At 60.9% G+C, this 56338-nt stretch carries 56 protein-coding genes and 2 pseudogenes (2 of these 58 running past the window's edge); 36 read left to right on the top strand and 22 right to left on the bottom strand.

Annotated features, from left to right (window positions below):
• The 8 genes from KTN04_RS08180 to tkt form a co-directional block, all read right to left on the bottom strand.
• Positions 1–1219 carry the 5' portion of an HD-GYP domain-containing protein gene (locus KTN04_RS08180; protein WP_217334734.1) on the bottom strand. 173 nt of this gene lie to the left of the window's left edge, so only the first 1219 of its 1392 coding nucleotides appear in the window; its start codon is at positions 1217–1219; its stop codon lies beyond the left edge, outside the window.
• Positions 1220–1271: 52 nt separating this feature from the next.
• Complete coding sequence (locus KTN04_RS08175) at positions 1272–2150, bottom strand: EamA family transporter (RefSeq protein ID WP_217334733.1); 879 nt, start codon at positions 2148–2150, stop codon at positions 1272–1274.
• Between the two features lie 64 nt (positions 2151–2214).
• Positions 2215–2655: a hypothetical protein gene (locus KTN04_RS08170; protein ID WP_217334732.1), complete on the bottom strand. Its 441-nt coding sequence runs from the start codon at positions 2653–2655 to the stop codon at positions 2215–2217.
• Positions 2656–2669: 14 nt separating this feature from the next.
• Entirely contained in the window at positions 2670–2948 is a 279-nt protein-coding gene (locus KTN04_RS08165) for a hypothetical protein (RefSeq protein ID WP_217334731.1), read from the bottom strand.
• A 304-nt stretch (positions 2949–3252) separates the two neighbouring features.
• Complete coding sequence (fba, locus tag KTN04_RS08160; protein ID WP_217334730.1) at positions 3253–4317, bottom strand: class II fructose-bisphosphate aldolase; 1065 nt, start codon at positions 4315–4317, stop codon at positions 3253–3255.
• 387 nt (positions 4318–4704) lie between these two features.
• Positions 4705–5871 carry a phosphoglycerate kinase gene (locus KTN04_RS08155; protein WP_217334729.1) on the bottom strand — a complete coding sequence of 389 codons (1167 nt, stop codon included), beginning with the start codon at positions 5869–5871 and terminating at the stop codon, positions 4705–4707.
• A 35-nt stretch (positions 5872–5906) separates the two neighbouring features.
• On the bottom strand, positions 5907–6926 hold the full coding sequence (locus tag KTN04_RS08150; protein ID WP_217334728.1) for a type I glyceraldehyde-3-phosphate dehydrogenase: 1020 nt from the start codon (positions 6924–6926) through the stop codon (positions 5907–5909).
• Between the two features lie 51 nt (positions 6927–6977).
• Complete coding sequence (gene tkt / locus KTN04_RS08145; protein ID WP_217334727.1) at positions 6978–8972, bottom strand: transketolase; 1995 nt, start codon at positions 8970–8972, stop codon at positions 6978–6980.
• Positions 8973–9246: 274 nt separating this feature from the next.
• Here tkt and metK point away from each other — a divergent pair, with 274 nt between their 5' ends.
• From metK to KTN04_RS08075, 14 genes and pseudogenes are all read left to right on the top strand, one after another.
• Positions 9247–10437, top strand: a complete 1191-nt coding sequence (gene metK, locus KTN04_RS08140; protein WP_217334726.1) for a methionine adenosyltransferase — start codon at positions 9247–9249, stop codon at positions 10435–10437.
• 393 nt (positions 10438–10830) lie between these two features.
• Entirely contained in the window at positions 10831–11559 is a 729-nt protein-coding gene (locus KTN04_RS08135; protein ID WP_217334725.1) for a 16S rRNA (uracil(1498)-N(3))-methyltransferase, read from the top strand.
• Between the two features lie 31 nt (positions 11560–11590).
• Positions 11591–12544 (top strand): glutathione synthase, encoded by a 954-nt coding sequence (gene gshB / locus KTN04_RS08130; protein ID WP_217334724.1) that lies wholly within the window; start codon positions 11591–11593, stop codon positions 12542–12544.
• Positions 12541–13488: an energy transducer TonB gene (locus KTN04_RS08125; RefSeq protein WP_217334723.1), complete on the top strand. Its 948-nt coding sequence runs from the start codon at positions 12541–12543 to the stop codon at positions 13486–13488. The genes gshB and KTN04_RS08125 overlap by 4 nt, the downstream gene beginning before the upstream one ends.
• Positions 13489–13526: 38 nt before the next feature.
• On the top strand, positions 13527–14093 hold the full coding sequence (locus tag KTN04_RS08120) for a YqgE/AlgH family protein (RefSeq protein ID WP_217334722.1): 567 nt from the start codon (positions 13527–13529) through the stop codon (positions 14091–14093).
• Positions 14094–14106: 13 nt separating this feature from the next.
• A complete protein-coding gene (gene ruvX, locus KTN04_RS08115) occupies positions 14107–14589 on the top strand; it encodes a Holliday junction resolvase RuvX (protein WP_217334721.1) in 483 nt (160 codons plus the stop codon).
• The gene (gene pyrR / locus KTN04_RS08110; RefSeq protein ID WP_217334720.1) at positions 14564–15073 is read left to right on the top strand and encodes a bifunctional pyr operon transcriptional regulator/uracil phosphoribosyltransferase PyrR; all 510 of its coding nucleotides are present in this window, start codon (positions 14564–14566) and stop codon (positions 15071–15073) included. Before ruvX ends, pyrR begins: the two co-directional genes overlap by 26 nt.
• A 20-nt stretch (positions 15074–15093) precedes the next feature.
• Positions 15094–16101, top strand: coding sequence for an aspartate carbamoyltransferase catalytic subunit (locus tag KTN04_RS08105; protein WP_217334719.1), 1008 nt, complete (start codon positions 15094–15096; stop codon positions 16099–16101).
• Positions 16098–17372 carry a dihydroorotase gene (locus tag KTN04_RS08100; protein WP_217334718.1) on the top strand — a complete coding sequence of 425 codons (1275 nt, stop codon included), beginning with the start codon at positions 16098–16100 and terminating at the stop codon, positions 17370–17372. The genes KTN04_RS08105 and KTN04_RS08100 overlap by 4 nt, the downstream gene beginning before the upstream one ends.
• 235 nt (positions 17373–17607) lie before the next feature.
• On the top strand, positions 17608–18306 hold the full coding sequence (locus tag KTN04_RS08095) for a response regulator transcription factor (RefSeq protein ID WP_217334717.1): 699 nt from the start codon (positions 17608–17610) through the stop codon (positions 18304–18306).
• 235 nt (positions 18307–18541) lie between these two features.
• Positions 18542–18748: pseudogene (locus tag KTN04_RS17400) on the top strand (type II secretion system protein); the annotation flags it as partial.
• A complete protein-coding gene (locus tag KTN04_RS08085) occupies positions 18745–19059 on the top strand; it encodes a hypothetical protein (protein ID WP_217334716.1) in 315 nt (104 codons plus the stop codon). The pseudogene KTN04_RS17400 and the gene KTN04_RS08085, both read left to right, overlap by 4 nt.
• The gene (locus KTN04_RS08080) at positions 19041–19295 is read left to right on the top strand and encodes a hypothetical protein (RefSeq protein ID WP_217334715.1); all 255 of its coding nucleotides are present in this window, start codon (positions 19041–19043) and stop codon (positions 19293–19295) included. Before KTN04_RS08085 ends, KTN04_RS08080 begins: the two co-directional genes overlap by 19 nt.
• 57 nt (positions 19296–19352) lie before the next feature.
• A pseudogene (locus KTN04_RS08075) lies at positions 19353–20390 on the top strand (GspE/PulE family protein).
• Between the two features lie 67 nt (positions 20391–20457).
• Here the strand turns inward: KTN04_RS08075 and KTN04_RS08065 are convergent.
• Positions 20458–21630: a PilT/PilU family type 4a pilus ATPase gene (locus tag KTN04_RS08065; RefSeq protein WP_217334713.1), complete on the bottom strand. Its 1173-nt coding sequence runs from the start codon at positions 21628–21630 to the stop codon at positions 20458–20460.
• A 25-nt stretch (positions 21631–21655) separates the two neighbouring features.
• Positions 21656–22690 (bottom strand): type IV pilus twitching motility protein PilT, encoded by a 1035-nt coding sequence (locus KTN04_RS08060; RefSeq protein ID WP_217334712.1) that lies wholly within the window; start codon positions 22688–22690, stop codon positions 21656–21658.
• Between the two features lie 97 nt (positions 22691–22787).
• Between KTN04_RS08060 and KTN04_RS08055 the strand changes: the two genes are divergently transcribed.
• The 10 genes from KTN04_RS08055 (at position 22788) to KTN04_RS08010 (ending at position 31318) form a co-directional block, all read left to right on the top strand.
• A complete protein-coding gene (locus KTN04_RS08055; RefSeq protein WP_217334711.1) occupies positions 22788–23495 on the top strand; it encodes a YggS family pyridoxal phosphate-dependent enzyme in 708 nt (235 codons plus the stop codon).
• Positions 23496–23509: 14 nt separating this feature from the next.
• Complete coding sequence (gene proC, locus KTN04_RS08050) at positions 23510–24337, top strand: pyrroline-5-carboxylate reductase (RefSeq protein ID WP_217334710.1); 828 nt, start codon at positions 23510–23512, stop codon at positions 24335–24337.
• 29 nt (positions 24338–24366) lie between these two features.
• On the top strand, positions 24367–24930 hold the full coding sequence (locus KTN04_RS08045; RefSeq protein ID WP_217334709.1) for a YggT family protein: 564 nt from the start codon (positions 24367–24369) through the stop codon (positions 24928–24930).
• Between the two features lie 13 nt (positions 24931–24943).
• Complete coding sequence (locus tag KTN04_RS08040) at positions 24944–25240, top strand: DUF167 family protein (protein ID WP_217334708.1); 297 nt, start codon at positions 24944–24946, stop codon at positions 25238–25240.
• Between the two features lie 132 nt (positions 25241–25372).
• Entirely contained in the window at positions 25373–26548 is a 1176-nt protein-coding gene (gene metX, locus KTN04_RS08035) for a homoserine O-succinyltransferase MetX (protein WP_217334707.1), read from the top strand.
• Positions 26538–27128 carry a methionine biosynthesis protein MetW gene (gene metW / locus KTN04_RS08030; protein WP_217334706.1) on the top strand — a complete coding sequence of 197 codons (591 nt, stop codon included), beginning with the start codon at positions 26538–26540 and terminating at the stop codon, positions 27126–27128. Before metX ends, metW begins: the two co-directional genes overlap by 11 nt.
• Positions 27129–27149: 21 nt before the next feature.
• Positions 27150–27602 carry a DUF4426 domain-containing protein gene (locus KTN04_RS08025; protein WP_217334705.1) on the top strand — a complete coding sequence of 151 codons (453 nt, stop codon included), beginning with the start codon at positions 27150–27152 and terminating at the stop codon, positions 27600–27602.
• A 14-nt stretch (positions 27603–27616) separates the two neighbouring features.
• Positions 27617–28225 (top strand): XTP/dITP diphosphatase, encoded by a 609-nt coding sequence (locus KTN04_RS08020; RefSeq protein ID WP_217334704.1) that lies wholly within the window; start codon positions 27617–27619, stop codon positions 28223–28225.
• The gene (gene hemW / locus KTN04_RS08015) at positions 28222–29400 is read left to right on the top strand and encodes a radical SAM family heme chaperone HemW (protein WP_217334703.1); all 1179 of its coding nucleotides are present in this window, start codon (positions 28222–28224) and stop codon (positions 29398–29400) included. Before KTN04_RS08020 ends, hemW begins: the two co-directional genes overlap by 4 nt.
• Positions 29401–29461: 61 nt before the next feature.
• Positions 29462–31318 (top strand): methyl-accepting chemotaxis protein, encoded by a 1857-nt coding sequence (locus KTN04_RS08010; RefSeq protein ID WP_217334702.1) that lies wholly within the window; start codon positions 29462–29464, stop codon positions 31316–31318.
• A gap of 19 nt (positions 31319–31337) precedes the next feature.
• Here the strand turns inward: KTN04_RS08010 and KTN04_RS08005 are convergent, their stop codons facing one another.
• Genes KTN04_RS08005 through lptM form a run of 6 tightly spaced genes read right to left on the bottom strand, consistent with a single transcriptional unit; the run spans position 31338 to position 35895 of the window.
• Positions 31338–32072: an HAD family hydrolase gene (locus tag KTN04_RS08005; protein WP_217334701.1), complete on the bottom strand. Its 735-nt coding sequence runs from the start codon at positions 32070–32072 to the stop codon at positions 31338–31340.
• On the bottom strand, positions 32065–32973 hold the full coding sequence (xerC, locus tag KTN04_RS08000) for a tyrosine recombinase XerC (protein ID WP_217334700.1): 909 nt from the start codon (positions 32971–32973) through the stop codon (positions 32065–32067). The genes KTN04_RS08005 and xerC overlap by 8 nt, the downstream gene beginning before the upstream one ends.
• A 1-nt stretch (position 32974) precedes the next feature.
• Positions 32975–33673, bottom strand: a complete 699-nt coding sequence (locus tag KTN04_RS07995; RefSeq protein ID WP_217334699.1) for a DUF484 family protein — start codon at positions 33671–33673, stop codon at positions 32975–32977.
• On the bottom strand, positions 33670–34500 hold the full coding sequence (dapF, locus tag KTN04_RS07990) for a diaminopimelate epimerase (RefSeq protein ID WP_217334698.1): 831 nt from the start codon (positions 34498–34500) through the stop codon (positions 33670–33672). Before dapF ends, KTN04_RS07995 begins: the two co-directional genes overlap by 4 nt.
• A 14-nt stretch (positions 34501–34514) precedes the next feature.
• Positions 34515–35768, bottom strand: a complete 1254-nt coding sequence (lysA, locus tag KTN04_RS07985) for a diaminopimelate decarboxylase (protein ID WP_217334697.1) — start codon at positions 35766–35768, stop codon at positions 34515–34517.
• Entirely contained in the window at positions 35761–35895 is a 135-nt protein-coding gene (gene lptM, locus KTN04_RS07980; protein WP_217334696.1) for an LPS translocon maturation chaperone LptM, read from the bottom strand. The genes lysA and lptM overlap by 8 nt, the downstream gene beginning before the upstream one ends.
• 143 nt (positions 35896–36038) lie before the next feature.
• Here lptM and cyaY point away from each other — a divergent pair, with 143 nt between their 5' ends.
• Positions 36039–36359, top strand: coding sequence for an iron donor protein CyaY (gene cyaY, locus KTN04_RS07975; protein WP_217334695.1), 321 nt, complete (start codon positions 36039–36041; stop codon positions 36357–36359).
• Between the two features lie 4 nt (positions 36360–36363).
• Here the strand turns inward: cyaY and waaA are convergent, their stop codons facing one another.
• From waaA to KTN04_RS07960, 3 genes are read right to left on the bottom strand one after another with little or no spacing between them, the layout of a single operon-like run.
• Positions 36364–37626 (bottom strand): lipid IV(A) 3-deoxy-D-manno-octulosonic acid transferase, encoded by a 1263-nt coding sequence (gene waaA, locus KTN04_RS07970; RefSeq protein ID WP_217334798.1) that lies wholly within the window; start codon positions 37624–37626, stop codon positions 36364–36366.
• 5 nt (positions 37627–37631) lie between these two features.
• Positions 37632–39434 carry a lipid A export permease/ATP-binding protein MsbA gene (gene msbA, locus KTN04_RS07965; protein WP_217334694.1) on the bottom strand — a complete coding sequence of 601 codons (1803 nt, stop codon included), beginning with the start codon at positions 39432–39434 and terminating at the stop codon, positions 37632–37634.
• A 34-nt stretch (positions 39435–39468) separates the two neighbouring features.
• Positions 39469–40638 carry a nucleotide sugar dehydrogenase gene (locus KTN04_RS07960; protein WP_217334693.1) on the bottom strand — a complete coding sequence of 390 codons (1170 nt, stop codon included), beginning with the start codon at positions 40636–40638 and terminating at the stop codon, positions 39469–39471.
• Positions 40639–40801: 163 nt separating this feature from the next.
• On the opposite strand from KTN04_RS07960, the gene lpxL reads away from it, so the two are divergent.
• From lpxL to KTN04_RS07910, 10 genes are all read left to right on the top strand, one after another.
• The gene (gene lpxL / locus KTN04_RS07955; protein WP_217334692.1) at positions 40802–41722 is read left to right on the top strand and encodes an LpxL/LpxP family Kdo(2)-lipid IV(A) lauroyl/palmitoleoyl acyltransferase; all 921 of its coding nucleotides are present in this window, start codon (positions 40802–40804) and stop codon (positions 41720–41722) included.
• The gene (locus KTN04_RS07950; protein WP_217334691.1) at positions 41719–42930 is read left to right on the top strand and encodes an O-antigen ligase family protein; all 1212 of its coding nucleotides are present in this window, start codon (positions 41719–41721) and stop codon (positions 42928–42930) included. The genes lpxL and KTN04_RS07950 overlap by 4 nt, the downstream gene beginning before the upstream one ends.
• Positions 42896–43936: a glycosyltransferase gene (locus KTN04_RS07945; RefSeq protein WP_217334690.1), complete on the top strand. Its 1041-nt coding sequence runs from the start codon at positions 42896–42898 to the stop codon at positions 43934–43936. The genes KTN04_RS07950 and KTN04_RS07945 overlap by 35 nt, the downstream gene beginning before the upstream one ends.
• A 23-nt stretch (positions 43937–43959) precedes the next feature.
• Positions 43960–44952, top strand: a complete 993-nt coding sequence (locus KTN04_RS07940; protein ID WP_217334689.1) for an NAD-dependent epimerase/dehydratase family protein — start codon at positions 43960–43962, stop codon at positions 44950–44952.
• Positions 44953–44969: 17 nt separating this feature from the next.
• Positions 44970–45869: a GT-D fold domain-containing glycosyltransferase gene (locus KTN04_RS07935; RefSeq protein ID WP_217334688.1), complete on the top strand. Its 900-nt coding sequence runs from the start codon at positions 44970–44972 to the stop codon at positions 45867–45869.
• A gap of 34 nt (positions 45870–45903) precedes the next feature.
• The gene (locus KTN04_RS07930; RefSeq protein ID WP_217334687.1) at positions 45904–46824 is read left to right on the top strand and encodes a glycosyltransferase family 2 protein; all 921 of its coding nucleotides are present in this window, start codon (positions 45904–45906) and stop codon (positions 46822–46824) included.
• Between the two features lie 152 nt (positions 46825–46976).
• Positions 46977–48098 carry a glycosyltransferase family 4 protein gene (locus tag KTN04_RS07925; protein ID WP_217334686.1) on the top strand — a complete coding sequence of 374 codons (1122 nt, stop codon included), beginning with the start codon at positions 46977–46979 and terminating at the stop codon, positions 48096–48098.
• 53 nt (positions 48099–48151) lie between these two features.
• A complete protein-coding gene (locus KTN04_RS07920) occupies positions 48152–49198 on the top strand; it encodes a glycosyltransferase family protein (protein WP_217334685.1) in 1047 nt (348 codons plus the stop codon).
• Complete coding sequence (locus KTN04_RS07915) at positions 49195–49896, top strand: YrbL family protein (RefSeq protein ID WP_217334684.1); 702 nt, start codon at positions 49195–49197, stop codon at positions 49894–49896. Before KTN04_RS07920 ends, KTN04_RS07915 begins: the two co-directional genes overlap by 4 nt.
• Positions 49897–49900: 4 nt before the next feature.
• A complete protein-coding gene (locus KTN04_RS07910) occupies positions 49901–50950 on the top strand; it encodes a glycosyltransferase (RefSeq protein WP_217334683.1) in 1050 nt (349 codons plus the stop codon).
• Here the strand turns inward: KTN04_RS07910 and KTN04_RS07905 are convergent.
• Positions 50947–51849, bottom strand: a complete 903-nt coding sequence (locus tag KTN04_RS07905) for a mitochondrial fission ELM1 family protein (protein WP_217334682.1) — start codon at positions 51847–51849, stop codon at positions 50947–50949. The two genes, KTN04_RS07910 and KTN04_RS07905, sit on opposite strands and share 4 nt — an antisense overlap.
• Positions 51850–52075: 226 nt before the next feature.
• Here KTN04_RS07905 and KTN04_RS07900 point away from each other — a divergent pair, with 226 nt between their 5' ends.
• Positions 52076–53071 (top strand): branched-chain amino acid aminotransferase, encoded by a 996-nt coding sequence (locus KTN04_RS07900; protein ID WP_217334681.1) that lies wholly within the window; start codon positions 52076–52078, stop codon positions 53069–53071.
• Between the two features lie 59 nt (positions 53072–53130).
• Here KTN04_RS07900 and glnE read toward each other — a convergent pair whose 3' ends face one another.
• Positions 53131–56052, bottom strand: a complete 2922-nt coding sequence (gene glnE, locus KTN04_RS07895; RefSeq protein ID WP_217334680.1) for a bifunctional [glutamate--ammonia ligase]-adenylyl-L-tyrosine phosphorylase/[glutamate--ammonia-ligase] adenylyltransferase — start codon at positions 56050–56052, stop codon at positions 53131–53133.
• A gap of 12 nt (positions 56053–56064) precedes the next feature.
• Positions 56065–56338: the 3' end of a CYTH domain-containing protein gene (locus tag KTN04_RS07890; RefSeq protein WP_217334679.1), read on the bottom strand. The gene runs 350 nt beyond the window's last position; the window shows 274 of its 624 coding nt (coding positions 351–624); its start codon lies beyond the right edge, outside the window; its stop codon occupies positions 56065–56067.

Here is a 56338-nt window from a genome sequence, read left to right as displayed (position 1 = left end):
CATCGAAAATATCCGCTGTGGTAATGATTCGGGTTTCCAATGAGATTTGTTCATCCTTAAGCCCCCGTGGATATCCCGTGCCATCCAGGCGTTCATGGTGCGCACCCGACACCTGTGCCAGTTCATCGAAGACACCGATGCGAGACAGTATGTCTTCGGTAAAACCGGCGTGACGCTGCACCTGCTGCCACTCGTCCGCCTCCAGCTTGCCCGGCTTGTCCAGAATGCTATTGCTGACCCCAAGCTTGCCGATGTCGTGCAGCAGCGCACCGCGCTTGAGCCAGCGCCGTCGCGGCATGGGCAATCCAAGCTGTTCGGCGATCATGTCCGTGTAGAGCGCCACGCGCTCGCTGTGACCTGCGGTATAGGGACTCTTGGCATCCACCACCTGACCGAAAGCCGCCGCGATGCGATCCAGGCAGTCATCATCCACGGTCCATTCATGATCGGCCGGTGACAAGCCCAGAATACGAGTGCTCAGGTCATCGCTGTTGAGTACCCGCCAGAAGTCGGGCTGCGCCACGGCCTGCTCGAGTGCAGCCACCAGCTCAGGGTCGAACCAGCGCCCACTGCGATCCCGGGCTTCCGCCAAGGCCGCCTGGGGGCCCGCGCCGGTGTAGAACACATCCACCACCTGAGCCAGCAGCGCGATACGGGAGAACAGCGGAATGTCTGCCCCCTTGAGCCCCCGGGGACGGCCGCTGCCGCACCAGTGTTCATCCAGGCCCTGGATCCCCTCGGCCACACTGGCATCAAACCCCAGATCACGGGCGATGGCGGCACCACGCTCACAACGGGTTTGAATCAACTCGTTGGCCAGTTGATCCCCTTCACGCACCACTTTGAGCAGGCGCTTGAAGCTGTCAGCGATGCCCTGGTCACGGCCGGTATGCTTGAGCAGAAAGCGTACCACCTGGCCCAGGCTGTCATTGACCCACTTGAAGTCACGCTTGAAGCTCAGGTCATCAGTACCGTACAGCTCACAGATCCGTGCCGCGTTGCTGCTGCAGCCCAGATCCTTGAGCAGCAGAGTGTAATACAGCGCCCAGCGCTGACCATCATCCAGCCCCAGCTGGTCCGCCAGCTGCATGCCGATCCAGCAACAGCGCATGCAATGCCCCGGCGGCTGGCCTTCCGTCATATCCAATGCATGGGATAGCGCGCTGATCAATTCGGACAGTTTCAGTCCGTCATAGCGGGTATTGTGCCAACGCTCCATAACAGGCCCTCGGAACATGGTATTTTTGATTCAGTGATGGCGCCTACGGACATCAGGCCCAGCGGCTGCCGGCCCGGAACCAGCGCGGCCAGGCCGCGTTGAGCCAGATGGCTGCCAGGATCACCGCTCCGCCGATCAGCAGTCGCGGCAGGTCCGCATCCCGGTTCCAGACCACCAGATTCACCACCAGCCCCGCCGGGATGAGCGCATTGTTCATGATGCCCAGAGTACCGGCATCCACCAGCGTAGCGCCCCGGTTCCAAAAGAAGAAGCCCAGCCCCGACGCCACCAGCCCCAGCCAGGCCAGCACACCCCAGTGTAGACCGGTCTGCGGCAACTTGTCCGGGTTCCCCAGCAGCAGCCAGGCGGGCAACACCACCAGGAATGCGCCAATGAAGAAAAAGCCGAAACCCTGCCAGGCCTGGCGCCCGACATGATCGTAATGACGACTCAGATGAGCATAGCCAACCTGCCCGGCGGCAAACGTCAGGTTGGCCAGCTGCAACAGCACGAAGCCCCGAATAAAGTCGTCGCTGACCTGGTCATAGCGGATGATTGCTGCCCCCATCACCGCCACCAGAGTGGACATGACGGGCGCCAGGGCGAAGCGGCGCTTCAGGGCATTGTCGATCAGCGCGACATACAGCGGGGTAAAGATGGTGAACAGCAGCACCTCGGGCACGCTGAGATATTCAAAGGAGAGATAGAGACCTATGTAGGTCAGGCCGAACTGGAGCGCACCGACTCCAGTAATCCCGGCCATCAGCCCCGGCGGCAGGCGGCCGGGCCGCAACAATGGCAGAAACAGGGCACTGGCCAATACCACCCGGGTCAGGACGGCAAAGTAACTGTCGACCTGACCCGCCAGGTATTCGCCGATCAGGCTGAAGGAAACGGCCCACAACAGGGTAACCGCAATCAAATAGGGCATCGGACGGGTCCTTGCATCACAACGGGGAAGGCAAGGATACCGCGTCCGGCCCCATTACACAGCGTCAGAGAATCAGGGGCACGGCGGTAGGCAGAGGACGCGATGCCTCCTGCAGGGCCAGGTACTGATCCGGGCTCAACACCAGCGCCTGCTCCAGATCCACGCGGATACCGGCCTGCTGCTGCAACAGCCGCTCCAGTTCGGCCCGGCCGGGACGCCCCTCGAAGCTGATTTGACGGCTGTCATCCAGCGTGCCGGCATCCGCACGTGCCCCGCCGGGCAGGTAGATGGTGCCGTTGCTGAAATCAACGGCAAACACGATAACGCCGGGGACAAAGAAGAACAACAGCCCGAGGCCGTCCAGTACGGCAACGCCGGGATCAATGCGCCCGCTGGTCTGGCCCTTGCGTTCGGGATGCATGATGGTGCCACAACCGCCCAAGGTCAGCGCCACCGTTAGTATCAGGGCTACGGGAGTCGAACGGCGTGGGAAATAAGCTCGCATGGGGCCTCCGTGAATCAGCTCTGGGTACGGGACATGAGGGCTTCGGCATAGGCCTCATACTGGCCCAGCTGAGGTCCGTCATCAATTTCCAGTGTCCGCAATTGCTGGGGTGCCGCCAGCGGCTGCAGAGGGGGCAACACGCGCTCGCGAGCCATGGGGTTCAGTATATGCGGCTCTTCATCCGTGGTCAGAATAACCAGCCGGGGACCCTGTTGAAACAATACCGGTTTCAATGCTTCCGGCAGACCAATGACGGTCAGCATGACCGTGAGTACCAATGTCAGACGTACCATCCTGTTTGCTCCTTTCCGTGACTGCAGAAGAACACAAACACGAATCGTGCCATAAAAATAAAAAACTTTTATAAACAACAATTTATATAATATTTTTCTGGGTAATCCCGGGTTCAGCCGAAGGCTGGTATGTAACCCGTGAAAAAGTGTCGCGTTTTGAACGACCGTATACTCAAGTGTATGTAAACTTATTTTAAATCAAGCACTTACAGTGTCTCTTGATAGTGACATGAAGGATAGGTGACATAAAAAACCCGGCACGCCAAAGGCAGTGCCGGGTCTCCATTACCGTACCGGTACCTGATCAGTTGATCTTAGCGTCCAGCTCACCGGTCATGTAACGCTCGGACATGTCCTCCAGCGAGACCGCCTTGATCTTGCTGGCATGACCGGCGGTTCCGAAGGCTTCATAACGGGCGATACAGATTTCACTCATCGCCTGCATGGTGGCCTTGAGGAATTTGCGCGGGTCAAATTCGGCCGGGTTTTCCGCCAGGAAGCGACGCACGGCACCGGTAGATGCCAGACGCAGGTCGGTATCAATATTGACCTTGCGCACGCCGTACTTGATGCCTTCGACAATCTGCTCGACCGGCACACCGTAGGTTTCCGGGATCTCGCCGCCAAACTGGTTGATCACCGCCAGCCACTCCTGCGGCACGGAAGAGGAGCCGTGCATCACCAAGTGGGTACCCGGGATACGGTCGTGGATCGCCTTGATGCGATCGATCGCCAGGATGTCACCGGTCGGCGGCTTGGTGAACTTGTAGGCACCGTGAGAAGTACCGCAGGCGATTGCCAGCGCATCCACGTTGGTGGCCTTGACGAAGTCGGCCGCTTCGTCCGGATCGGTCAGCATCTGGTCGTGGGTCAGGATGCCCTCGGCACCGATACCGTCCTCTTCACCGGCTTGACCGGTTTCCAGAGAACCCAGGCAGCCCAGTTCGCCTTCCACCGAGACACCACAGGCGTGCGCCATCTCAACGGTACGACGGGTCACGTCGACATTGTAGGCGTAGTCGGTCGGGGTCTTGCCGTCTTCACCCAGGGAGCCATCCATCATCACCGAGGAGAAGCCCATGGCGATGGAGCGCTGGCAGACCGCCGGGCTGGTACCGTGGTCCTGATGCATACACACCGGCACGTCCGGAAACTCTTCGATCGCGGCCAGGATCATGTGGCGCAGGAAGTTGGAACCCGCGTATTTGCGCGCACCGGCAGAGGCCTGCACGATCACCGGCGAGTCGGTCTTGGCCGCCGCTTCCATGATCGCACGCATCTGCTCCAGGTTGTTGACGTTAAACGCCGGAATGCCGTAGCCATATTCGGCGGCATGGTCCAGCAGCTGACGCATGGAGATCAAAGCCATGGTTTCACCCTTTGAATTGGTTCATCAAAAATTCTGTTCTTGGCAGGCCGTTCAGCACTGCATTGCCCAAGTAAAACAGAGCTAACTCTCACGTTTCCTAGCGGGGCAAGGCGCAGGCCGTATTTGCTCAGGGACGCTGTAAATACATCCCTGTACGCTTCAACCGCCGCATCCCTGCGGCGGATGACCCCGAGCAGACACAACCTGCACCTTTCTAACAGTCTCTGCCCAACCTGCATATCGGCTCGGGTGCTGGTCTTGTCGGGCAGTCCGCGACATGGATGTCGCGGTCGGAGCCTACAAGGACGTATCCACGGCGTCCCGACAAGATTGGCGCCCGAGCCGAGCCACCTGAACAAGACCTGGCTTGCGCAAGTGACTGATGGTTCACTTCGCCGCGCGTGCTTCCAATACCGCAACCGCCGGCAGTACCTTGCCTTCCACAAACTCCAGGAAGGCACCGCCGCCGGTGGAGATGTAGGAGATCTTATCAGCGATGTCGTATTTATCCACCGCGGCCAGAGTGTCGCCACCGCCGGCGATAGAGAAGCCTTCGCTGTTGGCGATCGCCAGTGACAGCGCCTTGGTGCCCTCGCCGAACTGATCGAACTCAAACACGCCGACCGGGCCGTTCCAGATAATGGTACCGGCGCTGGTCAGCAGAGCGGCCAGGTTCTTGGCAGACTCGGGACCGATATCCAGGATCATCTCGTCATCGGCCACATCATCGGCGGACTTGGTCACCGCTTCGGCGGTTTCGGCGAACTCTTTCGCCACGACCACATCCACCGGCAGCGGGATATTGACCTTCTCCATCAGCGCCTTGGCGGCCGGAATCAGGTCATGCTCGCACAGCGACTTGCCCACCGGCTTGCCAGCCGCCGCCAGGAAGGTGTTGGCGATACCGCCACCGACGATCAGCTGATCGCACTTCTCGGACAGCGCATTCAGCACTTCCAGCTTGGTGGAGACCTTGGAGCCGCCGACAATCGCCGCCATCGGACGTGCCGGGTTGTCCAGCGCCTTGGCCAGGGCATCCAATTCATTAGCCAGCAGCGGACCCGCACAGGCAACCGGCGCAAACTTGGCCACACCGTGGGTAGACGCCTGGGCGCGGTGCGCGGTGCCGAAGGCATCCATCACGTAGACGTCGCACAGCGCCGCCATCTGCTTGGACAGGGCTTCGTTATCCTTCTTTTCACCGGCATTGAAGCGCACGTTTTCCAGCAGGACCAGTTCGCCCTCTTCCACCTCAAAGTCACCGTCCAGCCAGTCCTTGACCAGCGGTACCGGACGCTGCAGTAGCTTGCTGATGTGCTCGGCCACCGGCGCCAGCGAGTATTGCTCTTCGTATTCGCCTTCGGTGGGACGGCCCAGGTGTGACATCACCATCACCTTGGCACCGGCCTTCAGCGCCACTTCAATGGTGGGCAGGGAGGCACGGATACGGGCATCGGAGGTCACCTGACCATCCTTGACCGGAACATTGAGGTCTTCACGGATCAGCACGCGCTTGCCGGCCAGATCCAGATCCGTCATCTTCAAAACGCTCATCAGAGGGATTCCTGTTTCTTGTTTGAGTCGGTTATTCAGTCCTTGAGCTTGAGCCAGTACCGGGATACATCCAGCATCCGGTTGGCAAACGCCCATTCGTTATCAAACCAGCACAGCAGCTTCAACAGCCGGCCACCCGCAACGCGGGTTTGGGTACCGTCCACCACGGTGGAGCGCGGGTCGGTATTGAAGTCCATGGAGGCGTGCGGTTCCTCGGTGTAGCCCAACAGCCCTTCCAGACCGTTGCCGGCCGCTTCGCGCAGCATGGCGTTGACGGTGGCGGCATCGGTGTCACGGCAGAGATTCACCGACAGGTCCATCAGCGACACATTAATCGTCGGTACCCGTACATGCAGACACTCAAACCGACCAGCCAAATGCGGCAACAAACGGTCGATGCCGCGCCCCAGGCCGGTATCCACCGGGATGATCGACTGCATGGCACTGCGTGCCAGGCGCAGATCACTGCGATGGTAGCTGTCGATCACCGGCTGATCGTTCATCGCCGAGTGAATGGTGGTGGTCACGCCGCTATCGATGCCGAAATGACGATCCAGCAGATTCAGCACCGGCACCACACAGTTGGTGGTGCAGGAAGCAGCCGAGGCGATACGGTGCCCGGCGGCGAGCGTATGCTCGTTGAAGCCGAACACCACGGTCGCATCAATATCCGCCTGCGCCGGATGCGAATACAGCAGCCTGCGCGCACCGCTGGCAAGATGCCGCTCGGCATCTGCACGCGTCCTGAAGGCACCGGAGCATTCCAGCACCAGATCCACGTCCAGCGCCTCCCAGGGAATCTGCTCGGGCTCGGCATGGCTGAACACGCGAATGCGATCACCGTTAATCAGCAGCACCTCACCGTCATTCTCCACCGTGCCGGGGAAACGGCCGTGCGTGGTGTCATAGCGGGTCAGGTAGGTGAGCGTATCCAGACCGGACAGCTCATTGATCGCCACTACCTGCAGTTCCGACTGCAGGCCGTGTTGATAGATCGCTCGCAGGACACCCTGTCCGATGCGGCCATAACCGTTGATCGCGATTCGATAGCTCATGCCAGTATCTACCAGGTGCCGGGTGCGTACCTGCACCCGGCCGGGGTGCGTTTACAGCAGGCCTTCAACCGTGCTGACAACGTTATCGACGGTGAAGCCGAACAGTTTGAACAGCTCGCCGGCCGGAGCCGATTCGCCGAAGCTGCGCATACCGACAATGGCGCCGTTCAGACCGACGTACTTGTACCAGAAGTCGGCGTGGGCCGCTTCCACGGCGACACGTGCGGTCACGGCTGCCGGCAGCACCTGCTCCTTGTAGGCGGCGTCCTGCTTGTCGAAACGCTCGGTACAAGGCATGGACACGACGCGGATCTGCTTGCCCTTGGCGGTCAGGGCATCAGCGGCTTCCATCACCAGGGATACCTCGGAACCCGTGGCGATCAGGATCGCATCCGGGGTACCGGCACAGTCACGCAGGATGTAACCACCGCGCTCGATGGCGGCGATCTGGTCGGCGTCACGGGTCTGGTGCGGCAGGCCCTGACGGGAGAAGATCAGGGAACTCGGACCATCCGTGCGCTGCACGGAAGCTTTCCAGGATACGGCCGATTCCACCGCATCGCAGGGACGCCAGGTTTCCATGTTCGGGGTCAGACGCAGGTTGGCGATCTGCTCGATCGGCTGGTGCGTCGGACCGTCTTCACCCAGACCGATGGAGTCGTGGGTGTAAACGAACAGCACGCGCTGCTTCATCAAGGCGGCCATGCGCACCGCGTTACGGGCATATTCCATGAACACCAGGAAGGTGGCGCCGTAAGGAATGAAGCCGCCATGCAGGGCGATGCCGTTCATGATCGCACTCATGCCGAACTCACGCACACCGTAGTGGATGTAGTTGCCGCTGGCATCGTCGCGGGTCAGGCCCTTGGAGCCGGACCACAGCGTCAGGTTGGAACCGGCCAGGTCGGCAGAGCCGCCCATGAACTCCGGCAGCATCGGACCAAAGGCTTCGATGGCGTTCTGCGAGGCCTTGCGGGAGGCGATGGTGTCGCCCTTCTCGGCCACCTGCGCGATCCAGGCATCGGCCTTGTCACCGAAGTCCGCCGGCAGATCACCGGACAGGCGACGCAGCAGCTCGTCGGCCAGTTCCGGGTACGCCGCCTTGTAGGCGTTCAGGCGTTCGTTCCATTCGTTTTCGGCACGGCTGCCGGCTTCAGCGGCGTTCCAGTCGGCGTACAGTTCTTCCGGCACTTCGAACGCCGGGTGCGGCCATTCCAGTGCGGCGCGGGTCAGCGCGATCTCGTCATCGCCCAGCGGGGCGCCGTGGCAATCTTCCTTGCCCTGCTTGTTCGGGGAGCCGAAACCGATCACGGTCTTGCAGCAGATCAGGGTCGGCTGTTCACCATTGTTGCGCGCCTGTTCGATGGCGGCACGGATCTGGTCGCTGTCGTGACCATCCACGCCACGGATCACCTGCCAGCCGTAGGACTCGAAACGCGCCGGCGTATCGTCGGTGAACCAGCCTTCCACTTCACCGTCGATGGAGATGCCGTTGTCATCCCAGAACGCGATCAGCTTGCCCAGACCCAGGGTACCGGCCAGGGCGCAGGCTTCGTGGGAGACGCCTTCCATCAGGCAGCCGTCGCCCATGAAGGTGTAGGTGTAGTGGTCGATGATGTCGTGACCGTCGCGGTTGAACTGGGCTGCCAGCGCCTTTTCGGCCACGGCCATGCCCACCGCGTTGGTGATGCCCTGACCCAGCGGGCCAGTAGTGGTTTCCACGCCTGGGCAGTAGCTGTATTCCGGGTGACCCGCCGTCTTGGAGTGCAGCTGACGGAAGTTCTTCAGGTCCTCGATGCTGACATCGTAACCGGTCAGGTGCAGCAGCGAGTAGATCAGCATGGAGCCGTGGCCGTTGGACAGTACGAAGCGGTCACGGTCATACCAGTGCGGGTTGCCGGGGTTGTGCTTCATGAAGTCGTTCCACAACACTTCGGCAATATCCGCCATGCCCATGGGGGCACCCGGATGACCGGATTTGGCTTTCTGTACGGCGTCCATGCTCAATGCGCGGATCGCATTGGCAAGTTCTCGGCGAGAGGACATCAATCTACTCCTGGGGCTGGACCCAACCTTGAGGTTTACGGATTCGGGATTAAAGGCGCAATTTTCACCCAGATGGCGACCGGCTTCAAATCCAAAAACGCAAATAGAGCGTTTTTCATGGCCATTACCTAAAAAATTCAAGCAAAAATGTGGCCGAGGTTATGCAAGCCGCGCTGGCTGGCGTTAATATAACCGGTTTGAACAACACCATCTTCAGCGATCAGTCCGGCCGTGCCGGCTGCGCCCAACCCTGTTGTGAGGATTATTTGCGGAAATGAGCGAATACAGCCTGTTCACCTCCGAGTCTGTGTCCGAAGGGCACCCGGACAAAATTGCCGACCAGATCTCCGATGCCGTACTGGACGCGATCATCGCGGAAGACAAGTATGCCCGTGTTGCCTGTGAAACCATGGTCAAGACCGGTGTGGCGATCGTTTCCGGCGAAATCAGCACCTCTGCCTGGATCGACCTGGAAGATCTGGTGCGTGGCGTGATCTGCGACATCGGCTACACCTCGTCCGACGTCGGTTACGACGGCGACACCTGTGGCGTGATCAACATCATCGGCAAGCAGTCCGTGGACATCGCTCAGGGCGTCGACCGCAGCAAGCCGGAAGATCAGGGCGCCGGTGACCAGGGCCTGATGTTCGGCTATGCCTCCAACGAGACCGACGTGCTGATGCCGGCACCGATCACCTTCTCCCACCGTCTGGTGGAGCGCCAGGCGGAAGCGCGCAAGTCCGGCCTGCTGCCCTGGCTGCGTCCCGATGCCAAGTCCCAGGTGACCTGCCGCTACGAGAACGGCCAGCCGGTAGCGATCGACGCGGTGGTACTGTCCACCCAGCACAACCCGGACGTCTCCCAGGCCGACCTGCAGGAAGCGGTACAGGAACTGATCATCAAGCACGTGCTGCCGGCCGAGCTGCTGCACAAGGGCACCCAGTACCACATTAACCCGACCGGCAAGTTCGTCATCGGCGGCCCGGTGGGTGACTGTGGTCTGACCGGCCGCAAGATCATCGTCGACACCTACGGCGGCATGGCGCGTCACGGTGGTGGCGCCTTCTCCGGCAAGGACCCGTCCAAGGTCGACCGTTCCGCCGCTTACGCCGGTCGTTACGTCGCGAAGAACATCGTCGCGGCCGGCTTGGCCGATCGCGTCGAGATTCAGGTGTCCTACGCCATCGGTGTCGCCGAGCCGACCTCGGTATCGATCAACACCTTCGGCACCGGCAAGATCAGCGATGACAAGATCATCGATCTGGTGCGCGCGTACTTCGACCTGCGTCCGTACGCGATCACCCGCATGCTCGACCTGCTGCACCCGATGTACCGTCAGACCGCGGCGTACGGTCACTTCGGTCGCAACCCGTTCGAAATGACCGTGGGCGATGACACCTTCCTGGCCTTCCCCTGGGAAATGACCGACAAGGCGGACGCCCTGAAGGATGCGGCGGGCCTGTAACACCGGCTATCCATCTGTACTGTCTGCCCACTTATCAGTGGCAGGCAGTACGATCGAGCCGCCTTTTCCACCCGCTGTGGTAATAGGGTCAGCTCTGTCTGACACACCATAAACCATCCCTGGCCGCAGACGGTCAGCCAGATCTAACCCACCCCCTGGACAACGCGTCTTGCACCTGCGGTTGAACTTCAGTCAGCCCAGCGGGGTAATGCCGTGTTAGCGAAGCGTTGGTGACGATCGCAGACGACGTAAAGCCTGTCGCAGATGCGCGGCACCAACAGCCCAACAACAGCCGATCTGCGTGAGAACAGCGCGATCCTTACCCTCCCCACTGGCATCCCCCGCAGTCCATGCGACATAATAGCGGCTTGTTTCCCGAACCAGCAGAACGCTATGCGCATACCCCGCGTTTATGAACCTCAGCCGCTCAGTGACGGTGCTCTGATCGTCCTGTCCGATACCAGCATCCAGCATGTGGTGCGTGCACTGCGCCTGCGCGATGGCGACCTGATCCGTCTGTTCAATGGTGATGGCGCAGAATACACCGCCGAACTGACCGCCGTGGACAAGCGCCGCGCCAGCGCCCGGATCTCCGAGGTGACACAGCCTGCGGTCGAATCCGGCCTGCAGATTCATATCGGCCAGACTCTGTCCCGTGGCGAGCGCATGGACTACGCCGTTCAGAAGGCCACCGAAATGGGTGTGGCACAGATCACGCCGTTGACCAGCGAGCGCTGTGAAGTGCGCCTCAAGGCCGAACGCGAAGACAAACGCCTGCGCCACTGGCAGCAGGTGGCGATCAGTGCCTGCGAACAGAGCCAGCGTACCCGGGTGCCCGAGATCCTCGAGGTCAGCCCGCTGCAGCAGTGGATCACCGATGTGGACGCCGAACTCAAGCTGGTGTTGCACCACCATACGGCCCAGCCCCTGCAGACCATGAACGCCCCGACTTCGGTTGCGCTGTTGATCGGCCCCGAAGGCGGCCTCACCGAAGCCGAAGTGGACGCTGCCCTGGCCACCGGTTTCAAGCCCGTCGCCTTCGGCCCCCGCGTCATGCGCACCGAGACCGCGCCCGTGGCCGCCTGCGCCATCCTGCAGTACCTCTGGGGCGACCTGGGGTAACCCTTATCGAATTCAGCACAGGACTCTCGTGATGACTCTCAAAGTCGGCATTGTGATGGACCCCATCGAAGCCATCAGCTACAAAAAGGACAGCTCTCTGGCCATGCTCTGGGCCGCTCAGCGCAAGGGCTGGGAGCTGCATTACATGGAACAGCAGCACCTGTTTCTGCGCGATGGCGTGGTTAAGGCGCAAATGGCGCCGCTGAAGGTCGCCATGGACCCGAATGACTGGTTTGAACGCGGCGAGTATGTCATTCGTGATCTGGCCGAGCTGGATGTCATCCTGATGCGCAAGGACCCGCCGTTCGACAACGAATTCATCTACAGCACTCATTTGCTGGCGATGGCTGAATCCCAGGGCACACTGATCGTCAACCGTACCGGCAGCCTGCGCGATTTCAACGAGAAACTCTTCGCCACCCATTTTCCGCAGTGCTGCCCACCGGTACTGGTCACCCGTCGCGAAGACCTGCTGCGCCAGTTCCACGCCGAGCACAAGGATGTCATTTTCAAACCGCTGGACGGCATGGGCGGGTCTTCCATCTTCCATATTCGTGAAGACGGCACCAATCTGGGCGTGATCATTGAGACCCTGACCGCCCATGGCACCGCAACCATCATGGCGCAGAAGTACATTCCCGAGATCAAGGACGGCGACAAGCGCATCCTGATGATCAACGGTGAGCCGGTGCCCTACGCCCTGGCCCGCATTCCCATGGCCGGCGAGACCCGCGGCAACCTGGCCGCCGGTGGCCGCGGTGAGGGCCGCCCATTGAGCGACCGCGACCGCTGGATCGCTGAACAGGTCGGCCCGACCCTGCGTGAGAAAGGCCTGTTGTTTGTCGGCCTCGATGTGATCGGCGATTACCTGACCGAAATCAATGTCACCAGCCCGACCTGTATCCGCGAACTGGACGATCAGTTTAACCTCGACATCGGCATGGAGCTGATGGACTGCATTGAAAAGGAATTGGCAACACGATGAACACCCAGGACGACCGTTTACCCCTCTGGCACCACCTGAACAGTGACGGCTTCGGCTTCATGCTGTTTATCGCCACGCTGGTACACGGCGTCCTGCTGCTGACACTGAGCTTTCACATTCCCGAACCGGAGCCGCCGGAACAGACGCTGGACGTAACGCTGGCCCAGTATCCACAGCAGGATGCACCGGACCAGGCCGACTTCATCGCCCAGCATAACCAGCGCGGCAGCGGCAATGCCGAGGAAGTCGCCACGCCATCAACCACGGAAATCGCGCCACTCAACAGCCAGCAGACGCGCCATCAGGCGGCGCAGCCGGCGCCCTCGGACACACCTCCCAAGGCGGACCCCGGCACGGAAACGGGCCCTGGCGAGCAGACCGAGCAGGAACAGGGCACACTCCGTGCGGCCCGTGCCGAACTGGCCCGACAAAGCGAGCAGGCCCCCAACCGGACCGAGGCGGCACGCGAAACACGCACGTCACCACCTGAGCCTCAACCGAATCAGTCCACTTCTCTAATGGCCCGCAGCCTGGAAATGGCCAGTCTGCAGGCCAAGCTGGACCTGATTCGTGAAGAACGCGCCAAGAAGCCGCGCATTCTGCGCCTGACCTCGGCGGCGACGCGCTCACACAAGTACGCCGGCTACCTGGACAACTGGCGGCGCCGCGTGGAAACCGTCGGCAACCTGAACTACCCGGAAGAGGCCCGCCGCCAGGGCCTGCAGGGCACCCTGCGCCTACTGGTGGCCCTGAACCCGGATGGTCAGGTCGTCAACGTGGAGGTACTGGCCTCATCAGGACACCGTACGTTGGACGAAGCGGCAATCCGCATCGTCCAGCTGGCTTCGCCATTCCAGAGTTTCCCGGTGGAGATGCGCAAGCATGTCGACCGGCTGGAAATTATTCGCACCTGGAAATTTGAGAAACGGGCACGGGTGTACTAAGCCTAAGCTACCTTTAACCAGCGAAGAGAGACGACCTTATGCCCCTGACCTCACTTCGTGACCACTTTCTGATCTCGATGCCACACCTGCTGGACGAGACCTTTGCCCAAACCGTGGTCTATCTCTGCGACCACAACGAATACGGCGCCATGGGCATCGTGGTCAATCGCCCCAGCGGTATCCGCATGTGCGACTTGCTCAATCATCTGGAGCTGGATAATCACACCGGCCTGATGTCCGAACGGCCAGTCTTCAACGGTGGCCCGGTGCGCGATGATCGTGGTTTCGTGCTGCACCGCCGCCAGCCTGAACAACAGTGGCTATCATCGCACGGCATTAATGACGACATCTGCCTGACCACCTCCCTCGATATTCTCGAAGCCATCGCCCGCAATGAAGGCCCCGACACCTTTCTGGTAGCGTTGGGTTACGCCAGCTGGGGTCCGGAGCAGCTGGAACAGGAGCTGTGCGACAACCTCTGGTTAAGCTGCCCGGCAAATTCGGATATACTTTTCAACCTGCCCCTGGAGGACCGGCTGCATGCCGCCGCCGCCACTTTGGGCATCAACCTGAATCTAATGCCGGCCCACGCCGGACACGCCTGACTGAAGCGACTGGATGAGCAGCGACACCCAATTGGTGCTGGGATTTGATTTCGGCACGACCCGTATCGGCCTGGCGATCGGCCAGAGTCTGACCGCCAGCGCCAACCCGATCGAGCCGATTCGTGCCCGTGACGGCATGCCCGACTGGGACGCTCTGGACCGCGTCGTCAAGCAGTGGCAGCCCGACACCCTGGTGGTGGGCATTCCGCTCAATATGGACGGTACCATCTCGGAAATGGCGCGCCGGGCACGCAAGTTTGCCAACCGCATTCAGGACCGCTACCAGCGGCCCTGTTTCCTCTGCGATGAACGCCTGACCACGGCCGAAGCCAAGCGCATTCACCTGGATGCCGGCGGCGGTACCAACTTCAAGCAGGAGTCGGTGGACGGCATCGCCGCCCAGCTGATTCTGGAGGACTGGTTCAACAGTTCCGACCGCATTCCAAGCCACACCCGACTGGAGGATATCTATGGTCTCGGGCACCCTGAGCGTTGATGCACTGCTCGACAAGATGGCGAGTGAAACCCGCGCCCTGATTGCGCAGCGTCACCTGAACGATCCACTGATGATCGGTATCCGCACCGGTGGCGTCTGGCTGGCGGAACGCCTGCACCGGCAGCTGGCACTGACCAGTCCGCTGGGCGTGATGGATATCAGCTTCTACCGCGACGACTTCACCCAGGTGGGCATGAATCCCAAAGTGCAGCCGACGCAACTGCCCTGTGCCACCGAAGGTCGAGACATCCTGCTGGTGGACGATGTCATCATGAGCGGCCGTACCATCCGGGCCGCCATGAACGAGCTGTTCGACTATGGCCGCCCGGCCTCGGTCAGCCTGATCACCCTGCTGGACCTGCAGCGCCGCGAACTGCCGATCCAGGCTGATGTCATCGGCGGTACCCTGGCGCTGGGCCCGGACCAGCTGGTCAAACTCAACGGCCCCGATCCCCTGACGCTGACCATCCGTCAGCGTGACTGAAACGACAAGAGCATATCACCATGTTTGAGGCTACCGACCCGAACGCGCTGCAGCTGACGTCCGATGGCCAGCTGCGCCATTTTCTGACCACCGAAGGCCTGCCCCGCGAGCTGTTGACCGAAATTCTCGACACCGCCGACTCCTTCGTCGACATGAGCCAGCAACAGGTGAAAAAGGTGCCGCTGCTGCGCGGCAAGACCGTTGCCAACCTGTTCTTCGAGAACAGCACCCGCACCCTGTCCACGTTTGAATTGGCCGCCAAACGCCTGTCCGCGGACGTGTTAAACCTGAACATCAACACCTCCTCGACCAAGAAGGGCGAGACCCTCAAGGACACGCTGATGACGCTGGAGGCGATGCACGCCGACATGTTCGTGGTACGTCACGCCGACAGCGGCGCCGCCCACTTTATCGCCCAGCACGTCACCCCCAATGTCGCCGTGATCAACGCCGGTGACGGTCGCCACGCGCACCCCACCCAGGCGATGCTGGACATGCTGACCATCCGCCGCCACAAGGGTGACTTTGCGCCGCTGACGGTGGCGATCGTGGGCGACATTCTGCACTCGCGCGTGGCCCGCTCGCAGATCCATGCCCTGCGCACTCTGGGCGCCGGCGAAATCCGTGTGATCGCCCCCAAGACCCTGCTACCGCGTCATATCGAGGCATTGGGCGTCAAGGTGTACACCGACATGGCCATGGGCCTGCGTGATGTTGACGTGATCATGATGCTACGCCTGCAGAAAGAGCGCATGCAAAGTGCCCTGCTGCCCAGCGAGTCCGAGTTCTACAAGCTGTACGGCCTCAACCGTGACAAGCTGGCCTATGCCAAGCCGGATGCGGTGGTGATGCACCCAGGCCCGATCAACCGCGGTGTCGAAATCGAGTCGGAAGTGGCCGACGGCCCCCGCTCGCTGATTCTGGATCAGGTCACCAACGGCATTGCCGTGCGCATGGCGGTGATGTCCAAGGCCATGGGGGGGCAGATGGCACAACGGGGTGAACTCAGTCAGGAGGAGCAGGCATGAACATTTTGATCCAGGGCGGTCGCGTCATCGACCCCACCCAGCAGTGGAATGAAGTGGCCGACCTCTATATCAGCAACGGCGAAATCGTCGCCCTGGGACAGGCGCCCGAGGGTTTCGAAGCGGAAGAAGTGATTGAGACCGACGGCCAGGTGGTCTGTCCGGGGCTGATTGATCTCTGTACCCATCTGCGCGAGCCGGGCCTCACCCGCAAGGGCACCATTGCCAGTGAAACCGCCGCCGCCGCCGCGGGCGGCATCACCACGCTGGTAACCACCCCCGACACCCAGCCGCTGGTGGAAACCGCCGCTGTGGCCGAGCTAATTCAGGACCGGGCTGCCGATGTCGGCTTTGCCCGCGTACTGCCGATGGGCGCCCTGACCCAAGGCCTGGAGGGCGAACAGCTGGCTCCCCTGCACGGCCTGGCCAGCTCCGGCTGTGTCGCCTTCACCAACCTGCGCCGGGGCATTGCCAGCAGCCAGACTCTGCTGCGCTGCCTGGAATATGCCGCGACTCATGACCTGTTGGTGGTGTTCCAGGCCCAGGACAACAGCCTGGTGGCCCATGGCTGCATGCATGACGATACCACCTCGACCCGTCTGGGCCTGAACGGCATCCCGGAAGCGGCCGAGACCATCGAAGTCTCCCGTTGCCTGCTGCTGGTGGAACAGACCGGCGTGCGTGCCCACTTCGGCCAGCTGTCCTGCGAGCGTTCGGTGCGCATGATCGAGGCGGCACGCGAACGCGGCCTGCAGGTCAGTGCCGACGTTGCCGTGCACCATCTGTTGCTGACCGACGAGAGCGTCAACGGCTTCAACGCCGCCTACCATCTACAGCCACCGCTGCGCAGCCAGCTCGACCGGGCCGGCCTGCGTCAGGGCCTGGTGACCGGCACCATTGCCGCCATCTGCTCCGACCACCAGCCGCACGACCCCATCGCCAAGCAGGCACCCTTTGCCGCCACCGAGCCGGGCATGAGCGGTCTGGAGACGCTGCTGCCGCTGAGCCTGTCACTGGTCGAACAGCAGCTGCTGGAGCTGCCGCAGCTGATCGAGGCGCTGACGGCGGCGCCGGCGCGCATCCTGGGCATTGACGCCGGCACTCTGGCCATCGGTTCTCAGGCCGACATCTGCATCTTCGACCCGAATGCCGAATGGGTCGTCAGCGCAGACAGTCTGAGATCGGCCGGCAAGAACACGCCCTTCCTGGGCCAAACCCTGAAAGGCCGCGTCAGCGCAACGCTGATGGACGGTCGCATTGTCTTCCGCCGCTGAGCCCACACCCTGCATGGAGGCGCCGCCTCCATGCTTCAAATCATTGATTGCATTCATGCAATATTAAGTTTTAATCGTAAACGCGATATAGTTACCGCTTGCATCGAAGTGCGCCAGGGACTTGCGGCCAAGCATGTAATTCCTGCTGTAAATGACATGGAGGTTGCCTTGGAGGCCCGCTACAGCCTTTACCTTCGTCATGTGAAACTTTCGTCACCCAAGGAAGCCCACGAGTATGCAGGCAACATCCCCTCGTATCGCTGTCATCGAAGACAACCCGGACCTGCAGGACGAGCTGCTGTTTTTTCTCAAGGCCAAGGGCCTGGATGCTTGGGGGGCCAACAGCGCCGAAGCTTTCTGGAAGCAGCTGCACCGTACACCCGCTGATATCGTACTGATCGATGTCGCCCTGCCAGGCGAAGACGGACTCAGTGTTCTCGACTACCTCTCCGGGCTGGAAAAATACGGTCTGATCATCATGACGGCTTATGACTCCATGCAGCTCAAGCAACGTGGCCTCAGCCTCGGCGCCGACCTGTATCTGCAAAAGCCGGTCAATTTCGGTCGTCTGTACCAGTACCTTGTCGAGCTATGGTCCCGCATGTGTCAGCAGGCAAGCGCCGAGACGGATGGCATGCCCGCCCCGCTGCGCTGGCATTTGCATGCGCAACACCTGGTCTCACCCTCCGGCACGACCTTGCCGCTCACCCCCCAGGAACACGCCCTATTGGAGATCCTGCTGCGCAACCAGAATGAGGTCTGCAGCAAGGATCAGCTGCACGACCTCTTGTTCGGCTACGACCCCGAACCCAATACCCACCGCATCAACGTCATCCTGAGCCGGCTGCGCAGCAAGGCGCGCCAGCACGACCTGACCTTGCCCATTCGGGCCATTTTCGGCAAGGGCATCGTGTTTCGTGATCTGAGCCAATGAACTCGTACAAGCGTTTGAACCATTTGACATATTTATAGAATGCCACCATCTGGTAACACTATGAAAAAATCCGCGCCATAAAAACCTGCCGTGAATCATGCGATCCATATCTGAGGTGCGATAACGGAGCAACACTGCTTCATACCGGACGTCTCGGGTATGCATTGCCGATTCCTTCCGCAACGAAAGGTAACAACATGCACAGCCCCAGCTTTGCACGCTTCGTTCTTCCCAACGCGGCTTTACCCTGGTTGAAATCGCGCAGGTCCTCGTTGTCATTGGCCTGATCCTCGGTGCCATCTCCATCGGCAAGGATGTACAGCGCAACGCCGAATACACCAAGATCAAGCAGAAGTTCGTCGACCAGTGGGTCAGTGCCTACAACAATTACTACCTGCGTACCGGTGTCGTGCTAGCTGACAGCCAGACCCAGCCCGCATGATGGTCAATGGCACCGACCATGCCGTCGCCGGCAGCCTGGTGTCCGGTCAGGATATGACAGGGGTTATCGAACCCAATGCCATCTGCCAGGGCGCCACCGGCCCCAACATGCAGCGTGCGGCCAACCTGACTCTGCATCAGGAAATGGATCGCCACGGCATTCGCATGCCCCCGGGCCGCGCTGAAGGCTTTGAAGACCGCTACCCTACCTGGATACCAACGGCAACCCTCAGGAACTGCAGGTCTGCTTCTAATGGAACCAGCCCGGCACAGCATCCAGCTCAGGCAACGTCATGGTTATCACCGGCCTGACGCCGGACCTGGCCCGCTCGCTGGACCAGATGATCGACGGCAAGGCCGATGCCCATGAGGGCCTGTTCCGCAAGCAGGACATCAACAATGACACCAGCGGAAATCCGGGAACCGAGTGGGCCACCAACAACACCGACGCCTATGGCCCCGAGACCGGCACTGCGGATGACACGACCACCAACCTGGATGAAGATCAGGTCATCACGGTGGTCGCCATCTACAAAATGAGCCAGTGAGCGGAGGCAACATGACTCTATCGTCATCCACACGGCGGCCGACACGCCAGCAGGGCTATACCCATCAGTCTGGAGCGCTCCCTGCTGCGACTGGTATCGGCCATCAAGGTCATGTCGGCCATGGACATCTCCGATCACCTGCGGCCGCAGGATGGCCGCTACTCGGCCAGCCTGGATGGACAACAGTACGACATTCGTGTGTCCACCAGCGTGACTCCGCATGGCGAAAGTATGGTCATGCGCCTGCTGCCCAAGGGCATTTCGGTGTCCGGACTGGCAGATCTCGGCTTTGCACCCGAACATCTGGTGCTGATCAACCGCATGTTCCAGCAGCCTCACGGCATGCTATTGATGACCGGCCCCACCGGCTCCGGCAAGACCACGGCCCTGCACGCCGGCCTGAAGCCCCACGGCATGACCGGCAAGAACATACTGACGGTCGAAGACCCGATCGAATACGAGCTACCCGTCGCCAGCCAGACCCAGGTCAACCGCAAGGCCGGCTACACCTTTGATGCGGCCATTCGCCATTTTCTGCGCCACGATCCGGATATCATGCTGGTGGGCGAAATCCGCGATACGGAAACGGCAGAGGCGGCCATGCGTGCCGCCGAAACCGGCCACCTGGTGCTATCAACCCTGCACGTGAACAGTGTATACGGCGTCGTCGGACGCTTAGGGGCGTTAGGTATGCCCACACACAGCATTGCCGATACACTGATCGGCTGCATCAACCAGCGCTTGGTCCGGCGTATCTGTGAGCACTGCAAGGTGCCTGCAGCGCCCCCGGAATGAATTCCCGCAGCACTGGCAGAGCATCTGGGCGAGGTCGAATTCATGCAGGGGTCCGGCTGCGACGCCTGCCGCCATACCGGTTATCAAGGACGCTTACCGGTCTATGAAATTCTGGTCATGGATGCCGATATCCTGCGCTGGATCGAAAACGGCGGTGGCCGCCAGGCACTGGCGGAGCGGCTGAATGCAACCAACCATGTCAGTATCTGGGAGACCTGCGCACGCCGTATCCGCAATGGCGAGACCACGGTCGACGAGTTCGTGCGCATCTTCGGCATGCAGGAAACGGCCCTGCTCTGAGTCGCCGGACACTGAACGCAAAAGGGCGGCCCCAGGGCCGCCCTTTTGATCACGCATGACTTGCCATTCACATGCCCTTGACGCTCATGTCGCCTTCCAGGTTGAGATCATCGTCGTCATCCTGCAGCGTGAAACTGGGCATATCGGACTCCTGCTTGACGTCGGACTTGCCACTGGTTTCCGCATCCAGCTTGATCATCAGACGCAGGTCGTTAGCCGAGTCCGCATGCGCCAGCGCAACCTCGTAGGTGATGACGCCATCACGGTACAGAGTGAACAACGCCTGGTCGAAGGTCTGCATGCCCAGGTTGGTGGATTTTTTGATCACTTCCTTGATCTCGTGAACCTCGGCCTTGCGGATATGGTCCTGGATCAGCGGCGTGTTGATCATCACCTCGATGGCGGCACGGCGGCCCTTGCCGTCTACGGTCGGCAGCAGCTGCTGGGCCACGATCGCCTTGAGGTTAAGCGACATATCCATCCACACCTGGTCATGATGCTCAGGACCGAAGAAGGAGATGATGCGGTCCAGCGCCTGGTTAGCGTTGTTGGCATGCAGGGTCGCCAGACAGAGGTGGCCAGTCTCAGCAAACGCCAGCGCGTATTTCATCGTCTCCGCCGAGCGGATCTCGCCCATCAGAATCACGTCCGGCGCCTGGCGCAAGGTGTTTTTCAGCGCCACATCGAAGGACTCGGTATCGATGCCCACTTCACGCTGGGTGATAATGCTCTTCTTGTGGTTATGGATATACTCAATCGGGTCTTCGATGGTGATGATGTGCCCGGCATGGTTTTCATTGCGGTAGTCGATCATCGACGCCAGCGAGGTCGATTTACCGGTCGAGGTACCGCCCACGAACAGGATCAGGCCGCGCTTGGTCATCGACAGATCACGCAGCACGTCCGGCAGCTTGAGTTCATCCATGCTCGGAATATGATTGTTGATGGAACGCAGTACCATCCCCGGGGTGTTGCGCTGCATGAAGGCGCTGACACGGAAACGGCCGATACCCGGCGCGCTGATGGCGAAGTTGCACTCGCTGGTGCCCTCGAACTCCGCCAGCTGCTTGTCGTTCATGGTGCTGTACACCAGCGCACGGGTCTGGCTCGGTTTCAGCGTTTCCTTGGTCAGCGGGCGGATGGTGCCGTCAATCTTGATCGACGGTGCCGCACCGGCGGTGACGAAGAGGTCGGATGCGCCTCGATCCACCATCACCTTCAACAGTTGGGTAAAATCCACTGGTTAACTCCTGTTTCTCGGGCCGTTAAAAGGCGGCCGGGTTCTTCGCCTTGTCACGGGCCGTTTCCTTGGAAATCAGACCTTTCTGCATCAACTCGGTCAACGACTGGTCCAGCGTCTTCATGCCGTAGGCGGCACCGGTCTGAATGGCCGAGTACATCTGCGCCACCTTGTCTTCACGGATCAGGTTGCGCACCGCCGGGGTGCCGATCATGATCTCGTGTGCGGCCACACGGCCACCCTTGGTGCGTTTCAGCAGCGTCTGCGAGATAACCCCTTGCAGCGACTCGGACAGCATGGAGCGTACCATATCCTTCTCGGCCGCCGGGAAAACATCGATGATACGGTCGATGGTCTTGGCGGCGGAGGTGGTATGCAGAGTCCCGAACACCAGATGGCCGGTTTCTGCCGCGGTCAGCGCCAGACGGATGGTCTCCAGGTCACGCATCTCGCCCACCAGGATCACGTCCGGGTCTTCACGCAGCGCCGAGCGCAGGGCGTTGGAGAAGCTGTGGGTATCACGATGCACTTCACGCTGGTTGATCAGGCACTTCTTGCTTTCATGAACGAATTCGATCGGGTCCTCGATGGTCAGGATATGATCGGAGCGGGTGTCGTTGACATAGTCGATCATCGCCGCCAGCGTGGTACTCTTACCGGAACCGGTCGGGCCGGTCACCAGCACCAGGCCACGCGCCTGTTCGGCCAGATCCCGAAACACCTTGCCCATGTCCAGATCTTCCATGGTCAGCACCTTGCTCGGGACGGTACGGAACACCGCGGCCGCACCGCGGTGCTGGTTGAAGGCGTTGACACGAAAACGGGACAGGTTGGGTACTTCAAACGAGAAGTCGGCCTCGTAATTTTCTTCATATTCCTTGCGCTGCTTGTCATTCATGATGTCGTAGACAAGCGTATGCACCTGTTTATGCTCCAGGGCAGGGAGCTTGATGCGCCGAACATCGCCGTCGACACGGATCATCGGCGGCATGCCGGCGGTCAGGTGCAAGTCGGACGCACCCTGTTGTACGGCGAAAGACAAAAGTTCTGTAATATCCATAAGCGGTCGAGATCCGAAGCAGCTTCCATTAAACTTTAGTGTTCTAGCAGAATAGGCCTAACCTGCCAATGACAGCCGTCAGTATTCATGGGTGATTATGTTAGCAGACAAGTATGACCATGTTCGTGAGCAGATTATGAGTGCCTGTAGGGCCTCGGAACGCGCGCCTGACAGCGTCCGGCTGCTGGCGGTCAGCAAGACCCGCAGCGCCGACGAAATACGTCAGTTGTATGCCTGTGGCCCAAACGCTTTTGGCGAAAACTACCTGCAGGAAGCGCTGGACAAGATCGAAGCACTGCAAGACCTGCCACTGGAGTGGCACTTCATCGGTCCGATCCAGTCCAACAAGACCCGGCCCATTGCCGAGCACTTCGATTGGGTCCACAGCGTCGACCGGCTCAAGATTGCCAAGCGCCTGTCCGAGCAGCGCCCGGCGCATCGGGCACCGCTGAATATTTGCCTGCAGGTCAACATCAGCGAGGAAGCGAGCAAATCGGGCTGTGCTCCGGATGAACTGCCCGCCCTGGCCCGCGCCGTGGCTGCGCTGCCCAATCTGCAGCTGCGTGGCCTGATGGCGATTCCTGAGGCGGAACCCGATCCCGAGCGCCAGCGTGCCACCTTTGCCCGCGTGCGCACACTGCTGACCGCACTGCAGGCAGAATTGCCCCGACTGGATACCCTGTCCATGGGCATGTCAGGTGACCTGGACGCAGCCATCGCCGAAGGCGCCACCATCGTGCGCATCGGCACCGCCCTGTTCGGGCCACGCCCGTCTCCCAACTCAACATCCCATTCACCGGCCTGACCAGGAGTCGTTTCATGAGCCAACAACCCGTAATCGCATTCATTGGTGCCGGCAACATGGCCCGCGCTATCATCGGTGGCCTACTCGAGAACGGCTTTACCGCCGCCAACATCTGGGCCGCCGAGCCGGATGCCGAACGCCTGGCCGACCTGGCGGCGCAGGGCCTGAAGACCACCACCGATAATCAGGCCGCCGTAGCCGCCGCCGACCTGGTGGTGTTGGCGGTCAAACCCCAGATCATGCGGGCTGTGGCCAACGACCTGGCAACCGCAGCACAGCAGCACCAGCCGCTGTTCGTCTCCATTGCCGCCGGCATCAGCATGGAGGCGCTGGAACGCTGGCTGGGCGGCGATGTGGCTCTGGTACGCTGCATGCCCAACACCCCGTCCCTGGTCCAGACCGGTGCCAGCGGCCTGTTCGCCAATGCCCGTGTCAGCGAGCTGCAGCGTGAACAGGCAACGCAGGTGCTGCAGGCGGTCGGCATCGCCCTGTGGGTCCAGAGCGAAGCCGAACTGGACGCTGTCACCGCCGTCTCCGGTTCCGGCCCGGCCTACTATTTCCTGATGATGGAGGCGATGACCGCCGCCGGCGTCAAGCTGGGCCTGAGCGAAGCCACGGCCCGCGAGCTGACCCTGCAGACCGCGTTGGGTGCGGCCCGCATGGCCAGCAGCAGCGATGTGGATGCGGCCGAGCTGCGCCGCCGCGTGACCTCGCCCAAGGGCACGACCGAGCAGGCCATCCTGACGTTCCAGGCACAGGGACTGGAGGCGACCGTGGAAAAGGCGATGACCGCCTGCCGCGACCGCGCGGTGGACATGGCTGCCGAGCTGTGCAAAGACTGACTTGAACCCTCTGCCGAACAGGACTGATCATGGGACAGGACCCGATTACACTTATTGTTAGCCTGGTGGGAGGCATTTCCTCCTTCCTGCTGCTGATGCGCTTTGCCCTGCAACTGTCGCAGGCCGATTACTACAACCCGATTTCGCAGTCGGTGGTGCGCATCACCCAACCGGTGGTAGGCCCTCTGCAGAAGGCGCTGCGCCCCCGTGGACGCTTCGACTTCGCCACCCTGATCGTGGCGATCGCGGTCAAGGCGATTAGCATCCTGCTGCTGATACAGTTCGCGCCGGCCTTTGCCTCGCTGGGCGGGTCGATCAATCCGTTGCACCTTCTGGTCTTCTCATTGACCGGTGTACTCAATACCCTGCTGACCATCTATTTCTGGGCCTCGCTGGGTGCGGTGATCATCAGCTGGGTGGCGCCGAGCAGCTATCACCCGGCGCCGCAGTTGCTGCTGCAACTGACCGAGCCGCTGTTCGGCCTGGCACGCAAGGTGATTCCGCCCATTGGCGGGCTGGACCTGTCACCGATTCTGATCTTCCTGCTGATTCAGATCGTGCAGGGCTACCTGCGAGGGTTCGTCATACTCTGAGGACCGAGACCGGATGAGCGCAGCCCATTACCGATGGCAGGGGGAGGATCTGATCCTGCACTGCCACCTGCAGCCCAAGGCCTCCCGGGATGAAATTTCCGGGCGGCATGGCGACAGTGTTAAGATCCGCATTGCCGCACCGCCCATCGAGGGCCGAGCCAATGCAGCGCTGGTCAAATTTTTGGCCAAAACCTTCGGCGTCGCCAAGCGTGACGTCAGTATTATCAGCGGCGAGCTGGGCCGGGAAAAGCGGGTGCGTATCCACGCCCCCGCCAAACTGCCGGACAGTCTCGATCTTGCTTCGGATTAAGGAACACGACGTTGTATACAGCCAGGTTTCTGATGCTCTGCCGGGTGTTGCACTACGACATGTGATGCTCGAACCCGGGCGCCCTCGCGCCACCCTGTCCTTTCCTGCATCACTGACACACGAGACACCATCATGCCTGCTGTAATACCTGATGACAGTGTGGGGCTGGTCAGCCCCGAACGCATTCATTTCGAACAACCGCTGGAGTTGAGCTGTGGCCGCCGTCTCGACACCTGGGACCTGATAATCGAGACCTACGGCACGCTCAACGCCGATGCCTCCAACGCCGTGCTGATTTGCCATGCCCTGTCCGGTCACCACCATGTCGCCGGCTACCACAGCATGGACGAGCGCAAGCCCGGCTGGTGGGATGCCGCCATCGGTCCGGGCAAGCCAATCGATACCAACCGCTTCTTTGTGGTGGGCGTCAACAACCTCGGCGGCTGCCATGGTTCCACCGGCCCCAACACCCTGAACCCGGCCACCGGCAAGCCCTATGGGCCCGACTTCCCGATCATGACCGTGCAGGACTGGGTGCACAGCCAGGCACGCTTGGCCGATCACCTCGGCATTCGGCAATGGGCCGCCGTGGTCGGTGGTAGCCTGGGCGGCATGCAGGCGCTGCAGTGGTCGATCAGCTACCCAGAGCGCCTGCGCCACTGCGCGGTCATCGCCTCCGCCGCCAAGCTCAGTGCCCAGAACATCGCCTTCAACGAGGTGGCACGCCAGGCCATCAGCAAGGACCCGGAGTTCCACGACGGCCACTACTATGAACGGAACACGGTGCCCCGCACCGGCCTGATGCTGGCCCGCATGGTCGGCCACATCACCTACCTGTCCGATGACGGCATGCGCGACAAGTTCGGTCGCGAACTCAAGGACGGCAAGCTCAGCTTCGACTTCAACCCCCAGTTCGAGGTGGAGTCCTATCTGCAGTATCAGGGCGAGCGTTTCTCCTCCTCGTTCGATGCCAACACCTATCTGCTGATGACCAAGGCGCTGGACTACTTCGATCCGGCCGGCGAGCAGGGCCACGACCTGGCCGCTGCCCTGGCCCCGGCCCAATGCGACTTTCTGGTGGTGTCCTTCACCACCGACTGGCGCTTCTCGCCGGAACGCTCGCGCGAGCTGGTCGACGGTCTGATCGCCGCCGGCAAGCCAGTCAGCTATGCCGAGATCGACGCGCCCCAGGGCCATGACGCCTTCCTGATTCCGATTCCGCGCTACATGGAAGTGTTTCGAAGCTACATGAACCGCATTGCCGCCGCCCTACCCCAGCCTGAAGGAGGTGCCAGCCATGCGCGCTGATCTGGAAATCATCAACGAGTGGATTGCACCCGGCTCGCGGGTGCTGGACCTGGGCTGCGGCGACGGCGAGCTGCTGGCGCACCTGCAGGCCGAAAAGCAGGTTTCCGGCTACGGGCTGGAGATCGACCATGACAATCTGACCGCCTGCATCGAGAAGGGCGTCAGCGTGATCGAGAAGGATATCGACGACGGCCTGGCGTCCATCGGCAACGCCAGCTTCGATACCGTGATCATGACCCAGGCACTGCAGAGCATGCACCGCCCGGATCTGATCGTCGACGAAATGCTGCGTATTGGCCGTGAATGCATCGTCACCTTCCCCAACTTTGCCCACTGGCGTGCGCGTGGTTATCTGGCGTTTCGCGGCAAGATGCCGGTGTCCAAATTTCTGCCCTATACTTGGTACAACACGCCGAACATCCACTTTTGTACCTTCAAGGATTTCGAGCAGTTGTGTGTCGACCGCAACATTGAGATCCTGCAGCGCACCGTGGTGGACCACACCCACCGCCATCGCTGGTGGATCAAGTTGTGGCCCAATATGCTCGGCGAGATCGCCATTTACCGTATTACACGGTGAGACGCAGAACAGGAGAACAGCATGCGCCATTTGAAACGGACCCTCGGTCACTTGCTGGCCCTGGCCGCACTGACCGCCAGCCCGCTGGCAGCGGCCGAGCAGTCAATTGCCGACGGCCAGTACGAAATTCATTACAACGCCTTCAATTCCAGTTTCATCACCCCGGAAGTGGCACGCCAAAATGACCTGGTGCGCAGCAAGTACCGGGCCCTGATCAACGTTTCAGTGCTGAAGATCCAGGATGACGGCAGCAAGCAACCGACCACCGCCATCGTGTCCGGCCAGGCCGCCAACCTGCTCAACCAGGCCCAGCAGCTGGAGTTCAAGAAGATCGATGAAGGCGACGCGCTGTATTACATCGGAAGCTTCCGCTTCACCGAGGATGAACAGCTGAAAATCACCCTAAGCGTCCAGCCGGACCCCAATCAACCGGCATACGACATTGAGTTCGACCAACGTTTCTACGTTGACTGACCCCACGGAGCCCCATGATAGACAAGATCGTTCTGGCCAGCGGCAACCGCGGCAAATTGAAGGAGTTCAGCGAGATCTTCGCACCGCTGCAGATCGACGTGATGCCGCAGTCCGATTTCGCCGTCCATGACGCCGAGGAAACCGGCCTCAGCTTCGTTGAAAATGCCATTCTCAAGGCCCGCCACGCCGCCCGTATCACCGGACTGCCGGCGCTGGCCGATGACTCCGGCCTGGAAGTGGACGCCCTCCATGGTGCTCCCGGCATCTACTCGGCGCGCTACGCCGGTGAGGGCTGCGGCGACGACGAAAACAACGCCAAGCTGTTGCAGGCGCTGTCTCAGGTACCGGACGACAAACGCACGGCACGCTTTCAGTGCGTGCTGGTGTTCATGCGCCATGCCGAGGATCCCACGCCACTGATCTGCCAGGGTAGCTGGGAAGGCCGCATCCTGACCGCCCCCCAGGGCCACAACGGCTTCGGCTATGACCCGCTGTTCTACGTGCCGGAAACCAGTTGTGCCAGTGCCGAGCTGAGTCCGGAACAGAAGCAGCAGTACAGCCATCGCGGCAAAGCCGTACGCCAGTTTATCGCTGCTATCGGCCCCTGGCTCAGCCACGCATGAGCCAGGCAACCATCGACTTGCCGCCGGCCACGGGCCCGCTGCCGCCGCTATCCTTGTACGTTCACATCCCCTGGTGCGTACGCAAGTGCCCCTACTGCGACTTCAACTCGCACGCCGCGCCAGAGCAGCTGCCGGAGGCGGCCTATGTAGATGCCCTGCTGCAGGACCTGGACACCGATCTGCCGCTGGCGGCCGGGCGGCCGCTGCAGTCGATCTTCATCGGTGGCGGCACCCCCAGCCTGTTCAGCGCCGAGGCCATCAACCGCCTGCTGCAGGGCATTCGCCAGCGTGTGCCGCTGGTCAAAGGAGCCGAAATAACCCTGGAAGCCAACCCCGGCACCTTCGAGCAGGCCCGCTTTGAGGGCTACCGTGCCGCCGGCATCAACCGATTGTCCATCGGCGTACAAAGCTTCAATGCCGAGCACCTGCAGCGCCTGGGGCGCATTCACAACCCTGACGAAGCGCTGCGAGCAGCCGAGGCGGCCGTGGCGCTGTTTCCACGCGTCAACCTGGACTTGATGCACGGCCTGCCCGGCCAGAGCATCGACCAGGCCCTGGACGACCTGAAGCAGGCTCTGGCCTTCAACTCCGGCCACCTGTCCTGGTATCAGCTCACCATCGAGCCCAATACCGAGTTTCATGCCCGGCCGCCGCAACTGCCCGTGGATGAATCGCTGTGGGCCATTCAGGAGCAAGGGCAAGTGCTGTTGGCGCAGCGCGGCTATGACCAGTATGAAATCTCAGCCTACTCACGACCGGGGCAACAGGCGCGCCACAACCTCAACTACTGGCAGTTTGGCGACTATCTCGGCATTGGCGCCGGCGCCCACGGCAAGCTCAGTCACCTTGACGACCAGGGCCGGTTGCAGATCGAGCGCCGCCACAAGCAACGCCAGCCCAAGGGCTACCTCGATCCAAGCCGTCGCCTGGCCGGCGTTCAGCCCGTACCGGTCGAGGAGCGGGCCTTCGAGTTTATGATGAATGCCCTGCGCTTGACCTGTGGCACCCCCTTGGACTTGTTCAGCCAGCGAACCGGCGTTAGTGTAGATTTTGTGCAACATCTACTGGATCAGGCCCGGCAAAAAGGCCTGCTGACGAACGACCGCACCCGCCTGGCCCCGACCCTGCAGGGGCGGCTGTTCCTGAATGATTTGCTGGCGCTGTTCCTGGATTGATCGCGCCTTCCACGCTCCATGGACGCAGTAGCAGTAACCGGATTACGGATCCCTTACCGGCATGACCATCAAGCAAAAACTCCTCACGCTGATCGCTCTGATTCTGGCCGGCTTCATCGGCATGGCCATGATCATCCAGTACACCCTGACCCAATATCGCGATCTGGTCACCGTCAGCGAGACCCTGGCCAAGGTCGAAACGCGCAAGCTGGATCTGCGCCGCCATGAAAAGGACTTCCTGGCACGACAGGATGAGAAGTACCTGAAGCAGTTCGAACAGACATCGACGGCCTTCAACCAGCACCTGCAGCAACTCGGTCAGCTCCTGCCGGAACCCGAGTTGCAGGATGAACTGGCCACGTTCAGCGATCGCATGCAAACCTACATGGCCTCCTTTGCTGCCGTGACCGAGCTGAACCTGGAGCTGGGTCTGAACGAAGAGTCCGGCCTGCGCAGCCAGTTGCGCCAGGCCATCCACGCGGTAGAGCGCGAGATCCGCAGCACGGCCAATACCGACCTGCTCAGCACCCTGCTGCAGCTGCGCCGTCACGAGAAAGACTTCCTGCTGCGCAAGGACAGCAAGTACCTGCAGCGCTTCATGGACGCAATGACTCATCTGGAGCAGCAGATCGACATGCTGCTGCTGCCGGCTCAGGCCGATTATTTGCAGCCACTGCTGGTCGAGTACCGCAACACCTTCAAGCAGCTGGTCGCCGCCTACTCGCGACTCGGGCTCACTGTGGAAGAAGGCCTGATGGGGCAGATGCGCCACGCGGTCAAGAGCACTGACGATCTGCAGCTGGAGCTGGAGCACCACTTGGAAGAGCGCATGGCCAGCGAACAGCGCCACCTGCAGCTGACGGCCATCATCGCCATGCTGGTTGCTATCATGGCCACCGTGGTGCCCGCCTGGCTGTTGGGGCGCAGCATTCTGCGGCCGATCAACGCCCTGGCCGGTACCATGCAGCGCGCCAGCGACGAGCATGATCTGACACTCCGGTTCCAGGCGGACGGCCAGGATGAAGTGGCGCAGATGGCGCAGGCTTTCAACCACATGATGGACAACTTCCGCGCCCTGATCGCCCGCGTGGCCGGCACCTCCTCGCAGCTGGCGGCCGCCGCCGAGCAGCTCTCCGCCACCACCCAGGACACCTCGCGCGGCCTGAGCCAGCAGCAGAGCCAAGTGCTGCAGGTCGCGGCGGCGGTGCAGGAGATGGAGAGCTCGATGCAGGAGATCGCCGGTAATACCGAGAACACCGCAGCTACTGCCGCCCGGGCACAGCAGGACGCCCAGGACAGTACCACCCGCGTCAGCGGCAATATCGACGCCATGCAACAGATGGCCAGCAAAGCGCGTGAGACGGCCGGGGTGGTCGATCAGCTGCGTGCCGATAGCGACCGAATCGGCACCATGCTGGATGTCATCAAGGATATCGCCGACCAGACCAATCTGCTGGCCCTGAACGCTTCCATCGAGGCCGCCCGAGCCGGCGAGCAGGGCCGCGGCTTTGCCGTGGTTGCGGATGAAGTGCGCACTCTGGCGTCACGCTCGCAACAGTCTGCCGCCGAGATCGAGCAGATGGTGCTCAGCCTGCAGGAGCAGACCCATAATGTCAGCCACCTGATGCAGGAAAGCGTCCGCGACAGCGAACAGGGAGCCGAGCGCGCCAGTGAAACCATTGACGCACTCAACACCATCACTGCCGGCGCCACCAGCATTGTCGACATGACCACACAGGTAGCATCGGCCACCGAAGAACAGGCCTCGGTGGCCGCGGAAATCACCCGCAATATCGACCATATCCGCAACATCATGGAAGATGCCAATGATCAGGTGGGCCAGAATGCCGACGCCAGCCAGATGGTGGCCCAACAGGCTGCCGAACTGCAGAGCGCGGTCTCCAGCTTCAGAACCTGATCCTATGCCGCGCCCGCTCTCAGAGCGTGGCGCGGATCTCGCCCTGTGCCGCCAGACGCTTGATCTGCGTCGGAATGCTCGACAGACAGCTCACTTCCATATCGGCCCGAGCCGGTTGTGGCCAGTGATGCTCTGGCAGGTTGACCCAGAGCGTCCACATGCCTACCTCAGCCGCCGCGCGAATATCGTTATCCGGGTGATCCCCGACATGCACCACCTGTTCCGGACGCAGACCGGTATGCTTCAGAGCCGCCTGAAACATCTGCGGCTGCGGCTTGGCATGGCCGATACCGTCGGCATTGAACTGGAAGTCGAACAGGTTGCCCACCGGGGTCTGCGCCACATTGGCGTTGCCATTACTCAGCGCGCCGATGATGTACCCGTCCAGGCGCAGCTGCTCCAGCATCGCCTGAGCATGCTCATACAGCTCGACCTGATGGCGCGCCTGCATGAACACTTCAAACGCACGCTCCGCCAGCAGAATCGATTCCGTCTCGGTATAACCGGCAGCAATGCAGCCGCGCTCCAGCAGCGTGATGCGAATCAGGCTCATACTGTGGGCAATCTCGGGGCGCTCGGCCAGCAGCGCCCGGCGCATGGCTGAGCCCTCCGCCATGTCCGCCAGCTGGTGTGAAGCCGTAAACAACGGTGCATTTTCGTCCAGCCACTGCCACAGCGTCTGGTTAGCCCGATGGATCACCGGGTTGACGGCCCAAAGGGTGTCGTCCAGATCGAAGGTGACACATTTAATCATCCTGTTTCTCCCTTGCCCGTGGATGCGACTGTTCATAGACCTCCATCAAATGTTGAAAGTCCAGGTGGGTATAGATCTGTGTGGTACTGATGTTGGCGTGACCGAGCAGTTCCTGCACCGCACGCAGGTCACGGCTGGATTCAAGCAGGTGGCTGGCAAAGCTGTGCCGTAAGCGGTGTGGATACACGCGCCCCTGGGTGCCCTGTTGCTGACCGCGCTTGCGCAGCCGCTGTTCCACTGCACGGGTGCTCAGGCGGCGGCCGGTCTGGCCCACGAAAAGCGCCGTTTCATCGGCCTTCGCCAAGGTGGCGCGGACCTCGAGCCAGGCTCGGATGGCACTCAGCGCCATGCGTCCCACCGGCAGCTGACGCTGCTTGTTGCCCTTGCCCAGTACGGTCAGGCTACCATCGGTCAGATCCAGGTCACGCAGGTCGATCCCGACCAGCTCGGATACGCGCACGCCCGACGAGTAGATCAGTTCCATGATGGCGCGGTCCCGCCGATCCAGAGGCGCATCGCCGCTCACCTCCAGCAGGGCGCCGACCTGTTCGGTATCCAGCGTTTGCGGCAGGCGGCGCGCCGTTCGGGGGGCCTGCACGGCCAGCGCCGGGTTGTGCGCGACCCAGCCCTCCCGGGCCAGAAAACGGTAGAAGGAGCGCACGGCAGACAGCAACCGCTGCAGGCTGCGCCCGGACTGGCCACGCGCATGCAGGGCACCGATGGCGTAGCGCAGCGCCGTTTCGTCGAGTGCGCTCCAGGGGTGACGGCCGCCGCCGGTCTCGGTCAGCAGCGTATCAAGGTCACGCCGATAGTTATTCAGCGTGTGCGGGGAGAGCTGACGCTCAACCCGCAGATAATGCAGGAAGTGGTGTGGCCAATCCGTTTCGGCCGGCACGGCCATCTCAGCCTCCCTGCTCCTGCAGGATGCGGAAAATCACCCGGCTGAGCACCTCGCCCACGTAGCTCAGGAACAGGGTGCCCTGGCTGCTCTGGAAGTAGTTGGGGTCATGACTGCCGATCGCCAGCAGCCCCAGAGTCTCGCCTTTGACCAGAGGCACGACCGCCGCCGACTGCACCTTGACGCTGCGCTCCTGGAACAGGAAGCGGTTCATCGCCTCCGACAGCTGGCCACAGCTGGGCAGGTTGGTTTCGATCAGCGGCTGCACCAGCGAATCCTCGGCGCGGGCCAGGGTGCGAATACTGTTGCTGGCCAGGGAACGTTCGCTGAACAGCAGCAGCTCGGTCTCGTCGCCATAGAAATCCCGGCACAGGCTTTCTTCAATCGCCACCGCCACGTCATCCAGGGTCCAGGATTCGAGCAGGGCCAGCACCATGCGCTTGGTCTTTTCGAACTGGACATCATTGTGCCGTGCCGCATCCAGCATGTCGGCCAGATGACCGTGCAGCTGCTGGTTGCGTTCGCGCAGCAGCGACGTCTGCCGCTCCACCAAAGAGACTGCCGTGCCGCGCTGGTGCGGCACATACAGTTTTTCCAGCAGATGGGTGTGCGCGGTGAAGAAGTCCGGATGCGCCGCCAGATAGTCGGCCACCTGCTCGGCGCTCAGCACCGGCGCGTCGAGTACGTCGCTTGCATCGCTCATAGGTAAATCTGTCCTTCGAATACGGTTGTGGCCGGACCGGTCATGCGCAGCGCCTGGCCCTCGCCCGGCCAGCGAATGCGCAGGTCACCGCCCGGCAGGTGCACCAGCACGTCCTCGTCCAGCAGCCCGCGCAGGCGACCGGCCACCACAGCGGCACAGGCGCCGGTGCCGCAAGCCAGGGTTTCACCAGCGCCCCGCTCGAACACACGCAGGCGCACCTCGCCCCGGTTCACGATCTGCATGAAGCCGATATTGGCCTTCTGCGGAAAGCGCGGGTGTGCTTCCAGCGCTGGGCCCAGTGTCTCCACCGGTGCCCGCTCCACGCTGTCGACCACCAGCACGCCGTGCGGATTGCCCATGGAGACCACGCTCAGATCCACCACCTTGCCCTCGACCTCGACCGCATAGGTCGCGGCCTGGCGTTCCGCCTGGAAAGGCACTTCGGCCGGCTGCAGCTGGGGCACGCCCATATCGACATCCACCTGACGGTCCGGCAACAGGTACAGAATGGCCTGGCCCCGGGCGGTTTCGACGCGAATTTCGTCCTTCATCGTCAGGCGGCGCTCGCGCACGAAGCGCCCGAAACAGCGTGCACCGTTGCCGCAATGTTCCACTTCAGAGCCGTCGGCATTGAAGATGCGGTAGCGGAAGTCCATGTCCGGACGGCTGGGCGGCTCGACCAGCAACAGCTGGTCAAAGCCGATGCCCAGGTGGCGGTCCGACAACTTGCGCACGATGGCCGGGGTGATGCGCACCCGTTGTGACAACGCATCCACCACCATGAAGTCGTTGCCCAGGCCGTGCATTTTGGTAAAGCGTACCAGCATAGCGGTGACTCCGTTCAGGCCTCGGGCAGCAGCTGTTCGCCACGCATCAGGTCATGCAGGGTCTCGCGGGCACGCACCAGGCAGGCCTGGTTGTCATCCACCATCACCTCGGCCGGGCGCGGACGGGTGTTGTAGTTGGACGCCATAACAAAACCGTAGGCCCCGGCCGAGCAGACCGCCAGCAGGTCGCCCGGCTGCAGGTTGAGGGCACGGTCCTTGCCGAGAAAGTCGCCGGTCTCGCAGACCGGGCCGACCAGATCCCAGGGCTTGGTCTCGCCGTCTTCACGCAGGGTCGCCGGAATGATCTCCTGGTAGGCACCGTACAGCGAGGGACGAATCAGGTCGTTCATGGCGCCATCGATGATGGCAAAGTTCTTGTCGCCGGTCTGCTTGAGAAACTCGACGCGAGTCAGCATGACACCGGCGTTGGCGGCAATGGAGCGACCCGGCTCGAAAATCAGCTTGTAGCCACGGCCCTGCAGCTTGGCCAGTACCTGCTCGATATACTCGCCCGGCGTCGGCGGGGTTTCGTCGGTGTAGCACACGCCCAAACCACCGCCCAGATCCAGGTGCTGAATGTGAATGCCCTCGGTGGCGAGGGTATCCAGCAGCGCCAGCAGGCGGTCGATGGCGTCCAGGAAGGGGCTGACCTCGGTCAGCTGGCTGCCGATATGGCAGTCCATGCCCACCACGCGGACATGCTCCAGGGCAGCGGCACGGCGGTAAACGTCCACGGCGGTATCGATATCGATGCCGAACTTGTTTTCCTTCAGGCCGGTGGAAATATAGGGGTGCGTACCGGCGTCCACGTCCGGATTGACGCGGAAGGAGACCGGTGCCTTGACGCCCAGCTGCGCCGCAACCGCATTGATGCGGTCCAGCTCGGCATCGGACTCGACGTTGAAGCACAGGATGCCGGCTTCCAGCGCGCGGCGGATCTCGTCCGGCTGCTTGCCGACCCCCGAGAACACCACCTTGGCCGGGTCGCCACCGGCTCGCAGCACACGCTCCAGCTCACCGGCAGAGACGATGTCGAACCCGGCGCCCTGACGGGCCAGCACGTTGAGCACGGCCAGGTTGGAGTTAGCCTTGACGGCGTAGCAGACCAGGGCATCATGACCTTCCAGCGCCTGCGCATAGCTCTGGTAGGCGCGCTCCAGGGCGTCACGGGAGTAGACGTAGACAGGGGTACCGAATTCATCGGCGATACGTTCCAGCGCCACCTCTTCGACAAACAGGCGACCGTTGCGGTATTCGAAATTATCCATGGACACTCTCAGCGGGAGCGGAATGATGCGCCGCGGTTTCGTCCGGCAGGTACAGCGGCCCCTTCTGGCCACAGCCCGACAGTAGCAGTACGCCAAGCAACACGGCAGCCCAGCAGCGTTTCAGCATCCTCGATCCCTTTGTTATTCGGTTGAACGTCCGCCAGCGGACGTGTTTTAACCGCCGATTATACCCTTGCGCACAAGGGCTGAGTACCGCCCCCGGCTGAGTTATACTCATCCACCGATATTTGTCTGCAGAGAGATAGCCCTATGACCGAATCCGAGTTCATGAGCCGGGTTGACACCACGCTGGAACAGATCGAAGAGATTCTGGACGAGGCCGAAAGCGACCTGGATTACGAAAGCAACGGCGGCATGATGACGGTGAAATGCGAAAACGGCAGCCAGATCATTTTCACGCGCCAGCCGCCGGTCAAGCAGCTGTGGGTCGCCACCCGCAACGGCGGCTTCCATTTCGATCACGATGGCGAACAATGGCTGCGCGACAGCGATGGCGCCCCCCTGACCGAGGTGCTCCAGGCGGCATTTGCCGAACAGGCCGGCGAAGCCTTTGATTTCAGAGGCCTCTGACGGCTCAGCCCAGCAGCCGCGCCACGGCCTGCTGCAGCCGTTCCAGCGCACCGCGATTGGCGGCCACGAAGGCCGCCCCCTGCGCCCCGGCCTGGCGCGCCAGCTCGCGCTGGCCCAGCCAGGCTGACAGCTGCGCCACCAGAGCGTCGGCGTCCTCGGCCCGCACCAGACCACCCTGCTCGATCAGGGCATCGGTGATGGCCTGGAAATTGAAGCAGTCCGGCCCCATGACCACCGGCAGCCCCAGCGCCGCCGGCTCCAGCGGGTTGTGCCCGCCGGTGCCGCTGAAACTGCCGCCGACAAAGGCGATATCCGCCGCCGCATAGAACTGCATCAATTCACCCATGCTGTCACCCAGATACAGCTCGGTTTGTCGATCAGGCGCCTGGCCGTTGCTGCGACAGACCAGCCGTTCGCTGTAGCGACGGCACAACGCTGCCACATCGGCGAAGCGCTCCGGGTGACGTGGCACCAGCATCAAGACCAGGTCCGCATGTACCGCCCTGAGACGTTGCCAGGCCTGCAGCAACATCTCGTCTTCGCCCTGATGGGTACTGGCCGCAATCAGCACCGGTCGCTCCGCACCCAGCTGCCGGCGCAGGGCCTGCCCGTCCTGTACCGCCGCAGCATCCGGCTGCAGATCGAACTTGATGCTGCCGGTCACCTCTACGCGCGCGGGCGGCATGCCCAGCGCAATGAATCGCTCGGCATCGGCCGTATTCTGTGCCGCGACCAGGCTCAGGTGCTGCAGCATGGGCCGCGTCAGTGCCGCAAGCCGGCGGTAGCCGCGGGCCGAACGTTCCGACAGGCGTGCATTGGCCAGCAGCACCGGCACCCCGGCACGGGCACACTGGGCCAGCATATTGGGCCAGAGTTCGGTTTCGACGATGATGCACAGCGCCGGCCGTGTCCGACGCAGAAATGCCCTGTGTGCCAGCGGCAGATCCCAGGGACAGAAACGCTGTTCGACACGATCACCAAACAGCGCGCGCACCTGGTCCGCCCCGGTAGGCGTCATGTTGGTGATCAGAATACGGTGCCGCGGATAGGTTGCCAGCAGATGCTTGACCAACGGCGCGACGGCCACCGTCTCGCCCACTGACACCGCATGCACCCAGATCACTGGCCCCGGCAGCGAAGCCCCCAATCCCAACCGCTGGCGCCAGTCGCGCCGATAGCCGGGCGCCTTGCAACCGCGCTGCCAGAGGCGGAACAGCAGCAGCGGCGTGGCCAGATAAAACAGGCCGGTGTAGAGCGTCTTGAGCATGCGGCTCACGGCAGCATCCCGGTATCCGCCTGTAGGGTGTGAAAGCGGGAATAGGCTCCCTGGTGTGCCAGTAGTTCGGCGTGAGAACCCTGCTCCAGAATACGCCCCTCTTCCATCACCACGATCATGTCCGCCTTCTCGATGGTCGACAGGCGGTGCGCAATCACCAGCGTGGTCCGGCCCCGCATCACGCCTTCAAGGGCTTCCTGGATATGACGCTCGGACTCGGTATCCAGCGCCGAGGTGGCCTCATCCAAAATCAGGATGGGCGCATCCTTGAGAATGGCGCGGGCGATGGCAATGCGCTGACGCTGACCACCCGACAGCATCACACCATCTTCCCCCACCAGCGTATTGATGCCATCCGGCATCTTATTGACGAACTCGGTGACATGCGCGGCCTCCGCCGCCGCCAGAATATCCGCCTCGCTGGCGCCGGCCATGCGGCCATAGGCAATATTTTCGGCAATGGTACCGTTGAACAGCACCACGTTCTGGTTGACCAGTGCAATCTGATCCCTGAGACTGTCGAGGCTGAACGCCTGCAGCGGTTCACCATTGAGCAGCAACTCGCCGCACCAGCCATCATTGAAGCGCGGCAGCAGACTGGCCAGCGTCGACTTGCCACTGCCCGAGCGGCCCACTAGGGCCACGGTCTTGCCCCTGGGCAAGGTAAGGCACACATCCTGCAGCACCTGCTTGTCGGTGCCTGGGTAGGTAAAGCCCAGGTGGCGAAACTCGATATCACCGATCCGCTCGACCTGCCGGGTGCCCAGGTCCTTTTCGGCGGGCTCATCCAGCACTTCGAACAGGCTCTCGGATGCAGCCACCCCTTTCTGCACGATGGAGATCACATTGGTCAGCTGACGCAGTGGCTTGGTGATCATGCCCGCCGCCGTCAGGAAGGCAACGAAACCACCGGTTGTCAGGGTCCCCATGACATCGGGATGCATCGCCAGAAACAGCAAGGCCGCCAAGGCCAAGGCGACCAGCAACTGGATGATGGGTGTGTTCAGGGATTGGGTCACCACCAGCTTCATGTACTGGCGCTTGTTCTGCAGACTGGCCTGGCGAAAGCGCTCCTTTTCGGCATCCTCACCACCGAAAATGCGCACCACCTGATAGCCCTTGATCGACTCTGACGCCGACTCGGTGATATCTCCCACGGACTGCTGGATATGGCGACTCAACCGGCGCATGCGCTTGGCGGCCACCGAAACCACCAACGCGATCAACGGTCCGGCCGCGATGAAAATCAGCGTCAGCTTCCAGTTGAGGTACAACATATACCCCAGCAACCCCACAACGGTCAGGCCTTCGCGAAACAAGGTTTTCAACGCATTGGTGACCGCACCGGTCACCTGCTCCACGTTGTAGGTCAACTTGGCCAGCAGTTCGCCGCTGGAGTTTCGGGTGTAGTAGTACGATGGCAGTTTGAGCAGGCGCTCGAACACGTCGGTACGCAGCGTGTGAATCACTTCACGCCCGACATAGGCGATACAGTAATTGCCAACAAAGGCGCCCACGCCGCGTACCAGAAAGATGCCCAGCACGGCCAGTGCCAAAAACCAGCGCTGGTCATACTGGTTGGCCTGTACCGTATCCACCACCATTTCCAGCCACTTGGCCGACAACGCCTGACCAAAGCCATAAATGGCAAACCCGATGAAGCTGAGCATGAAAGCCAGCCATAGCGGTCGGGCATAGGTCAGCAGGCGGCGATACAGGACCCAGACGCTTTCGGTATCGGCACCGGGGGCGTCGGGTTTCGGCTTCCGAACATCGTTCTTGGTTACATTTGACTGCATGCAGGCTATCCGGCTGTTTCAGACGACGAATAAATCAGGAATCCACACCGAACAGGTCGCGGGTATACACCTTGTCGCGACAGGCAGCGAGTTCATCCGTCAGGCGGTTGGCAATAATGACATCGCTCAACTGCGTGAATGCATTCAGATCGTCCATGACCGGCACACCGGCGAAGTTGTCCTCTTGGAGCACCGGTTCGAAAATGACCACCTTGATGCCCTGATCCAGAATACGCTGCATCACGCCCTGAATGGCTGAGGCGCGGAAATTGTCGGACCCTGCCTTCATCACCAGGCGGTAAATGCCTACCACGGCCGGCTTGCGACTCAGCACCGCCTGGGCAATGTAGTCCTTGCGGGTATCGTTGGCATCGACAATCGCCTTGATCAGATTATTGGGCACCTCGGCAAAGTTGGCCAGCAGCTGCTTGGTGTCCTTGGGCAGGCAGTAGCCCCCGTAGCCGAACGACGGATTGTTGTAGTGCGAGCCGATGCGCGGATCCAGTCCTATGCCCTCGATAATCTGGCGTGCGTTCAAGCCATGGGTTTCCGCATAGCTGTCGAGCTCATTGAAATAGGCCACGCGCATCGCCAGATAGGTGTTGGCAAACAGCTTGATCGCTTCCGCCTCGGTCGAGTCGGTGAACAGCACATCCACGTGCTCTTTCAGTGCCCCCTGCTGCAGCAGTCCGGCAAACACGCGGGCCCGTTCGGACTGTTCGCCGACGATGATGCGCGAAGGATAGAGGTTGTCGTAGAGCGCCTTGCCTTCGCGCAGAAACTCGGGCGAAAACATCAGGTTATCGATGCCCAGCCGTGCCTTGAGGTCACGGGTGAACCCCACCGGCACCGTTGACTTGATCACCAGGGTCGCGGCCGGGTTGAACGCCAACACATCCTGCACCACCGCTTCAACGCTGGCCGTGTTGAAATAGTGCGTCTGGGGATCGTAATCGGTGGGTGTGGCCACGATGACGAAATCGGCCCCCTGGTAGGCCGTTTCACGGTCCAGCGTGGCGGTCAGATTGAGCTTGCCGGAGGCGAGATACGCACTGATTTCGGCGTCCTCGATGGGCGATTCGCCCCGATTCAGCTGCGCCACCTTCTCGGGCATGATATCCAGCGCTACGACTTCATTGTGCTGTGCCAGCAAGACGGCATTGGAAAGACCGACATATCCGGTCCCGGCTACGGCTATCTTCATCACGATTCTCGTTCACGGTTAGCGTGTCAGGTGAAACCGCAATCATACCACAGCCGTGTCGCAACACGGATGGCGCGCCCGGACCGGCATTGGCGTCCAGGTCGTTTGCCCGTGCTCAGGCAGCGCCTTACAATAGCGTCATCTCTTTTGGAAGACACTTACCGTGACCACCAAGACAACCGCCTCAGACTCCAGCTTCATGTCCCCGCGCTATTGGCATATCTGGCTCGGCACCGGCCTGCTTTGGCTGCTGAACCGACTGCCCTGGGGCGCGCAGATCAGGCTGGGCCGACTGCTGGGCAGACTGCTGTACCACTTCAACCGCCAGCGTCGCCACATCACTGAAGTCAATGTGCGCCTGTGCTTCCCGGAACGGGGCCCTGAAGAGCAGCGGCAGCTGGTACGACGCATTCTGGAAAACAACGGTATCGGCATGTTCGAAACGGCCATGGCCTGGTGGAGCCCGATCCGCGTGTTCGAGCATCGCACGACACTCAAGGGACGCGAGCATCTGGACGCGGCCCTTGCCCAGGGCAAGGGCGTACTGCTGCTGGGTGCCCATTTTTCCACCCTGGACCTGGGTGGCCTGCTGTTTGCACAACACTACCCGGTGGATGCCATGTATCGCCGTCACAACAACGATCTGATGGAGCAGATCATTACCCGCGGGCGCAGCCGCTATTTCGGCCAGTCCATCGAACGCTCCGACATCCGCTCGGTGATCAAGGCCCTGCGCAAAAACCACATCATCTGGTACGCCCCGGACCAGGACTTCGGCCGCAAGCACTCGGTGTTTGCCCGCTTCTTCGGGGTCCAGGCCGCCACCATTACCGCCACGGCGCGACTGGCCAAGCTCAACGGCTCACCGATTCTGATGCTGGCCCAGCACCGCCTGCCCGACGGGCATTACGAACTGGAACTGTTCCCCATCATCGAGGGTTTTCCTTCAGGTGACGACGAAGCCGATGCCCAGCGCATCAACGATGAGCTGGAAAAGGCGATCCGCAAGGATCCCAGTCAATACATGTGGGTGCACCGCCGCTTCAAGACCCAGCCTGACGGCAAGGGACGTTTGTATAAATGATCAAAAACGAACACATCGGCAAAAAACGTTTTTGGACTCTTTGCTGTCTCAAAGGCTGGCTGGCAGAGCGCTTACTACTGATTGCTTATCTCTTTTTTATTGCTCTGTTGCTGAGTTCCGATAACACAAAGCTGACCAACAACTTCTTTTATTTGTGCATAATGCTTCCGGCCTTTTTTATACTAGCTCGCCGCCAGCTGCTTCCGACCCGACCCTGCCTGCTACTGTGTTGTTACCTTTCATATGTGGCTTTGAGTACTTTCTGGAGTAATGCCGACCCCGGAGACGCCCTAAAGCACCTAAAGTATGTCATATATATTCTGACATTCACCGCCATTACCCAACAGGTAATGACACAACCGGAACGCCTCAAATGGATTGCTGCCTGGGGGCTACTAATCGGTTTAATCGTGGAAGCACACAGCCTGTACACCCTGATCGCCAGTGTAGGGCTGGAAGCTTGGGTCCGAGACTTCCCGCGCCTAGACCAGCTGACAGGCCCACTCAATGCTATTCACCTTCCACTAGCAATATGTCTGTTCGGATTTATTTTAATAACTAGTCAATTCCACAACCCTTGGTTCGCATCTGCTTTAGTTTGTTTACTAATAATCACTATCATCCCCCTGCAAAGCCGAACGCCTATCTTCGCCCTATTACTGGCACATTGTTTCTACCTCTTCCAACTACGAGCGCTTTTAGCACTACTAGTATGGCTTGGTATTCTCATCAGTGGAGGAATTTTTTTAGTACTATCCATTGACCGCTTCACCACAGAGTTTGTAAGGGTAGATATTTGGCTTAATGTTGCTAACTCCATGCTCGAGCAGTGCTCACTACTAGTGGGGTGCGGAAACCGTTTTAACTTCGATATCCACGTTGATAATTTTTACTATTTCAACCCACATAGTATATGGCTATCCCAATTTTTTTATGGTGGTGTGGCTGGTCTCTTATTGATTTTTCTTTGCGCCTACTCCCTATTTCGCAAGCATCATCAATTAGCTACTCATTGGCCTCCTGTATTTTTATTTTGCATCATTGCCTGCTTTCCTATCGGCCATTCACTGCTGACCCATCCTGACTTTATCTGGCTGCTGACATGGTTCCCCCTGGCACTATCGGGTATGCTTTTTCGCTCAGCTGACAGCATCAACCAGGCACAACAACACCATGAAGCTGACACAAATACTCCTGTCTCAGTCTGAGGCTGGTGCCGAAACCTACTTTGAAAAAGTGGCGGCCGCCTTTGCCACCGACCCGGACTTCGAGCAGGAACTGATCATTGAAGAGCAACCCTCCCGGCAGCGCCGGCTCGACAGTGCCGGAGTCACCTACCGCACCCTGCCGATGGGAAAAATCAGCAAGCCGCTGCTTTACAATGCACGCCTGAAACAGCATGTCAGCCGTTTTGATCCTGATGTCATCCTGACCTGGGTCAACCGGGCCTCTCGCAAATGCCCGCCCAGCAATGCCGTAGTGATTGGCCGCCTGGGCGGTTACTACGACATCAATAATTACCGTAAATGCGACCACCTGGTCGTCAACACCCCCGATCTGGTGCGCCATGTCACCGAGAACGGCTGGCCGGCTGATCGCGTCAGCATGATCTCCAATTTCGGTGAACTGCCCGAGACACTCAACGTCACCGACCCCTTGCCGGAGGTTTCGGCCGATCACAAGGTCCTGCTCACCCTGGGCCGCCTGCATGAAAAGAAGGCACAGGACACCGCCATTCGTGCCATGAAGCAGATTCCCAATGCCACTCTGCTGATCGCCGGCAGCGGTGAGCTGCGCTCCGATCTGGAAGCCCTGGCAGAGTCCGAAGGCGTAGCCGAGCGGGTACGTTTTCTCGGCCTGCGCAAGGATGTGCGCAACCTGTTTGAACTGGCTGATATCTGCCTGTTCCCGTCCCGTTTCGAGCCCCTGGGCAATGTGGTGCTGGAAGCCTGGGCGACCAACACCCCCGTCGTCGCTGCAGCAAGCACCGGACCGGCCTGGTTGATTGATCATGAAGAGAACGGCCTGCTGTTTGATATCAACGATCATGCCCAGTGCGCCGAAGCCGTGAACCGCCTGCTGGAAGATAAAGGATTGGCTGCCCAACTCACGCAAAAAGGTGCACAGAAATTCCGCGACGAATTCTCCCAACCGGTGATTCTGCAGCAGTACAAGGACCTGTTCCTGAAACTGGCCGAAGCGCGCCGCAACTGAATATCACAAGAAGCTGAGACAGGATGCGGATACTACTGACCGGTGGCGCAGGCTTTATCGGTTTTCACCTGAGCCAGGCCCTGCTGAAGCGAGGGCTGGATGTCACTCTCGTCGATAACTTCAACGATTACTACACCCCGCAGTTGAAGCATGATCGCATTGCCCAGTTGGTACGAAACCATCCGGGACTGCACTGGCTTCAACTGGACATTGCCGACCGTGACGCCATGACCCAGCTGTTTGCACGGCAAACCTTTGATGTGGTGATCAACCTGGCCGCCCAGGCCGGGGTACGCTACTCGCTGGATAACCCACACGCCTATGTCGACAGTAACCTGACCGGCTTCATGAAGATTCTGGAAGGCTGCCGTCAGCAACAGGTCAAACACCTGATATTCGCCTCCTCCAGCTCGGTGTATGGAACGAACAGCAAAAGCCCGTTCAGCACGCACGACCGTACCGACTTCCCGGTCAGCCTCTATGCGGCAACCAAGAAGTCCAACGAGTTACTGGCCTACAGCTATAGCCACCTGTATGACATACCCACAACCGGGCTGCGCTTCTTCACCGTGTACGGCCCCTGGGGACGTCCGGATAGGGCCTATTACGGTTTTACCCGCGCCATCCTCGCCGGCGAGCCGATTCGCGTCTACAACGGTGGCCACATGAAACGGGACTTCACCTACGTGGACGATATCGTGGTCTGTATCGACCGCCTGCTGGAACGCCCACCCGCACGCACCCCTGCACCCGGCTCCCAGGCAGAAGCCCCTTATAAGCTGTACAATATCGGTAATCATCACCCGGTCAGCCTGCTGGACTTTATCGCTGCCATTGAGCGTGCCTGCGGGCGTGATGCCGTAAAGGAGATGATGCCCATGCAACCGGGCGATGTGCCGGCTACCTATGCCGATATCGATGACCTGGTAGCAAGCCTCAACTACACCCCGGATACCGGAATTGAGGCTGGTATCGACCGTTTTGTTCACTGGTTCCGCCGTTATCACGACTGCTAACCGCCCAAGGAATTGACATGTCCGCATCCCGCAAGCGCCTGCTGCGCGCCATTTACCGCCAGATCGCCATTATCGGTGCGCCGTTCATGCTCACCTCGGCAGGCCGTACCCGTTTCCGTGAGTTTTTCGATGACCGCATCATCGAACTGTTCCGGGATAATATCGAAGCCTTCGTGCGTGATTACCCGGAGGTCTGGAGCGAGGAACAGACCCTGCGCCACCTGATCGAGCACCGCAGCAGCATCTGCCGCTTTGGCGATGGCGAGCTCAAGCTGATGGTGGGCGAGCGCCACAAATCCTTTCAGGACGTTAACCCTGAACTGAATGCTCGCCTGGAGCAGGTGCTGGGCAGTGATGAGCCCAACATTCTGATCGGTATTCACCCGGTTCGGGATTACGACGGCCTGGGCCGCATCTGGCAGAAATTCATTATCCGTATCGGGCGTGAGGTGCTGGCCCTACTGGATGGCAAGCGCAGCTATCCTTCCATGGGCGCTTTCCGCGTCCTGCCGGATGAATCCGAAGCCGCACTGGTGGAGCGGGTGCAGCTGATCAAGCAGGTGTGGCAGGACCGCAAGGTGCTACTGGTAGTGGGCGAAAACAGCCGCTTCACCTTTGAAGACGAGCTGTTCAATAACGCCACCTCGGTGGATTTTCTCTATGCACCGGCCAAGAACGCTTTTGCCGAATACGATGATATTATCGCCCGCATCAGCGAATATGATCCGGCGGAATACCTGATCATGCCGGTACTCGGCCCCACCGCTACGGTACTGGCCTATGACCTGGCCCAACGCGGTTACCAGGCCATCGACTTTGGCCAGATGCCGGGCACCTTCCGCCGCGCCAAGCGCAAGCTGTTCGGTGACGAGAATCACCCGCTGCCCGCACTGCGCACCACCAAGCCGTCGACCTGATATGTCCAACCTTTCTTTGTCTGCAGGAACGCCCATGCAACACGATCTGACGCTGGCCATGCTGTCATGGCGCCAGCCCCGCACCCTGAAACACTCGCTGGAGAGCTACCAGCGCCAGGGCCTGTTGGATATGGCCAAGGAAAAGCTGATTTTCTTCAATGAATGCACCGGAGAAGATCGCCGCATCGCCGAGAAATACGGCTTCACCGTGCTGCAGGCGAAACGCAATATCGGCATCGCCAAGCCGTTCCAGGAGCTGATCAAGGCGGCCAGCGGCCGTTACTTCCTGTTTCTGGAAAACGACTTCATGCTGGTGGAAGATGAAGCCACCTGCGAGCAGGAACTGCAAGCCGCCATGGCGGCGGTGGACACGGATATCGCCTGTGTACGCCTGCGTCACCAGCACCACTATGGCGATCCGAATTACTGGCTGCTGAAGGTATGGGAAGGTCGCAAGAGTGCCGAGCAGGCCAACCTCAACGCCACCTACCTGTTTAACGAGCCGGATCGCGAATACGACGAGATCGAGCGCGTCGAGCACCTGAACCGCACCTTCTTTGTCGCTGACTCAGGTATTGCCAACTTCACCAACAACCCCTGTCTGTATCGCACCGAGTTTCTGCGCGAACATTTCCTGCAGCGCGAATTCACCGAGTTCGACAATCTGGAAACCAATATCGAGCCCTGGTGGCAGCAGGCCGGACTGCGTATTGCTCAGGGTCGCGGGCTGTTCAAGCATCACCCACTGGAAGTCAGTGGCTCCGGTTTTGCTCAGCACAAGCGGATCAAGCACTCGATCAAGCACTGGTCACACTACCTGATCCGTATCGGCTACAAGCGCCGTGTGATCAACCTGTTCCTGCTGCAGTTCCTGCCGATGCTGATCAAGGCCAACATCAACCTGGGCAACAAGGTGATGCTGAACCTGTCACTGGGACGCTACGAGAGCGAATAAGACCTTCTAACGCGGTACTCGTAAGCTTAGCGGCTTTTTTCGAGCTTCCAGGTGTTCAACAAGGACATAGGGGTTCCGGTGATGACGAGACACAACAGAGGTGAAGTTTGGTATTCTAATCGGGTTCATTCACTCAGGTACAGAGCGCACCCATGCCCCTAGCACGCCCGTTGAAGGTTGTTCAGTTATTGCCGGCTCTCGAGTCGGGCGGCGTCGAGCGCGGCACCGTGGAATTCGCCCGCGAACTGGTGCGCCTGGGTCATGAATCGATCGTTATTTCCAACGGTGGCCGCCAGGTGGAACGCCTGCAGCGGGACGGCTCGCGCCATATCCAGCTGCCGATCCACCGCAAATCGCTCCGGTCACTGACCCAGGTGCGCCCACTGCGACGTCTGCTCACCGAGTTGGATGCCGATATTCTCCACGTGCGCTCGCGTGCCCCGGCCTGGATCACCTGGCTGGCCTGGCGCAAGATGGACCCGACCACGCGCCCGCGTCTGGTCAGCACCTTCCATGGCATGTATTCGGTCAACGCCTACAGCGCCATCATGGCCAAGGCCGAGCAGGTCATCGCCATCTCAGACTGTGTCGAGCAGTACATCCGCGACAACTATCAGGTGCCGGCGGACAGGATCACCCGCATCTACCGCGGCCTGGACCCGGACATCTTCAGCCACAACCCAGACACCGCTGCTCTGCATGCCGAATTTCCGCAGTTTGCAGGCAAGAAGCTGCTGCTGATGCCTGGCCGGCTGTCACGCTGGAAGGGTCAGCTGGATTTCATCGAGGTGATGCATCGATTGCTGCAAAAGCGCGATGACTGCCACGGCATCATCCTCGGCGGCGCCGAGGCCAACAAGGCAAGTTACCGCGAGGAGCTGGAGCAGCGCTGCCGTACTCTGGGGCTGGAACAGGCCATCACCTTCACAGGCCATCGCAGCGACATTCAGGCGTTCTACAATCTGTGCGATCTGACCTGCCACCTGTCCAGCAAGGCCGAACCCTTTGGCCGTACCGTACCCGAGGCCCTGGCCACCGGCTGCCCGGTGGTGGCCTATGATCGCGGCGGCGCCAGCGAATCCCTGCATGCGGCCTTCCCTGCCGGACTGGTGCCAGCGGATGACGTGGATGCTTTTGTTGCACGCATCGACCAGCTGTTGAGCCAGCCCCCCGGCAACATCCAGCTACCCGATGCCTTCTACCTCAAGGCCCAGGCCGAGGCCACGCTCGATGTATACTACCGCTTGCTCGCGCAACCGGTGACGGCCCCCTAACACCGGCCAGCGATGGCTTTTGACTCACTGCACATTCAGGACTTGGCTTTCTTATGAGAATTCTCCACATCGCCTATCAGCAGCTCAAGCGCTACGGCCACACCCGCGTCAGCTGGGCACAGAAGCTCACTTCCGGCCTGATCAAGAATGATCATCTGGTGCAGGGTTTCAGTGACCGGGATGTCGCGTCCTTCGAGGCACCGTTCGGCATTCGTGACTTGGGTAAGAAGAAAGCCAACCAGCGCCTGCTGGAAACTGTCGAGTCCTTCGAACCCGATCTGGTGATCGCCGGTCACTGCGACATGATCACCAACGCGACCTTGGCCGAAATTCGCAAGCGCCAGCCGGACTGTTTCATTGCCCATTGCAATAACGACCCGCTGTTCGTGCCGTCCAATGTGGAACGCATCCATCACCGTGCAGAAGTGGCCGATGCCGTGTTCGTCTCCACCGGCCGTCGCGAACTGAGCCAGTTCGAAGGCTCACGTGCCCGCATTTACCACATGCCCAACCCGGTCGAGCCGTCGGTGGAGTGCTTCGACAACTCGACCAAGACCGATGCCGAACTGCCGATCGATCTGATCTTCTGCAGCAACAGCCAAAACTTTACCAAGCGGCTGGAGATGATCGGGCGCATGAAGGAACAGCTGGACCCCATCATGGCCTTCAAGACCTTCGGCAGCTTCGGCGAGGCACCGGTCTGGGGCCGCGATTACGACCGTGCGTTGATGCAGAGCAAGATGGGCCTGAACTTCAACCGCCAGGAAGGCCTGCACTGGTACTCCTCCGCGCGCATGGCGCAGTTGGCCGGCAACGGCATCCTGCAGTTCAGCCACAGTTCCGGCGCTTTCGACGAGTTGCTGCCGCCTGAGACAGTGGTCTACTTCGATGAAGAAGAAGATTTGATTGCCAAAATCCGTGAATTCCACGCCGATGATGCCAAGCGTCAGGCCTGGGCCGACGCCGCCCGTCGCTTCTTCCATCAGGAGATGAACTCGACGCTCTATGCCCAGTACATCGCCGAAGCCAGTACCCTGACCCCCTTCAGCCACGACTACTGCTGGGCCCAGGATATCAACCTGGACGGCCGTCTGAAATGAGTGTGATACTGGCCGACGAGCAGGCCTTTGCCCAGGGAGGACACCGCCTCTGCTTTGTCCACCCCCGGCATGCCGACCGCTGCATCAAGGTACGTCGCCCGGACTTCACCCTGGAAGACCTGCGCCGCAAGAAAGGCTTTCCCAAGTCACTGCTGCCGCTGCACTGCTTTGATGACAACCGTGAAGAGCACGAGGTAATCACGGACCTGGCCACACGACACGGTGAACCGGTGTTCGATCTGATCAGCCGCTGCTACGGCTTCGAAACTACCGACCTAGGACCGGGCCTGGTACTGGAGCTGGTGCGGGACGCCGATGGCCGGATTTCACAAACCCTGAAGGCACAGATCTGGCATCAGGGCTATGGCCCGGACTGCCAAGCGGCCGTCGAGCGCTTCATTGCTGCCTGGCGCAACCTTCAGATACCCTCACGCGATCTGCTGCTGCACAACCTGCTGGTACAAAAAGACAGCGCGGGCCAAGTACAGCGCATTGTGGTCATCGATGGCCTCGGTAGCCCCAACCTGATCCCGTTCCATCGCCTGCCGCCGTCACTGCGTTCAGCCAAGGTCGAGCGCAAGCTGACCAACCTGCAACAGCGCATCGAGCAGATATTGGCAAAAAAGGCACGCGGCGACCAACCCGGCTATCACGGCATGGCCACCGCTCACCTCCCTCACGACAACCGCAAGGGCTGACCGCATGACCGACTCCAAGATTCGTGTAGCACAAGTACTGGCCGGCGCTGCCCGGGGCGGCGCGGAAAACTTCTTTGTCCGCATGGTCGCGGGCCTGAACGAGCGTGACAGTCTGCAGGTGCGGGCCTTCATCCGTAACCATCAGGATCGCATCGATACCCTTACCCAGGCTGGGGTGGAGACCTGGGGCTACCGTTTCGGCTCGCCCCTGGATGTGCTGGACCGCCTGCACTTTCGCCGTGAGCTCAAGGCCTTTGCGCCGGATATCGTCATGACCTGGATGAACCGCGCCAGCGGCTATACGCCCAACTCCGACGACTATATTCTGATCAACCGGCTGGGGCACTATTACAACCTCAAGTACTACCAGCACTCGGATTACTGGGTCGGCATCAGCAAGGGCATCTGCCAGCACCTGATCGACGGCGGCTTCCCCGCCGATCGCGTCTTCCATATTCCCAACTTTGCCGATGAACGCGAGGTTGAGCCTCTGCCCCGCGACAGCTTCGATACGCCCACGGACCGTCCACTGATTCTGGCCGCAGGCCGTCTGCACGTGAACAAGGGCTTCGATGTTCTGCTGCACAGCCTGACCGAGATTCCCGACGCCATGCTCTGGCTGGCCGGCTCCGGCCCCGAGGAACAGACGCTGAAGCAGCTGTGCCACTCACTCGGGCTGGATGAACGCGTCCGTTTTCTGGGCTGGCGTACCGATGTCACGGCACTGATGCGCACGGCCGATCTGTTTGTGTGCCCGTCACGTCATGAAGGACTGGGATCAATCGTGATGGAATCCTGGGCACACCGCTGCCCGATTGTGGCAACCCGCTCCCAAGGGCCGGGGGAAGTGATCACCGATGGTGAAAGCGGCCTGCTGACACCCATTGATGATGCCAAGGCACTGACGCAGGCGATTCGTTCGGTGCTGGACAGTGAAGCACTGCGCGCCACGTTAGTGGAAGGGGCCGCCGAGGTCTACGCCAAGAGCTACAGCAAACAGCACATTATTGACGCCTACGACACGCTTTATCATGAACTGTTGAGCCGGCGCTAGTCGCGGCCCAACCAGCCTTTCTTCAGAATCACCTCGGCACAGCGCTCGGCCTCATTGAAGGTTGCCGAGGTCGAGGTGATAGCATCCAGCGACCAATCCGGTGCTGCACTGACGATACCTTGCTCGCGCAAGGTATCTACGCCTCGACTGATGCGGTTGTCCGCCTGCTCCTCCAGGGTCAGCACCCCAACCTTACAGCCGGCCGTCAGGGCTTCGTACACCATGGACGCGCTGTCCTGGGTCACCCAGCACACCTCGGCACGTGCCAGCTGCTGCGGCAACCAGTCGGAGTCGGTGTTCGCGGCCGGCACAAAACGTTCCCCGGCCAATGCTTTTAACGCCTGCTCGGTACTGGCCGGCGTGCGTCGTGACGACCCCAGAGTCCAGACGCCAGGCACCTGCCGCAGCAGGGTTTCAACCTGCTCGAGCACGCGGGATTCATTCCAGCTGAAATGTTTGGAGGGACCGCCGATCAACATCACACCGCTGCCGGGCACCTTATCACCCGGCTGCATCCGGTTCAGCGCACCACGGGTGGCAATAATGTTGGGGCGCTGCGGCGGCTGGTCGTGTTCCGGCACCAGGCAGAGATCGAAAAAGCCCATGGGTATGGAGGGCTGCATCAGCACCACTGCCGGTACGCCGTACAGTCGACGCAGCGCCAGCAGGGTCAAGTGGGTGGCATGACCAGCGCCGATCACCAGTGCGGGCTTGTCCTCCAGTGCCGGCAAACCGGTACTGAAACACAGCCGCAGCGCCTGCAGCCGACTCATTGGCGGCTGCTCGCTGATGGCCACTTCACGCCGGCGTGACAGCGCCTCGGCCAGACCACGGGACTGGTTCAGGTGGCCCGGCTTGCCATCACTGACAATCCAGATCTGTTGACAGCTGTCGCTCACTTCACTCTCCACATCCGGCGCCAGGGTCGACTCAATGGCGCCTTGAAAGCTCGCATACTACCACCGGTCACCTGCGGCCACGAAGCCCGCAACAGTATTTATACTCTCGGATCATTCCATTTTGTCCGGGAATGCATAAAATCTAGGATTGCTGCAGCTCTCCGTGATGCGCATCCGCAGTGTCACTCCGGCGATCACTCTCAACCCAGTTTGTTAGGAAGGTCTTATGTCTGCTTTTGGTTCCGTGTTCATGCCTGAAATGGCAATCTCCTGGTTTGATGGCTCTCAGTGGAGCGACACCGAGGTGGTATCAAGCGACAGCCTGCAACTGCACCCGGGCGCCCATGTGCTGCACTATTCCAGCACATGCTTCGAAGGCCTGAAGGCGTTTCGTCACGAAGACGGTTCCGTGAAGATCTTCCGCATGGACAAGAACATTCGCCGCCTGGCGCAGAGCTCCGAGCTGCTGGGCCTGCCGGCCTTTGATGAAGCCGTCATGGCCGATATGATTCGCGACATTGTGGCCCGCTTCGCGGATGACGTGCCGGCACCGCCGGGCTCGATGTACATCCGCCCAACCCATATTGGCACCGAACCGGCCATCGGCAAGGCCGCCGTTCCCTCGCTGACCTCCTGCCTGTACGTGCTGCTGTCACCGGTGGGCGATTACTTCACCGGCGGTGATAAGGCGTTGCGCCTGCTGCTGGACGACGAAGGCATGCGCTGCCCGCCGCACATGGGCGTGGTCAAGTCCGGCGGTAACTACGCCGGCGCCCTGCAGCCGATCATGAAGGCCCGTGCCGAGTTTCAGGCCGACCAGGTGCTGTTCTGCCCGGGCGGCGATGTGCAGGAAACCGGCGCGGCCAATTTCCTGCTGATCGACGGCAACGAGATCATCACCAAAGCGCTGGACAGCAGCTTCTTGCACGGCGTCACCCGTGACTCCATTCTCACTCTGGCCCGCGACATGGGCATGGATGTACAGGAGCGCGAACTCACCGTGGAAGAACTGCTTGAGCGTAGCGCACGCCCAGGCTGCGAAGCAGCGCTGTCCGGTACCGCGGCGGTGCTGACGTCGGTCGGCACCCTGATTTACAAAGGTCAGGAGTACCCGGTGGGCAACGGCGGCATTGGCGAGACTACCGTGCGCCTGCGCCGTGCGCTGAACGACATCCAGTGGGGCAAGGCCGAGGACACGCACGGCTGGTTGACCAGCCTGTAAGGGCTCTGGTCGCCACAAAAAAGCCGACGCATGCGTCGGCTTTTTCAATATGTCAGCCCTCAGTCGGCTGTGCCCGGCTCCAGCAGCCGCTGCCAGATTGCCGACACATCTTCGCGATACTCACGCATCGCCGCTTCGTCCAGCACGCTGGAGCGGTTCTGCAGCGTCTGACGATGACCGGCAGCGCGATACCCCTTGTAGGCCTCGCGCAGCAGTTCCACTTCGTCCGAAGCCAGCAGTCCTTCGTGTTCGATACTGGCCAAGATACGGATGTTATCGGTCCAGCGCATCATTCCCGGACGCTCTTGCGCATGGCGCAGTACCAGATACTGCACCATGAACTCGATATCGACGATACCGCCACGGTCCTGCTTCAAATTGAATACCGCCGGAGCATCCTCCACCGGTTTACTGCCCAGATGTTCACGCATCTTCGTACGCATCTCGACCACCTGCGCCTTCAGCTCGTTTTCATCACGGGGGCGGGCCAGAATCTCCTGCCGCACCGCCCGGAAACGCTCCGCCAGTGCTGGACTGCCGGCCACGACCCGCGCCCGCACCAATGCCTGGTGCTCCCAGGTCCAGGCATCCTTGTGCTGGTAGTCACGGAAGGCATTGAGTGAACTGACCAGCAGACCGGAGTTGCCTGAAGGCCGCAGGCGCATGTCCACCTCATACAAAATCCCGGACGGAGTAAAGGTATTAAGGATATGAATGATCCGCTGGCCCAGACGGTTGAAGAACACCGCATTGGCGATAGGACGGCCGCCATCGGTTTCCAAATTGGCATCGGCGTCGTGCAGGAACACCAGATCCAGGTCCGAGCCGTAGGACAGTTCGATGCCACCGACCTTGCCGTAGCCGACGATGATAAAGTCAGGATCGCAGGGCACCCCCGGCGTTTTTTGTGGCGTACCGTGCTTTTCGGTCAGGTCGCGCCAGGCGATTTCAAGCACCGCCTCCAGCACCGTTTCCGCCAGCCAGGTCAAGTAGTCGCTGACCCGCATCAGCGGCAGCACACCGGTAATATCGGACGCCGCCACGCGCAGCATGTGGGCGTGCTTGAAATAGCGCAGCGTCTCCATCAGCTGCTCGATATCATCTTCGGGAATGCGCAGCAGCTGCTGGCGCAGCTCGGTGCGCAGCTCGTCTTGGTTGGGCGGGGTGTACAGGGTGCGCGGGTCGATCAGTTCATCCAGCAGTACCGGCTGCTTGGCCAGCTGTTCGGCGAACCAGCTGCTGGCCGAACACAGGCGCACCAGCTGCTTGAGCGCGGCGGGGTTTTCCGCCAGCAATACCAGGTAGGCCGAGCGGCGCAGCACCGCCTGCACCAGCACCAGCACACGCTCCAGCGTGGTTTCCGGGTTATCGCTCTGACCAGCCAGTTCCAGCAGTGGCGGTAGCACGGCTTCCAGACGTTCCAACGCTACCTTCTGCAGCATCTGCACGGTACGCAGTCCCTTGAGGTCCTGCAGCGCCTTGAGCGCCACCACCGGCTCGGCATACCCCTGCTCACGCAGGAAATCGAGCGCGTTGTCGTCATCCATCATGCCCTGCCACAGCGCCAGCCACTCGGTACGCAGGTCATCGTCCTGCATCTCCTCGCCTTCGGCCGGTGCAATCACATCGGCAAAATGATGGGAGACCGCAGCTCGCGCCTGCTCCAACGCTGCCTGAAGCGCCGGCCAGTCGGCGAAACCCTGGGCAAAGGCCAATCGGGCCCGGCCTTGGTCATCTTCGGGCAGTTCCTGGGTCTGCTTGTCGGCAATGGCCTGAATGCCGTGCTCCACGTTGCGCAGCAGCGTGTAAGCCTCGGTCAGCTCGGTCACCGCCGCCTCGGGCATGCCGACCTTGTCCGGTAACTGTGGCAGGATATTGAGCAGCTCGCGCTGCTGCAGTTCCCGATCACGGCCACCACGGATCAGCTGGAACGCCTGAGCGATGAACTCCACCTCGCGAATGCCGCCGGCACCGAGCTTGACGTTCTGTTCCAGCCCCTTGCGCCGTACCTCGCGGTTGATCATGGTTTTCATGTCGCGCAAGGATTCAAAGGCACTGAAATCAATATACTTACGGTACACGAACGGCCGCAGCTGCTGCAGCAGTTCATCCCCGGCCACGTGGTCGCCGGCCACCACCCGCGCCTTGATCATGGCATAGCGCTCCCAGTCACGGCCCTGGTCCTGGTAGTAGCTCTCCATGGCAGCAAAACTGCAGGCCAGCGGCCCTGCCGAGCCGAAGGGGCGCAGGCGCATATCGACGCGGAATACGAAGCCATCCACCGTCAGGTTATCCAGCGCCTGGATCAGTTTCTGTCCCAGGCGGATGAAAAAGTCCTGGTTATCCAGGTTCTTGCGCTCGCCATCAGTTTCGCCGTTGGCCGGAAAAGTGAACATCAGATCGATATCGGACGACAGGTTCAGCTCATGGGCGCCCAGCTTCCCCATGCCCAGCACGACCATCCGCTGCGGATGACGCTGTCCGTTGGCATCCGGCCGCGAGTGCGGCACGCCCCAGCGCTGACAGGCCCGGCGATAGAGCCATTCCAGAGTGCAGTCGATGCAGGCATCCGCCAACCTCGACAACTCGGCGGTGGTGCCTCGCATATCGGCCAGACGGTTCAGATCGCGCCAGATCAAGCGTACCATCTCGCGCTGACGGAACAGGCGCAGTTCACGGTGCAGCACTTGTTCATCGTCCACGGCAGCCAGCCGTGCCTGCAGTCGCTCGGCGTAGCAGCCATCGGTATAGGCCTGCTGCAGATCCCCGCTGTCAATCAGTGCAGCCAGCCAGTCAGGGTGCCGTTGCAGCTGGTCGGCGAGATAATCACTGCCGACCAGGGCACGTGTCAGCTGTGGTGACAGCCAGTCGGGCATTGTCGCCAGCCGATCGAGGGCGGGCTGTACCTGCTCCCGGTGATGTTCCAACAGCGGCTGCAGCGCCGCCGGTACCGAGGTGTCAACGTGTTGCGTCTGATGCATGAGGGTCCCTCGTCAGTTCTGATCCTGGCCGTGCTGAAAAAGCCGATAGCCGCGCTGAGCCTTGCTGTCATCAAAGGGGGTCAGCGTCACCTCGGACGACAGCGCCTGTGCCAGAGACAGCAACGCCTCGGCCGGGCCAGACTTGAGTTCCAGCTCCAACTCCAGAATGGCGTCCTGGACCGCGGACGTACCACAGCGAATCCAGCCTTGGTCCAGGGCCACTTCAATGGCGGCACCGGCATGGTCGAGCTGCCAGCATTCACGTTCAAAATCGGTGGTGAACACC

The organism is Marinobacterium weihaiense, assembly GCF_019061305.1.
Classification (GTDB): domain Bacteria; phylum Pseudomonadota; class Gammaproteobacteria; order Pseudomonadales; family Balneatricaceae; genus Marinobacterium; species Marinobacterium weihaiense.
The sequence above is the reverse complement of the archived record's forward strand: the minus strand, read 5'-3'. Positions and strand labels throughout refer to the sequence as shown.

What these genes read in the sequence shown, in the direction of transcription:
- KTN04_RS08175 (WP_217334733.1), bottom strand. Translation starts at nt 2,150, where the DNA reads ATGCCCTATTTGATTGCGGTTACCCTGTTGTGGGCCGTTTCCTTCAGC.
- KTN04_RS08170 (WP_217334732.1), bottom strand. Translation starts at nt 2,655, where the DNA reads ATGCGAGCTTATTTCCCACGCCGTTCGACTCCCGTAGCCCTGATACTA.
- KTN04_RS08165 (WP_217334731.1), bottom strand. Translation starts at nt 2,948, where the DNA reads ATGGTACGTCTGACATTGGTACTCACGGTCATGCTGACCGTCATTGGT.
- fba (WP_217334730.1), bottom strand. Translation starts at nt 4,317, where the DNA reads ATGGCTTTGATCTCCATGCGTCAGCTGCTGGACCATGCCGCCGAATAT.
- KTN04_RS08155 (WP_217334729.1), bottom strand. Translation starts at nt 5,871, where the DNA reads ATGAGCGTTTTGAAGATGACGGATCTGGATCTGGCCGGCAAGCGCGTG.
- KTN04_RS08150 (WP_217334728.1), bottom strand. Translation starts at nt 6,926, where the DNA reads ATGAGCTATCGAATCGCGATCAACGGTTATGGCCGCATCGGACAGGGT.
- tkt (WP_217334727.1), bottom strand. Translation starts at nt 8,972, where the DNA reads ATGTCCTCTCGCCGAGAACTTGCCAATGCGATCCGCGCATTGAGCATG.
- metK (WP_217334726.1), top strand. Translation starts at nt 9,247, where the DNA reads ATGAGCGAATACAGCCTGTTCACCTCCGAGTCTGTGTCCGAAGGGCAC.
- KTN04_RS08135 (WP_217334725.1), top strand. Translation starts at nt 10,831, where the DNA reads ATGCGCATACCCCGCGTTTATGAACCTCAGCCGCTCAGTGACGGTGCT.
- gshB (WP_217334724.1), top strand. Translation starts at nt 11,591, where the DNA reads ATGACTCTCAAAGTCGGCATTGTGATGGACCCCATCGAAGCCATCAGC.
- KTN04_RS08125 (WP_217334723.1), top strand. Translation starts at nt 12,541, where the DNA reads ATGAACACCCAGGACGACCGTTTACCCCTCTGGCACCACCTGAACAGT.
- KTN04_RS08120 (WP_217334722.1), top strand. Translation starts at nt 13,527, where the DNA reads ATGCCCCTGACCTCACTTCGTGACCACTTTCTGATCTCGATGCCACAC.
- ruvX (WP_217334721.1), top strand. Translation starts at nt 14,107, where the DNA reads ATGAGCAGCGACACCCAATTGGTGCTGGGATTTGATTTCGGCACGACC.
- pyrR (WP_217334720.1), top strand. Translation starts at nt 14,564, where the DNA reads ATGGTCTCGGGCACCCTGAGCGTTGATGCACTGCTCGACAAGATGGCG.
- KTN04_RS08105 (WP_217334719.1), top strand. Translation starts at nt 15,094, where the DNA reads ATGTTTGAGGCTACCGACCCGAACGCGCTGCAGCTGACGTCCGATGGC.
- KTN04_RS08100 (WP_217334718.1), top strand. Translation starts at nt 16,098, where the DNA reads ATGAACATTTTGATCCAGGGCGGTCGCGTCATCGACCCCACCCAGCAG.
- KTN04_RS08095 (WP_217334717.1), top strand. Translation starts at nt 17,608, where the DNA reads ATGCAGGCAACATCCCCTCGTATCGCTGTCATCGAAGACAACCCGGAC.
- KTN04_RS08085 (WP_217334716.1), top strand. Translation starts at nt 18,745, where the DNA reads ATGATGGTCAATGGCACCGACCATGCCGTCGCCGGCAGCCTGGTGTCC.
- KTN04_RS08080 (WP_217334715.1), top strand. Translation starts at nt 19,041, where the DNA reads ATGGTTATCACCGGCCTGACGCCGGACCTGGCCCGCTCGCTGGACCAG.
- KTN04_RS08060 (WP_217334712.1), bottom strand. Translation starts at nt 22,690, where the DNA reads ATGGATATTACAGAACTTTTGTCTTTCGCCGTACAACAGGGTGCGTCC.
- KTN04_RS08055 (WP_217334711.1), top strand. Translation starts at nt 22,788, where the DNA reads ATGTTAGCAGACAAGTATGACCATGTTCGTGAGCAGATTATGAGTGCC.
- proC (WP_217334710.1), top strand. Translation starts at nt 23,510, where the DNA reads ATGAGCCAACAACCCGTAATCGCATTCATTGGTGCCGGCAACATGGCC.
- KTN04_RS08045 (WP_217334709.1), top strand. Translation starts at nt 24,367, where the DNA reads ATGGGACAGGACCCGATTACACTTATTGTTAGCCTGGTGGGAGGCATT.
- KTN04_RS08040 (WP_217334708.1), top strand. Translation starts at nt 24,944, where the DNA reads ATGAGCGCAGCCCATTACCGATGGCAGGGGGAGGATCTGATCCTGCAC.
- metX (WP_217334707.1), top strand. Translation starts at nt 25,373, where the DNA reads ATGCCTGCTGTAATACCTGATGACAGTGTGGGGCTGGTCAGCCCCGAA.
- metW (WP_217334706.1), top strand. Translation starts at nt 26,538, where the DNA reads ATGCGCGCTGATCTGGAAATCATCAACGAGTGGATTGCACCCGGCTCG.
- KTN04_RS08025 (WP_217334705.1), top strand. Translation starts at nt 27,150, where the DNA reads ATGCGCCATTTGAAACGGACCCTCGGTCACTTGCTGGCCCTGGCCGCA.
- KTN04_RS08020 (WP_217334704.1), top strand. Translation starts at nt 27,617, where the DNA reads ATGATAGACAAGATCGTTCTGGCCAGCGGCAACCGCGGCAAATTGAAG.
- hemW (WP_217334703.1), top strand. Translation starts at nt 28,222, where the DNA reads ATGAGCCAGGCAACCATCGACTTGCCGCCGGCCACGGGCCCGCTGCCG.
- KTN04_RS08010 (WP_217334702.1), top strand. Translation starts at nt 29,462, where the DNA reads ATGACCATCAAGCAAAAACTCCTCACGCTGATCGCTCTGATTCTGGCC.
- KTN04_RS08005 (WP_217334701.1), bottom strand. Translation starts at nt 32,072, where the DNA reads ATGATTAAATGTGTCACCTTCGATCTGGACGACACCCTTTGGGCCGTC.
- xerC (WP_217334700.1), bottom strand. Translation starts at nt 32,973, where the DNA reads ATGGCCGTGCCGGCCGAAACGGATTGGCCACACCACTTCCTGCATTAT.
- KTN04_RS07995 (WP_217334699.1), bottom strand. Translation starts at nt 33,673, where the DNA reads ATGAGCGATGCAAGCGACGTACTCGACGCGCCGGTGCTGAGCGCCGAG.
- dapF (WP_217334698.1), bottom strand. Translation starts at nt 34,500, where the DNA reads ATGCTGGTACGCTTTACCAAAATGCACGGCCTGGGCAACGACTTCATG.
- lysA (WP_217334697.1), bottom strand. Translation starts at nt 35,768, where the DNA reads ATGGATAATTTCGAATACCGCAACGGTCGCCTGTTTGTCGAAGAGGTG.
- lptM (WP_217334696.1), bottom strand. Translation starts at nt 35,895, where the DNA reads ATGCTGAAACGCTGCTGGGCTGCCGTGTTGCTTGGCGTACTGCTACTG.
- cyaY (WP_217334695.1), top strand. Translation starts at nt 36,039, where the DNA reads ATGACCGAATCCGAGTTCATGAGCCGGGTTGACACCACGCTGGAACAG.
- waaA (WP_217334798.1), bottom strand. Translation starts at nt 37,626, where the DNA reads ATGCTCAAGACGCTCTACACCGGCCTGTTTTATCTGGCCACGCCGCTG.
- msbA (WP_217334694.1), bottom strand. Translation starts at nt 39,434, where the DNA reads ATGCAGTCAAATGTAACCAAGAACGATGTTCGGAAGCCGAAACCCGAC.
- KTN04_RS07960 (WP_217334693.1), bottom strand. Translation starts at nt 40,638, where the DNA reads ATGAAGATAGCCGTAGCCGGGACCGGATATGTCGGTCTTTCCAATGCC.
- KTN04_RS07950 (WP_217334691.1), top strand. Translation starts at nt 41,719, where the DNA reads ATGATCAAAAACGAACACATCGGCAAAAAACGTTTTTGGACTCTTTGC.
- KTN04_RS07945 (WP_217334690.1), top strand. Translation starts at nt 42,896, where the DNA reads ATGAAGCTGACACAAATACTCCTGTCTCAGTCTGAGGCTGGTGCCGAA.
- KTN04_RS07940 (WP_217334689.1), top strand. Translation starts at nt 43,960, where the DNA reads ATGCGGATACTACTGACCGGTGGCGCAGGCTTTATCGGTTTTCACCTG.
- KTN04_RS07935 (WP_217334688.1), top strand. Translation starts at nt 44,970, where the DNA reads ATGTCCGCATCCCGCAAGCGCCTGCTGCGCGCCATTTACCGCCAGATC.
- KTN04_RS07930 (WP_217334687.1), top strand. Translation starts at nt 45,904, where the DNA reads ATGCAACACGATCTGACGCTGGCCATGCTGTCATGGCGCCAGCCCCGC.
- KTN04_RS07925 (WP_217334686.1), top strand. Translation starts at nt 46,977, where the DNA reads ATGCCCCTAGCACGCCCGTTGAAGGTTGTTCAGTTATTGCCGGCTCTC.
- KTN04_RS07920 (WP_217334685.1), top strand. Translation starts at nt 48,152, where the DNA reads ATGAGAATTCTCCACATCGCCTATCAGCAGCTCAAGCGCTACGGCCAC.
- KTN04_RS07915 (WP_217334684.1), top strand. Translation starts at nt 49,195, where the DNA reads ATGAGTGTGATACTGGCCGACGAGCAGGCCTTTGCCCAGGGAGGACAC.
- KTN04_RS07910 (WP_217334683.1), top strand. Translation starts at nt 49,901, where the DNA reads ATGACCGACTCCAAGATTCGTGTAGCACAAGTACTGGCCGGCGCTGCC.
- KTN04_RS07900 (WP_217334681.1), top strand. Translation starts at nt 52,076, where the DNA reads ATGTCTGCTTTTGGTTCCGTGTTCATGCCTGAAATGGCAATCTCCTGG.
- glnE (WP_217334680.1), bottom strand. Translation starts at nt 56,052, where the DNA reads ATGCATCAGACGCAACACGTTGACACCTCGGTACCGGCGGCGCTGCAG.